This is a genomic window from Rhizobium sp. WSM1274 (genome assembly GCF_025200775.1).
GTDB classification, from domain to species: Bacteria; Pseudomonadota; Alphaproteobacteria; order Rhizobiales; family Rhizobiaceae; genus Rhizobium; species Rhizobium leguminosarum_I.
Map to the genome: position 1 here is coordinate 689,284 of NZ_CP104139.1, position 56,075 is coordinate 745,358.

55 protein-coding genes and 9 pseudogenes (1 of these 64 running past the window's edge) are annotated in these 56,075 nt (G+C 57.1%); 39 read left to right on the top strand and 25 right to left on the bottom strand.

The features are described 5' to 3' along the window. Positions 1–257: 257 nt before the first annotated feature. Positions 258–1,190 (bottom strand): transcriptional regulator NodD1, encoded by a 933-nt coding sequence (gene nodD1, locus N2600_RS27365; RefSeq protein WP_131586639.1) that lies wholly within the window; start codon positions 1,188–1,190, stop codon positions 258–260. Positions 1,191–1,447: 257 nt separating this feature from the next. Here nodD1 and N2600_RS27370 point away from each other — a divergent pair, with 257 nt between their 5' ends. From N2600_RS27370 to N2600_RS27395, 6 genes and pseudogenes are all read left to right on the top strand, one after another. After that, the gene (locus N2600_RS27370) at positions 1,448–2,038 is read left to right on the top strand and encodes a NodA family N-acyltransferase (protein WP_131586637.1); all 591 of its coding nucleotides are present in this window, start codon (positions 1,448–1,450) and stop codon (positions 2,036–2,038) included. Continuing rightward, entirely contained in the window at positions 2,035–2,685 is a 651-nt protein-coding gene (gene nodB, locus N2600_RS27375; protein WP_131586635.1) for a chitooligosaccharide deacetylase NodB, read from the top strand. The genes N2600_RS27370 and nodB overlap by 4 nt, the downstream gene beginning before the upstream one ends. A gap of 22 nt (positions 2,686–2,707) precedes the next feature. Next, on the top strand, positions 2,708–3,985 hold the full coding sequence (nodC, locus tag N2600_RS27380) for a chitooligosaccharide synthase NodC (protein WP_131586633.1): 1,278 nt from the start codon (positions 2,708–2,710) through the stop codon (positions 3,983–3,985). A gap of 37 nt (positions 3,986–4,022) precedes the next feature. Continuing rightward, positions 4,023–5,057 carry a nodulation factor ABC transporter ATP-binding protein NodI gene (nodI, locus tag N2600_RS27385; protein WP_131586684.1) on the top strand — a complete coding sequence of 345 codons (1,035 nt, stop codon included), beginning with the start codon at positions 4,023–4,025 and terminating at the stop codon, positions 5,055–5,057. A 3-nt stretch (positions 5,058–5,060) separates the two neighbouring features. Beyond that, the gene (locus N2600_RS27390; RefSeq protein ID WP_168285988.1) at positions 5,061–5,840 is read left to right on the top strand and encodes an ABC transporter permease; all 780 of its coding nucleotides are present in this window, start codon (positions 5,061–5,063) and stop codon (positions 5,838–5,840) included. 3 nt (positions 5,841–5,843) lie between these two features. Then, positions 5,844–6,145: pseudogene (locus N2600_RS27395) on the top strand (DUF982 domain-containing protein); the annotation flags it as partial. Between the two features lie 96 nt (positions 6,146–6,241). Here N2600_RS27395 and N2600_RS27400 read toward each other — a convergent pair. From N2600_RS27400 to N2600_RS27440, 9 genes and pseudogenes are all read right to left on the bottom strand, one after another. Further along, a pseudogene (locus tag N2600_RS27400) lies at positions 6,242–6,976 on the bottom strand (hypothetical protein). 136 nt (positions 6,977–7,112) lie between these two features. Further along, positions 7,113–7,319, bottom strand: coding sequence for a putative nitrogen fixation protein NifT (gene nifT, locus N2600_RS27405; RefSeq protein WP_017991528.1), 207 nt, complete (start codon positions 7,317–7,319; stop codon positions 7,113–7,115). Positions 7,320–7,454: 135 nt separating this feature from the next. Continuing rightward, positions 7,455–7,649: a 4Fe-4S binding protein gene (locus tag N2600_RS27410; protein ID WP_003551816.1), complete on the bottom strand. Its 195-nt coding sequence runs from the start codon at positions 7,647–7,649 to the stop codon at positions 7,455–7,457. Positions 7,650–7,664: 15 nt separating this feature from the next. Further along, complete coding sequence (gene nifB, locus N2600_RS27415; protein WP_131586682.1) at positions 7,665–9,158, bottom strand: nitrogenase cofactor biosynthesis protein NifB; 1,494 nt, start codon at positions 9,156–9,158, stop codon at positions 7,665–7,667. Between the two features lie 191 nt (positions 9,159–9,349). Continuing rightward, positions 9,350–10,900 carry a nif-specific transcriptional activator NifA gene (nifA, locus tag N2600_RS27420; protein ID WP_260299459.1) on the bottom strand — a complete coding sequence of 517 codons (1,551 nt, stop codon included), beginning with the start codon at positions 10,898–10,900 and terminating at the stop codon, positions 9,350–9,352. A gap of 195 nt (positions 10,901–11,095) precedes the next feature. Next, positions 11,096–11,392: a ferredoxin family protein gene (locus N2600_RS27425; protein ID WP_003551823.1), complete on the bottom strand. Its 297-nt coding sequence runs from the start codon at positions 11,390–11,392 to the stop codon at positions 11,096–11,098. A gap of 11 nt (positions 11,393–11,403) precedes the next feature. After that, on the bottom strand, positions 11,404–12,711 hold the full coding sequence (locus N2600_RS27430) for an NAD(P)-binding protein (RefSeq protein WP_260298947.1): 1,308 nt from the start codon (positions 12,709–12,711) through the stop codon (positions 11,404–11,406). Then, the gene (locus N2600_RS27435) at positions 12,698–13,834 is read right to left on the bottom strand and encodes an electron transfer flavoprotein subunit alpha/FixB family protein (RefSeq protein ID WP_003551827.1); all 1,137 of its coding nucleotides are present in this window, start codon (positions 13,832–13,834) and stop codon (positions 12,698–12,700) included. Before N2600_RS27435 ends, N2600_RS27430 begins: the two co-directional genes overlap by 14 nt. 17 nt (positions 13,835–13,851) lie before the next feature. Continuing rightward, positions 13,852–14,703: an electron transfer flavoprotein subunit beta/FixA family protein gene (locus N2600_RS27440; protein WP_131586627.1), complete on the bottom strand. Its 852-nt coding sequence runs from the start codon at positions 14,701–14,703 to the stop codon at positions 13,852–13,854. A 1,056-nt stretch (positions 14,704–15,759) separates the two neighbouring features. Here N2600_RS27440 and N2600_RS27445 point away from each other — a divergent pair. The 13 genes and pseudogenes from N2600_RS27445 to N2600_RS27505 all read left to right on the top strand — a co-directional run bounded on the left by N2600_RS27445 (position 15,760) and on the right by N2600_RS27505 (position 28,002). After that, on the top strand, positions 15,760–16,431 hold the full coding sequence (locus tag N2600_RS27445) for a hypothetical protein (protein WP_003551831.1): 672 nt from the start codon (positions 15,760–15,762) through the stop codon (positions 16,429–16,431). A gap of 3 nt (positions 16,432–16,434) precedes the next feature. Next, positions 16,435–17,268, top strand: a complete 834-nt coding sequence (locus N2600_RS27450) for a hypothetical protein (RefSeq protein ID WP_011654238.1) — start codon at positions 16,435–16,437, stop codon at positions 17,266–17,268. A gap of 941 nt (positions 17,269–18,209) precedes the next feature. Further along, positions 18,210–18,698: pseudogene (locus tag N2600_RS27455) on the top strand (IS5 family transposase); the annotation flags it as partial. Positions 18,699–19,044: 346 nt separating this feature from the next. Then, positions 19,045–20,667: a cytochrome-c oxidase, cbb3-type subunit I gene (gene ccoN, locus N2600_RS27460; protein ID WP_260298948.1), complete on the top strand. Its 1,623-nt coding sequence runs from the start codon at positions 19,045–19,047 to the stop codon at positions 20,665–20,667. An 8-nt stretch (positions 20,668–20,675) separates the two neighbouring features. Beyond that, complete coding sequence (gene ccoO / locus N2600_RS27465; protein WP_260298949.1) at positions 20,676–21,410, top strand: cytochrome-c oxidase, cbb3-type subunit II; 735 nt, start codon at positions 20,676–20,678, stop codon at positions 21,408–21,410. 8 nt (positions 21,411–21,418) lie between these two features. After that, entirely contained in the window at positions 21,419–21,571 is a 153-nt protein-coding gene (locus N2600_RS27470) for a CcoQ/FixQ family Cbb3-type cytochrome c oxidase assembly chaperone (RefSeq protein WP_003568501.1), read from the top strand. 1 nt (position 21,572) lies between these two features. Next, positions 21,573–22,436, top strand: a complete 864-nt coding sequence (ccoP, locus tag N2600_RS27475) for a cytochrome-c oxidase, cbb3-type subunit III (protein WP_260298950.1) — start codon at positions 21,573–21,575, stop codon at positions 22,434–22,436. A gap of 11 nt (positions 22,437–22,447) precedes the next feature. Further along, positions 22,448–22,632: pseudogene (locus tag N2600_RS27480) on the top strand (hypothetical protein). A 176-nt stretch (positions 22,633–22,808) separates the two neighbouring features. Then, on the top strand, positions 22,809–24,377 hold the full coding sequence (gene ccoG / locus N2600_RS27485; RefSeq protein ID WP_260298951.1) for a cytochrome c oxidase accessory protein CcoG: 1,569 nt from the start codon (positions 22,809–22,811) through the stop codon (positions 24,375–24,377). Further along, positions 24,374–24,859 carry a FixH family protein gene (locus N2600_RS27490; protein WP_260298952.1) on the top strand — a complete coding sequence of 162 codons (486 nt, stop codon included), beginning with the start codon at positions 24,374–24,376 and terminating at the stop codon, positions 24,857–24,859. Before ccoG ends, N2600_RS27490 begins: the two co-directional genes overlap by 4 nt. Next, on the top strand, positions 24,856–27,141 hold the full coding sequence (locus tag N2600_RS27495; protein WP_260298953.1) for a cation-translocating P-type ATPase: 2,286 nt from the start codon (positions 24,856–24,858) through the stop codon (positions 27,139–27,141). The genes N2600_RS27490 and N2600_RS27495 overlap by 4 nt, the downstream gene beginning before the upstream one ends. Beyond that, a complete protein-coding gene (gene ccoS / locus N2600_RS27500; protein WP_003549679.1) occupies positions 27,138–27,296 on the top strand; it encodes a cbb3-type cytochrome oxidase assembly protein CcoS in 159 nt (52 codons plus the stop codon). The genes N2600_RS27495 and ccoS overlap by 4 nt, the downstream gene beginning before the upstream one ends. Before the next feature lie 34 nt (positions 27,297–27,330). Continuing rightward, positions 27,331–28,002 (top strand): Crp/Fnr family transcriptional regulator, encoded by a 672-nt coding sequence (locus tag N2600_RS27505; protein WP_011654245.1) that lies wholly within the window; start codon positions 27,331–27,333, stop codon positions 28,000–28,002. Positions 28,003–28,360: 358 nt separating this feature from the next. Here the strand turns inward: N2600_RS27505 and N2600_RS27510 are convergent, their stop codons facing one another. Continuing rightward, the gene (locus tag N2600_RS27510; RefSeq protein ID WP_003549684.1) at positions 28,361–29,074 is read right to left on the bottom strand and encodes a GntR family transcriptional regulator; all 714 of its coding nucleotides are present in this window, start codon (positions 29,072–29,074) and stop codon (positions 28,361–28,363) included. Between the two features lie 617 nt (positions 29,075–29,691). Next, positions 29,692–30,060 (bottom strand): annotated as a pseudogene (locus N2600_RS27515) (IS66 family transposase); the annotation flags it as partial. A gap of 274 nt (positions 30,061–30,334) precedes the next feature. Here N2600_RS27515 and N2600_RS27520 point away from each other — a divergent pair. Beyond that, the gene (locus tag N2600_RS27520; RefSeq protein ID WP_018068225.1) at positions 30,335–30,643 is read left to right on the top strand and encodes a type II toxin-antitoxin system RelB/DinJ family antitoxin; all 309 of its coding nucleotides are present in this window, start codon (positions 30,335–30,337) and stop codon (positions 30,641–30,643) included. After that, positions 30,640–30,933 (top strand): type II toxin-antitoxin system RelE/ParE family toxin, encoded by a 294-nt coding sequence (locus tag N2600_RS27525; protein WP_130728017.1) that lies wholly within the window; start codon positions 30,640–30,642, stop codon positions 30,931–30,933. Before N2600_RS27520 ends, N2600_RS27525 begins: the two co-directional genes overlap by 4 nt. 328 nt (positions 30,934–31,261) lie before the next feature. Here N2600_RS27525 and aspS read toward each other — a convergent pair whose 3' ends face one another. Continuing rightward, the gene (gene aspS, locus N2600_RS27530) at positions 31,262–32,578 is read right to left on the bottom strand and encodes an aspartate--tRNA(Asn) ligase (protein WP_260299460.1); all 1,317 of its coding nucleotides are present in this window, start codon (positions 32,576–32,578) and stop codon (positions 31,262–31,264) included. Positions 32,579–33,009: 431 nt separating this feature from the next. Between aspS and N2600_RS27535 the strand changes: the two genes are divergently transcribed. From N2600_RS27535 to N2600_RS27545, 3 genes and pseudogenes are all read left to right on the top strand, one after another. Next, positions 33,010–33,633 (top strand): recombinase family protein, encoded by a 624-nt coding sequence (locus N2600_RS27535; protein ID WP_260298954.1) that lies wholly within the window; start codon positions 33,010–33,012, stop codon positions 33,631–33,633. A 5-nt stretch (positions 33,634–33,638) separates the two neighbouring features. Next, positions 33,639–36,675: pseudogene (locus N2600_RS27540) on the top strand (Tn3 family transposase). Positions 36,676–36,691: 16 nt separating this feature from the next. Further along, a complete protein-coding gene (locus tag N2600_RS27545) occupies positions 36,692–36,928 on the top strand; it encodes a hypothetical protein (RefSeq protein WP_260298955.1) in 237 nt (78 codons plus the stop codon). A 3-nt stretch (positions 36,929–36,931) separates the two neighbouring features. Here the strand turns inward: N2600_RS27545 and N2600_RS27550 are convergent, their stop codons facing one another. From N2600_RS27550 to N2600_RS27570, 5 genes are all read right to left on the bottom strand, one after another. After that, positions 36,932–37,081 carry a hypothetical protein gene (locus N2600_RS27550; RefSeq protein ID WP_260298956.1) on the bottom strand — a complete coding sequence of 50 codons (150 nt, stop codon included), beginning with the start codon at positions 37,079–37,081 and terminating at the stop codon, positions 36,932–36,934. Between the two features lie 53 nt (positions 37,082–37,134). Next, on the bottom strand, positions 37,135–37,479 hold the full coding sequence (locus N2600_RS27555; RefSeq protein WP_260298957.1) for a hypothetical protein: 345 nt from the start codon (positions 37,477–37,479) through the stop codon (positions 37,135–37,137). A gap of 125 nt (positions 37,480–37,604) precedes the next feature. Next, positions 37,605–38,006 (bottom strand): RidA family protein, encoded by a 402-nt coding sequence (locus tag N2600_RS27560; protein ID WP_128406154.1) that lies wholly within the window; start codon positions 38,004–38,006, stop codon positions 37,605–37,607. Between the two features lie 128 nt (positions 38,007–38,134). Beyond that, positions 38,135–38,875 (bottom strand): SDR family NAD(P)-dependent oxidoreductase, encoded by a 741-nt coding sequence (locus N2600_RS27565; RefSeq protein ID WP_017957030.1) that lies wholly within the window; start codon positions 38,873–38,875, stop codon positions 38,135–38,137. 261 nt (positions 38,876–39,136) lie between these two features. After that, on the bottom strand, positions 39,137–39,994 hold the full coding sequence (locus tag N2600_RS27570; protein WP_260298958.1) for an alpha/beta fold hydrolase: 858 nt from the start codon (positions 39,992–39,994) through the stop codon (positions 39,137–39,139). 132 nt (positions 39,995–40,126) lie between these two features. On the opposite strand from N2600_RS27570, the gene N2600_RS27575 reads away from it, so the two are divergent. Together N2600_RS27575 and N2600_RS27580 are read left to right on the top strand one after the other, a co-directional pair. Further along, entirely contained in the window at positions 40,127–40,693 is a 567-nt protein-coding gene (locus N2600_RS27575; protein ID WP_017957028.1) for a TetR/AcrR family transcriptional regulator, read from the top strand. A 136-nt stretch (positions 40,694–40,829) separates the two neighbouring features. Then, the gene (locus N2600_RS27580) at positions 40,830–41,639 is read left to right on the top strand and encodes a carbon-nitrogen hydrolase family protein (RefSeq protein ID WP_260298959.1); all 810 of its coding nucleotides are present in this window, start codon (positions 40,830–40,832) and stop codon (positions 41,637–41,639) included. A gap of 122 nt (positions 41,640–41,761) precedes the next feature. Here the strand turns inward: N2600_RS27580 and N2600_RS27585 are convergent. The 4 genes and pseudogenes from N2600_RS27585 to N2600_RS27600 form a co-directional block, all read right to left on the bottom strand. Continuing rightward, positions 41,762–42,012 (bottom strand): annotated as a pseudogene (locus N2600_RS27585) (MFS transporter); the annotation flags it as partial. A gap of 132 nt (positions 42,013–42,144) precedes the next feature. Beyond that, positions 42,145–42,654, bottom strand: a complete 510-nt coding sequence (locus N2600_RS27590) for a nuclear transport factor 2 family protein (protein ID WP_260298960.1) — start codon at positions 42,652–42,654, stop codon at positions 42,145–42,147. Between the two features lie 40 nt (positions 42,655–42,694). Then, positions 42,695–44,173 carry an aldehyde dehydrogenase family protein gene (locus N2600_RS27595; protein ID WP_260298961.1) on the bottom strand — a complete coding sequence of 493 codons (1,479 nt, stop codon included), beginning with the start codon at positions 44,171–44,173 and terminating at the stop codon, positions 42,695–42,697. 47 nt (positions 44,174–44,220) lie between these two features. Further along, entirely contained in the window at positions 44,221–44,478 is a 258-nt protein-coding gene (locus tag N2600_RS27600) for a hypothetical protein (protein ID WP_260298962.1), read from the bottom strand. Between the two features lie 195 nt (positions 44,479–44,673). Between N2600_RS27600 and N2600_RS27605 the strand changes: the two genes are divergently transcribed. Continuing rightward, positions 44,674–45,585, top strand: a complete 912-nt coding sequence (locus N2600_RS27605; protein ID WP_260298963.1) for a LysR family transcriptional regulator — start codon at positions 44,674–44,676, stop codon at positions 45,583–45,585. 293 nt (positions 45,586–45,878) lie between these two features. Here the strand turns inward: N2600_RS27605 and N2600_RS27610 are convergent. Continuing rightward, a pseudogene (locus N2600_RS27610) lies at positions 45,879–46,424 on the bottom strand (SDR family NAD(P)-dependent oxidoreductase); the annotation flags it as partial. Continuing rightward, on the bottom strand, positions 46,414–46,827 hold the full coding sequence (locus N2600_RS27615; protein WP_260298964.1) for an NADPH-dependent F420 reductase: 414 nt from the start codon (positions 46,825–46,827) through the stop codon (positions 46,414–46,416). The gene N2600_RS27615 and the pseudogene N2600_RS27610, both read right to left, overlap by 11 nt. Before the next feature lie 340 nt (positions 46,828–47,167). On the opposite strand from N2600_RS27615, the gene N2600_RS27620 reads away from it, so the two are divergent. The 7 genes from N2600_RS27620 to N2600_RS27650 all read left to right on the top strand — a co-directional run bounded on the left by N2600_RS27620 (position 47,168) and on the right by N2600_RS27650 (position 51,525). Next, positions 47,168–47,758: a TetR/AcrR family transcriptional regulator gene (locus N2600_RS27620; protein WP_260298965.1), complete on the top strand. Its 591-nt coding sequence runs from the start codon at positions 47,168–47,170 to the stop codon at positions 47,756–47,758. A gap of 67 nt (positions 47,759–47,825) precedes the next feature. Next, on the top strand, positions 47,826–48,452 hold the full coding sequence (locus N2600_RS27625) for a hypothetical protein (protein WP_260298966.1): 627 nt from the start codon (positions 47,826–47,828) through the stop codon (positions 48,450–48,452). 107 nt (positions 48,453–48,559) lie between these two features. Continuing rightward, positions 48,560–49,414, top strand: coding sequence for a cytochrome b/b6 domain-containing protein (locus N2600_RS27630; RefSeq protein ID WP_260298967.1), 855 nt, complete (start codon positions 48,560–48,562; stop codon positions 49,412–49,414). Then, on the top strand, positions 49,411–50,187 hold the full coding sequence (locus N2600_RS27635) for a molybdopterin-binding protein (protein WP_260298968.1): 777 nt from the start codon (positions 49,411–49,413) through the stop codon (positions 50,185–50,187). The genes N2600_RS27630 and N2600_RS27635 overlap by 4 nt, the downstream gene beginning before the upstream one ends. 34 nt (positions 50,188–50,221) lie before the next feature. Next, on the top strand, positions 50,222–50,551 hold the full coding sequence (locus N2600_RS27640) for a hypothetical protein (protein WP_222281990.1): 330 nt from the start codon (positions 50,222–50,224) through the stop codon (positions 50,549–50,551). Between the two features lie 51 nt (positions 50,552–50,602). Then, positions 50,603–51,187: a DUF308 domain-containing protein gene (locus tag N2600_RS27645; protein WP_222281989.1), complete on the top strand. Its 585-nt coding sequence runs from the start codon at positions 50,603–50,605 to the stop codon at positions 51,185–51,187. 41 nt (positions 51,188–51,228) lie between these two features. Then, positions 51,229–51,525 (top strand): chorismate mutase, encoded by a 297-nt coding sequence (locus N2600_RS27650; RefSeq protein WP_260299461.1) that lies wholly within the window; start codon positions 51,229–51,231, stop codon positions 51,523–51,525. 79 nt (positions 51,526–51,604) lie between these two features. Here N2600_RS27650 and N2600_RS27655 read toward each other — a convergent pair whose 3' ends face one another. Further along, entirely contained in the window at positions 51,605–52,468 is an 864-nt protein-coding gene (locus N2600_RS27655; protein WP_222281988.1) for a LysR family transcriptional regulator, read from the bottom strand. 108 nt (positions 52,469–52,576) lie between these two features. Here N2600_RS27655 and N2600_RS27660 point away from each other — a divergent pair, with 108 nt between their 5' ends. The 5 genes and pseudogenes from N2600_RS27660 to N2600_RS27680 all read left to right on the top strand — a co-directional run. Beyond that, positions 52,577–53,401, top strand: a complete 825-nt coding sequence (locus N2600_RS27660) for an oxidoreductase (RefSeq protein WP_222281987.1) — start codon at positions 52,577–52,579, stop codon at positions 53,399–53,401. 46 nt (positions 53,402–53,447) lie between these two features. Continuing rightward, positions 53,448–54,296 (top strand): alpha/beta fold hydrolase, encoded by an 849-nt coding sequence (locus tag N2600_RS27665; RefSeq protein WP_260298969.1) that lies wholly within the window; start codon positions 53,448–53,450, stop codon positions 54,294–54,296. 65 nt (positions 54,297–54,361) lie between these two features. Then, positions 54,362–54,892 (top strand): VOC family protein, encoded by a 531-nt coding sequence (locus N2600_RS27670; protein ID WP_222281985.1) that lies wholly within the window; start codon positions 54,362–54,364, stop codon positions 54,890–54,892. Next, a pseudogene (locus N2600_RS27675) lies at positions 54,889–55,625 on the top strand (L,D-transpeptidase). The gene N2600_RS27670 and the pseudogene N2600_RS27675 overlap by 4 nt, the downstream one beginning before the upstream one ends. Before the next feature lie 99 nt (positions 55,626–55,724). Next, positions 55,725–56,075: the beginning of an alpha/beta fold hydrolase gene (locus N2600_RS27680; protein ID WP_222281984.1), read on the top strand. Its footprint extends 408 nt past the window's final position; only the first 351 of its 759 coding nucleotides appear in the window; its start codon is at positions 55,725–55,727; its stop codon lies off the right edge, out of view.

Here is a 56,075-nt window from a genome sequence, read left to right on the forward strand (position 1 = left end):
GCTGGTTTTCAGCAATGAGCCGAACATAAGTGACAGGAATAAAGTTCTGATCACTTTTGCATTAAGCCAGGGAAAGCAGACAAATGGCAACTTCTCAGGTAGAAACGATCGCTCTCGGCACAATGGCTACGCTAGATGAGCTGAGGCAGCGGGGCCTGCCTGTAACGTGATGCCTCGTTTGGGGACCGAATGCATAGGTTCCAATGATCAGCGCCCATCTAACTGCTGCAGCTGTGAAATGACCCCGGCGGGGTCGCTTACGACGTACAACCTTTCATCTCAGATTCCATGCGCGAAGCCTCTTTAATCATAATCTCTCGCATCCATATGTTTCCAGGATCAGTGTTGTGAAGAGCCGGCCATTGGACAGCCTCAGTGAACGAAAGAAGTGGCAAAGGATGCTTGATGATCCGTAAGGGGATAGTTTGTTCGTAATGTTTGACCAGCCGGAGTGGGATGGTTGCTATTCGGTTGGTGCCTGCGAGCAACGGCGGGATCAAGTTAAACCCCGGCACGACGAGTTCAATACGCCTCTTGAAGCCGTGCTCCAGCAATAACCATTGCTCAACAGAAGGCTTAAGACCACGTCCGAACTTAGCCGCAACATGCCCCATGGACATATATTGCTCCAGGGAGAGCTTCGCTGGCAGCTGCTCGTTCGTAGGGCAGCCGACACACACCAGTTCCTCTTCGAAAAGCCTTGCCTTCGGATGGGCACCAGACATGAATAGATCCGGAAGGATCAGAAAATCAACATCCCCACGGCGGAGAAGCTCCTCAGGATCGTCGTCAAGTGGCAGCAACTCGAAGCTGACCCCCGGCGCCTCTCGAGCTAAGCGCAAGATGATCTTGTCGAAGAAGACCAGTGCCATGAAGTCTGAAAGGATAATTCTGAATCGGCGATCGGACTCCGCGGGGTTTATTGGATCCCATGCGATGACGGAGAGCTGAATATGCAAGAGAGCATCGCGAACAGCGGGGGCGAGTGCCTCCGCACGCGGGGTCGGAATTAGCTCCCGTCTCTGCATGATAAAAAGCTCGTCGTTGAAATAGGCGCGCAACCTGGAGATGGCAGCGCTCATGGCGGGTTGGCTGAGGTTGATGCTGCGTGCCGCTGCTGTGAGCTTGCGCTCGGTCATTAGAGCGTTGAGCGCTACAAGAAGGTTGAGATCAAGGCCTTTAAAACGCATAAGTGTATATCCATTCCATAGATGATTGCCATCCAAACAATCAATTTTACCAATCTTTCGGATCGCTTATAGAAAAGCCGGAACTTGATCAATATCAAGGCCGGGAACGAAAAATCGAAATGCCGGGCGAGGGCCCGTTTTCAATTCTTTACTTCTCCTAACCGCTCGATTGTCTAACCGACAATCCAATCGTCATGCGCAACAATCTCGCGCAGCTTTGATCGTGGCTGGGTGAAGAAACAACGTGGAGCTTTTGGATGTCTTCTGAAGTGCGGTGGAAAATATGCTGGGAAAATGAGCTGGAAGCTTCAGACCACGCGGAACTCGCTGATTTCTTTTGCAAGACCTATGGGCCGACGGGAGCTTTCAATGCCAAGCCGTTCGAGACTGGCCGAAGCTGGGGTGGTGCGAGACCCGAACGCCGCGCAATCGCATATGACTCCCGCGGCGTCGCTAGCCACATGGGCTTGTTACGCCGCTTCATAAGGGTCGGTACGACTGATTTGCTTGTGGCCGAGCTAGGCCTGTACGGAGTGCGACCGGATCTAGAAGGATTAGGCATCGCTCACTCGGTCCGCGCCATGTTTCCGGTTCTGCGCGAGTTGAGCGTTCCATTTGCTTTTGGAACAGTTCGCCACGCCATGCGGAATCATATGGAAAGGTACTGCCGAGACGGTACCGCCAATATCATGACCGGGCTGCGTGTGCGCTCCACGCTTCCAGACGCGCATTCCGACCTGCCAGCCACGCGCACTGAAGATGTCCTCGTATTGGTAGTTCCCGTCGACCGTCCGATGACGGAATGGCCTGCGGGCTCGTTGATTGAACGAAACGGGTCGGAACTATGAAGCGGCCTGCCTATATGAGCGAAGTACCGGTCAATCACACAAGCGGCCAGGAAGATCGCTGCGTTTACTTGACGTTCGATGATGGTCCTAACCCATTCTGCACGCCGCAAATCCTTGATGTTCTAGCTGAGCACTGCGTCCCGGCGACATTTTTTGCTATCGGTTCATACGTGAAGGATCACCCCGACCTCATTCGGCGTCTTGTGGCGGAAGGTCATGATGTCGCCAATCATACCATGACGCATCCCGACCTCGCCACCTGCGATCCCAAGGATGTCAAACGTGAAATAGACGAGGCGCATCAAGCTATTGTCTCGGCCTGTCCCCAAGCCTTGGTCCGGCACTTACGAGCGCCTTACGGGGTTTGGACTGAAGACGTGCTTTCAGCATCGATGAGGGCTGGACTTGGAGCCGTTCACTGGTCGGCCGACCCTAGAGACTGGTCTTGCCCGGGCGTCGACGTGATCGTTGATGAGGTGCTTGCTGCTGCTCGACCTGGGGCAATCGTGCTTTTGCACGACGGGTGTCCTCCCGATGAGGTTGAGCAATGCTCGCTTGCCGGACTGCGTGACCAGACGCTTTTAGCACTCTCTCGAATTATTCCGGCACTGCATAGCCGCGGATTCGAGATTCGTTCACTTCCCTGAAACACTGGACAAACGAGAAACCATGACCCTGCTCGCAACAACCAGCATCGCCGCCGTCTCGCTTTATGCAATGCTCTCCACCGTTTACAAGAGCGCGCAGGTCTTTCATGCTCGGCGGACAACGATCTCAACAACACCTGCGAAAGACATCAATGCCACCCCCGTGCCAAGCGTTGATGTCATTGTGCCGTGCTTTAACGAGGACCCAATCGTTCTTTCGGAATGCCTCGCGTCGCTTGCGGAGCAAGATTATGCCGGAAAATTGCGCATCTATGTAGTCGACGACGGTTCCAAAAATCGCGACGCGGTTGTGGCTCAGCGCGCTGTCTATGCAGACGATGAGAGATTCAAGTTCACAATTCTCCCTAAAAATGTGGGAAAGCGCAAAGCGCAAATCGCCGCTATAACCCAGTCCTCTGGGGACCTCATCTTGAATGTGGACTCAGACACCACGATCGCCCCCGACGTCGTCTCGAAGCTTGCCCATAAAATGCGCGATCCAGCAGTCGGTGCGGCGATGGGCCAAATGAAAGCCAGCAACCAGGCGGACACCTGGCTAACTCGCTTGATTGACATGGAGTACTGGCTTGCCTGCAATGAGGAGCGCGCGGCGCAAGCTCGCTTCGGTGCAGTTATGTGTTGCTGCGGCCCATGTGCGATGTACCGTCGGTCTGCTATGCTTTCGCTGCTTGATCAGTACGAGACGCAGCTTTATCGCGGCAAGCCGAGTGACTTCGGCGAAGATCGCCATTTGACGATTCTCATGCTGAGCGCAGGCTTTCGAACTGAGTATGTTCCGAGCGCCATCGCGGCGACAGTCGTTCCAGACACAATGGGAGTTTATCTGCGTCAACAACTACGGTGGGCACGCAGCACTTTTCGGGATACTTTGCTTGCGCTTCCCGTACTACCAGGTCTCGATCGATATCTCACGCTGGACGCAATCGGGCAAAATGTCGGCCTTCTACTTCTTGCGCTGTCGGTATTGACAGGAATTGGTCAGTTTGCGCTGACCGCCACAGTACCCTGGTGGACGATCCTGGTCATTGGATCCATGACCCTTGTACGGTGTAGCGTGGCTGCCTATCGTGCCCGCGAACTTAGGTTTCTGGGTTTTGCTCTCCACACGCTCCTGAACATCTTTCTCTTAATTCCCTTGAAGGCCTATGCCCTTTGTACCTTATCCAATAGCGCATGGCTGTCGCGCGGATCAGTCTCTACTGCGTCCGCTGTTGGTCAGCAGGGCGCTATTAAAATGCCAGGGCGGGCGACATCTGAAATTGCTTATAGTGGCGAGTGATGAACTCGTCACCGCAGCTCAAAATTTGGGACAAGAAATGAACGGGCAATTAGCGAATTTGAAGACGACGATCGCTGATCCGCACCAGGATCATATCATCCTATCGGAGCGGCAGGGCGGTTCGAAATGCAAGGCAGTGGATTGGCAGTCTGGCGCATTGTCCCCAGTTGCAATTGATTTGGCCGACGTTTCGAAGTCATATGGTGGTAAAGTTGTCGTCAATGACTTGTCGTTTACGATCGCCGCCGGAGAATGTTTTGGTCTTTTAGGGCCGAACGGCGCAGGTAAAAGTACGATCACCCGTATGATCCTAGGGATGACGTCGCCAAGTGCGGGCACGATCACTGTACTCGGAGTACAGGAACCGGGCCAAGTTCGCTTGGCACGAGCGAAAATCGGGATCGTGTCTCAGTTCGATAATCTCGACCTGGAATTCACGGTCCGCGAGAACCTTTTAGTATACGGCCGCTACTTCCGCATGAGCACCCGAGAAATCGAAACGGTCATCCCGTCGCTGCTTGAATTTGCGAGACTTGAGAGCAAGACGAATACGCGTGTGGCTGACCTATCTGGAGGGATGAAGCGGCGCCTCACTTTGGCGCGTGCGCTCATCAATGACCCGCAGCTACTCATTTTGGACGAGCCGACCACTGGCCTCGACCCACACGCGCGACACTTGATCTGGGAACGACTTCGATCGCTGTTGGCACAAGGCAAGACAATTCTTCTGACCACCCATATCATGGAAGAGGCTGAGCGGTTGTGCGACCGGCTGTGCGTGCTTGAAGCGGGGCGAAAGATCGCCGAAGGACGACCGCATGCCCTGATCGAGGAGCAGATTGGCTGTCCCGTGATCGAAATTTATGGTGGCGATCCGCAGGAGCTTAGTCTTTTGATCAGGCCGAATGCTAGGCGACTGGAGATCAGCGGAGAGACCCTGTTCTGCTACACGCCTGATCCAGAGCAGGTGCGCGCGCAACTGCGTAGATATTCGGGCCTGCGCTTGCTGGAGCGTCCACCAAATCTAGAGGATGTCTTCTTGCGGTTAACCGGACGCGAGATGGAGAAGTAGACGATGGGCGTAGCAACATTACCCGCCGGCGGTTTAAACTGGCTCGCAGTTTGGCGCAGAAACTATCTGGCTTGGAAAAAAGCGGCGCTGGCATCCATTCTCGGAAATCTAGCCGATCCCATAATATACCTATTCGGGCTCGGCGCTGGATTGGGAGTGATGGTAGGGCGCGTTGACGGCGTATCGTACACTGCATTTTTGGCGGCCGGAATGATCGCGACAAGCGCGATGACTGCTGCAACCTTCGAGACTATCTATGCGGCCTTTGGCCGAATGCAGGGCCAGCGCACCTGGGAAGCAATGTTGTACACACAGCTCACGCTAGGGGATATAGTCGTTGGGGAAATGGCATGGGCGGCAACTAAGGCGGCGCTGGCGGGCACCGGAATTGGTATCGTCGCCGCCACGCTGGGGTACACACACTGGTTGTGCCTTCTCTATGCGCTTCCGGTCATCGCTCTAACTGGCTTAGCCTTTGCGAGCCTTGGAATGGTCGTAACGGCCCTCGCGCCCAGCTACGATTACTTCATATTTTACCAAACCCTTGTCATCACACCGATGTTGTTTTTGTCAGGCGCAGTCTTTCCTATAGACCAATTGCCCGTAGCATTCCAACAGATAGCGGCCTTCCTGCCCTTGGCACATTCGATAGATGTTATCCGCCCGACGATGCTGGGCCAACCAATCGCCAATGTCTGCCTGCATATCGGCGTTCTCTGCATCTACATAGTCGTACCATTCCTCGTGTCGACCGCATTGCTTCGGCGGCGACTAATGCGGTGATGAATGCCACCTCACATCATCATCAGCACTCACGCCGGTTGGGGGCGAGGCCTGGCATCCCGCAAGATCGCATGGACGCTGGGCGACACGGCGCGTCTTCTGATCAACGCATGGCCTTGCGATGACGGCGAGGAATACGTGGTTGCTATCAAAGCTAGCGTCGACGCATTGAGCGGGAAGATTGCCTCGGCAACAATTCCCCGAATCGCTTCTGCGTGCGGCCAATGAGGCGGGTATCGCCCGCTCTTTCGCTCGTCCAGCAGGGAGTTGGAGAGCGACCACCGAATCTGCCTCAAGCGTGCAAAGATAGTCCGAATTTCAAGGACTATCCGCTTTTCGGCGTCATGTTTGCACCGAGAACCTGCACATCTGGCTGGACCCCGACCCGCCACTCCTTCTCATCAGGTCGCCTCGAGAACCATGTTGAGGGGCGTGGGCTGAGCGCCGGACATGAGTGAAACCGCCCGACCGGATCACCTCCGTCAATCGCTTCTCTCCCGGTTGCGCACCAAGCGCGAGCCCTGTCTCTTGTGCGATGGAGGTCGGAACGCAGATCATCGTCGAGGCTGAGTAGTAAAGCAGTAAAGCCCCTCAACCGGATTGATGTTTTCTCCGTCGGCAACCGTAGCACCGGTTTTCCACTTGTCGATCACACCATCGAGCCCCGGCAGCCACTCCAGGACGAGGGCATCGACGTAACCAGGGCGGAACAGCCGCGCGACGGCGCAGAACATGCAGCCAGCTTGGTCGCCCCAGGCAACCCCCGGCCGTTTTTGAAGGCGGCTTGCAGTTGGTTCTCGACCATCGCGGCAGCCGTATCGAACGCGCCAATCAGGTCGACCGGGCTGCCCGGCTCGGCGAACACGTGGGCCCGCTCGGGTGCCAGCGAGAACAATCCTCGCTCATGGTGCACACAGCCTGAGGCGGCCCGTGCCGCCAGCCACTCCCGCACATAACGAGTGCGCATCCGAGGCATCGGCAAGTTCGTCGGCCTTCACCGGCCCGACTGCCTTCAGCGTCCTGTATAGCCCGTGAGCATCTCCGATCCGCACCAGCGGCACGCTGACAGCTCCGCCAATATCGCTAAGGATGGGGACCACGGGGTCCTTGAGCGTTGTTTCGTTGAATTGCATCATATCGGATTCCTGCTGATTTACGGGCGGCCTCTTGCCGATGGCCGCCCTCAAGGGATCGGGAACTCGATGCCCTCTATTTGGGTTGTATGCCCGCTTGCGCTTGGCATCGACGCTCATCTATCAACCTGCGCACGCCCTAACTGGATAGCCTCCTCGCGTCGACAGTAACGGGCAGGCGCCTGTTCTGCGATAGGTCGGGGAGGGCTATCCGCCATCCATTCTTCAGCAAAATAAAGCCGCCCCATAGGTTTTTGTGTTCAACCGAAATGATCGGTTCCTCAAGGTCTTTCTTGTGAATATAGGCCGATAAACCGACGTCAGTTCTGCTGATTGTCACTCTCATGCATGTCCCTTCTCGCTGCGGCGGCTTTGGAGCTCCGGAATTCGAGCGCTATCAAAGCCTGCTATTTTAGTACGACATATGCGCAGGCCGATATCTCCGTTGTGGCTCTGTCTTTGCGCTTTAGTCCGGTGGCGATCAGGCAGGGACGCAGGTCTTCGGCATCGGACACACCGAAGCGCATTGTTGCGTGTCAAACTCACCCCTGCACTCGGTACATTTTTTTGGATCCACAACATATCCCTCACCTTTGAAACTGATCGCATCTGAGGGACATTCAAATTCGCAAGCGCCGCACTGGGTGCATTGGGATACAATGATCTTGAAGGCCATGTTTTAGCTCCTGATTCAATTAGAGGGGCCTAAAGCCGTCGGCATTGCCGGTTTGCCGCCAAACTCGGCGGCGTATAGCGCGCCAATCGCAGTCTCGATGTAATCATAGGAAAATGCGTCACTGGCTCGCACGCCAGTTTCTGCCAACCGCTTCTTTGGGCAATCGCCGATTTTGGAAGAAAGCAGAATGTCGATGCCGTCGAGTGCAACGATGGTGTGATCGAGAGTGGCCTTCTCGCCTATACCACCGAGGCAATACTGCTCGACCTTGCGGTGTCCCACCAAGTTGATCCCCTTTCGTGAGACTGCATACACTTGGAGTTCCCTTGCCTGACCGAAATGTTCGTTGATCCGGCCGCCACCTTTAGTCGCCACGGCAACTGCAAGGGTTCCCGAAGAACCCAGTGACTTGACTGCTTTGTTCGCGTCCAATTTTGCTGCCAGTTGATCCCCTCGCTCATGCTGGACCAGCTTGCGATAGGCCTCGCGCTTGCTGGTGTCGAATTCAACTTTGGTGGAGATCTGGTCGAGGGCAAACTCTCGCTCGCGATCATCGCCCAGCAAACCGATGGCGTCGGCCCGGCACTGTTGGCAGTGTCGCATAAGCTTAACGTTGCCATCGAGACAGTCTTGAAGTGCCTTCAGTTCGAACGGCTCCGGGCAACGCTGACCCGTAAGACCGTAATAAGTACCATGTGAACGCTTGGAAATCAGGGGCACCACATTGTGCATGAAAGCCCCGCGGTCTCTAATCCATCGGTTAACTTCCACGAGGTGCGTGTCATTGACGCCTGGAATCATAACCGAATTGATCTTGGTGAGAATGCCGCGTTTGGTCAGCATTTCCAAACCCAGCATTTGGCGCTTGTGAAGGATCCTGGCACCTTCTATCCCAGTGTATCGACGATGCCTGTGGAGTATCCATGGATAGATCTTCGCCCCGACTTCCGGATCCACCATGTTGATAGTGATCGTCACGTGATCGACGTTCATGTCAGCTAGCTCATCGACATGGTCCGGAAGCGCCAACCCATTTGTCGAGATACATAGTTTGATGTCAGGAATTTCCCTGGCAACTCCTTCAAACGTCGCTACTGTTTTCCTCCAGTCGTAACAAGCGTCGCCCGGTCCGGCGACGCCGACTACCGAAAGCTCCGGCACTTTGCGGGCGACGGCAAGCACCTTGCGTAGTGCCTGGTCGGGAGTTAGCTTTACTGATGCGACCCCGGGACGGCTTTCGTTGGTGCAGTCATATTTGCGATTGCAGTAGTTGCACTGGATGTTACAGGCTGGCGCGACCGCGACATGCATGCGAGCGAAATAGTGATGGGCTTGCTCTGAAAAGCAGGGATGGTCTTTGATTCTCTCCCAGATCCGCGCATCTATGTCATCCGTCACCGAAAGGCCATGGGACGAAGATGCGCGGCCACCGGGCATAGCGGGAGCCATCGGCGCCCGGTCGAAGAGAGCACTGCTGGTCGTCCCGACCTTTATTTCCGGTTCCGACATCGCATTGTTCCATTGGTGAGGAAAGGTTAAACCTCCAAAAGCAAGATAGATTCCGGTCGACATGTCGCCTTTACCGCCCGTTTCCGCGCTCGCTGTCGTAGATGTTTTGTAGCAATCAAGGCAGGATCGCGCCCGAAGTCGCTTCTCCAGCAACCAACCAAAGCTTACGATGTTCTTGACATCGCTCACCTTCACTCTTTGATCACATCGATACCAAACCGGCTCAGCGCATAGCCGACCTGCCGCGGCGTTTTACCCAGAATACGAGCCGCTTTGGCCTGTACCCAACCAGCCTTCACCATTGCCTTGATCAGCCGATCACGCTCAGTGAGACCCGGCGCCTCGATTGTGGCTGCGGAACCGCTAGGAGTACCTGCGTTGGCCCCCAGTCCGCCTAACATTGTATCTCGCGGGTTGAGACTATGCACCGGGTAGTCGTCGGGGGCGTCTTTCCAGAGGAGCGCTGAAGAACACTGGTCTTGCTGACAGGCAAAATCTGATGAAGCGATGGTATTTGAACTGGCGAGAGTTGCGGTCCTTTGTACGCAGTTGTCCAGCTCGCGAACATTGCCGGGGAAGGCGCATTTCGACAAAATGCCTATTGCCGACGGCGCGAAGTCGAAATTTCGATCATTTGACTTGTTGAATTGCTCGAGGAACACTTGCGCTAGAAGCGAAATGTCTCCGTCGCGCTGCCGAAGTGGCGGCAAAATGATGGGCACCACATTGATCCGGTAATAGAGGTCGGCTCTGAACTCCCCTCGAAGGACGGCCACTTCAAGGTCCTTGTTGGTGGCGCATATAACTCGAACGTCTACTTTCAATGTCTTCGTTCCGCCGAGACGTTCGAATTCGCCTTCCTGTAACACGCGCAATAACTTTGCCTGGAATTGTGGTGATACATCGCCAATTTCATCAAGCAACAGCGTTCCGCCATTGGCCAGTTCGAAACGTCCAGCTCGTTGAAGCAGAGCGCCAGTGAAAGCGCCCTTCTCATGGCCAAACAATTCGGATTCCAGAACGGTCTCCGACAGCGCGGCGCAATTCAACTTAATAAACGCCTTGCTTTTCCGTATCGATAACGCGTGTATTGCTCTTGCAAAGCATTCCTTGCCAGTGCCGCTCTCTCCTCTCAAGAGCACCGCGGAGTTCGTCGCGGCCACGATCTTGGCCGTCGCTAATACCCTCTTGAGCGCGGGGCTTTCCCCGACGATCCAGTCGATTTTATCGAGTTGGGTGGGATGAGGCTTCGGCCCGATTTTCGGAATCTGTCCTGCTTGTTGTTCCTCGGCGACTGAGCCGCCATCGCTGCACAATTCGCGATAGCGCTGGCAGGTTAAGCCGATCAGGACGGCAATCATTGCCAGAAGGGTTTCGTCCTGATCTCCGCTTTTCTGCGCGAAATCAATCCACAATGCGCCGATTGTCTTCCGGTTTACTTTAACGGGGAGAACGACAGAATTTTTCCCAAAGTGCTTCTCTCCGCTAGCGATGACACGATTTATTGTGTCCGCCTGTTCAATCGTAAGCGAACGTGAGCGAACGTCGTGCCCAATGGGAGCCCGTACGTTTATCCAGGGCTCTCCTCCGGAGCCGTGAATCACGATTCCGCCATCGCGCAATCGCAGATGCTCGACGAGGGCGTTCATCGCAGCCTTCAGCACGTTGTCTAGAGGAAAAGAAGAGATAAGCTCTTTGGATATGTCGTAGAGTATATGGAGCCGCGCCTCTGGTTTAATCATGCCTACAAACAGGGGAGGGTGCACTGTTTTTTTCCCTGGTGCGCGAAATATGCTAAACGCATATTCCTAAGTCAAAATCGTGTTCCCGGCGGCATAGAAAATTTGCCTTTCGAAAGGTTGAGTGGATGCACATTCAATCGCCGCCGCTAACGCAGCTGCATCGGTCGCTGCTATCCCGCCGGAGGTAGGGACTCCTCATCCGAATTTGAAGAGGACCCCGAACCCGCCCCGGGGATAATTCCACTTTATGTCCCCACTCGCTTCGCATAACACTCTGCATGTGCCGCATTCCAAGCAGCCATCGGGAACAATCGCCACCTGACCAATTTCGTTCACCTCGTAACATTTGGCCGGACAGATTTGCGTCAAGGCGAGCAGGTTCGGGCTTGGCGACCGGTGCGGTCGCACTGTTATATGCGGACGTCCAGTGTCGACGAGATATCGGTTTTGGTACAGCTTGTCCTCAATGCGCTCAATGATGGTCGCCTTCATCGAATTTTCCTTTAACGCCAAGATGCGGCGGAGCGGACCGCGTCGCTAATCAACCCCCAACGGGATCGTGCCTTGATAAAGGAGGCAGCTGTAGCCTTCTCCCTGTTGATTTTAGGTGCACCGTCGACGCGCACAAAATTTTGCGCTGCTTGAGATATAAGCGTTGGATAGGTCATGAAAAAATTGTGACTGTCGGTGTGGAGGAGGCTTGGAAGATCTTTGTGTTTGATCAGGTCTTTCATGACGAACGACTTGTCCAGTATGCCCTTATAGAGAGAGAGATTGCGTTTCGTCATCAGACCGCCACGGCTCTTTATCTGGAAGATCGCTTCACCCGCCATGAGGCCGGATGTCATCGCAAGGTTCGATCCCTCCCTATGCACGGTATTGTTTAGTTGCGCCGCGTCGCCCACGACGACCCACCCGTTGCCAAAGAGCGGAGGGATTGCCTTGAAGCCGCCCTCAGGAATAAGATGCGCGGCGTATTCTTTGATCTCTGATCCGGCCAGTAATGGTCGGATCGAGGGATGTTGCTTGAAGGCTTCAAGGATGCGGTACGGATTTTCCATGCCTTCCGCTAAACCGGAGACGAGGCAGCCGATCCCCAACGAGATTGACTCCTTGTTGGTATAAAGGAAGCCCAGTCCGGCCATTCCGCGTGAGATCGTGCCGCCGGCTTCGATCACACAGCCTTCGCTACCGCTGAGGCCGAAGCGCTCTGCGATCACCTCTTCCGGCATGAAATGCATTTCCTTGACAGCGAGGGCCACATTTTCTGGCTTCGGCATATCGCGTAAGCCGGCTCGTGTTCCAAGCAGTCCGTTCACGCCCTCGGCAAGAACGACCACGTCCGCGAGGATCACACCGCCCTCTCGGTCCGTGTGAACGCCTATTACTTTACCGCTCAGATCCCAAGCGAGTCTGGTCGCTGTCGTTTCACAAAGGACTGTGCCACCCGCCTCGCGCACCTTGCGTGAGAACCATTTGTCAAACTGGGCGCGGATGATCGTATACCGGTTTGGCTTCAGTTCATTGAAGTCATCAGAGCGATAGTGCACGCCCGTGTGCGACGAGTCATCCATTAGCCAGAATCGTTGCTCGACTAGATGCCGTTCAAGAGGAGCGTCATCGCGGAAGTTTGGGATAATCGCCTCCAACATGTTGGCGTACAATATAGCCCCTTGAACATTCTTAGAGCCCGAATGTTCTCCGCGCTCCAGCTGCAGCACTTTTAGACCGCGACTAGCCATCGAATAGGCTGCTGCGTTGCCGGACATACCGGCACCAATCACGATCGCGTCGAACTTACTCTTGGTCATCTAGCCTTCCTCGGTCCATACCCTTGATAGAGTTGTGCGGTGGCATTCGCTTGGCGAAAGCTTCTGTCAACGCCGGCAAGAACTCCAGCGCGCAAGCGACAACGCCGATGTGGGCGAAGTCAAAGATCGGAGCGTTCTGGTCGAGGTTGATAGCGACAATCAGATCGGCTCCTTCGACTCCAACGCGATGCTGGACCGCGCCAGATATTCCCGCCGCGATGTAGAGCTTGGGTCTAATGGTATGGCCGGACTGACCAATTTGTCGATCAGCAGGCATCCAGCCTTTTTGGACCAGTGGGCGCGAGCACCCGACACCCCCGCCGATCGTCGTTGCCAGGTTTCTCAAGTATTGCAGGTTTCCTGCAGCGCCGAGGCCGAGACCGCCCCCGATCACGATGTCGGAGTTGGCCAGATCGGATTGCTCAGACCCGCTGTTACAAAGGAACGCGAGCACTTTGGTGACGATCTCCTCCTCAACCATTAGGAGTTGATGTTGGATAACGCGTCCAATTGGCTTATCCGCACGTTGCGGCGTCGCCATGACCCTGGACCGCACCGTTGCCATTTGCGGCCGGCTGGTCAGCGTGTAGATCGTGCACAACAAGGACCCGCCGAAAGTTGGCCGCGTCGCTGCGAGTGAACCATCTCCATCAACATCCAGCTCGGTGCAATCAGCCGTAAGCCCTGTTTGTAAGGTCGTTGCTACAGCACCGGCGAGGTCGCGGCCGAGCGTGGTCGCGCCGAGAAGGAGAATTTCTGGTTTGTGAGTAGTGACCAGATCCGTCAAAGCCTTGGTGAAGGGTTCGTTTCGATAGTCGGCGAGGAGGGGCGACTCTACCAGATAGGCGACATCAGCTCCGTAAGCGAAGGCCTCTTCGATCGCAGGCTTGGTGCCCACGCCTTCAGACGAACCGAGGATTACCCCGGCCAGTTGGACACCCAGCTTGTCAGCTAGTCTGCGGCCTTCGCCGAGGAGTTCAATCGATACGGGATGAACATTGCCGCGCTCAAGTTCCATGAAGACCCAGACGTGCCGGTGATCTTCGAAACACTTAAGCAGCTTTTTCCCTGAGCTGGCGCGGCCGACCGCATTTGCCGGCGTTTCATTTTTTCTAGCGACCAAAATCTACTCCTCGCTGCTCACCGATTGCCATGGGACGTGAGCTTGCGTTCCAAAACAGGCTGGCAGGCAAAAATTGCAGCGACCGTGTCCGCGGCGACCTCCGCCAATGTTTTGTCGTTAATGTCCATTTGCATAGCTTTTTCGGCGCGCGGACCAGGGGCGAATACTCGCTTCACGACCGTCGGCGATCCCCTTAGGCCGCATTTGGTCAACTCCCCAATGCCGGCGTCAGCGGCCCCCCATTTAAGAACCGGGCTTCGCGCGGCACGGAAGGCGTCATCGAGAGAGCCCCGGCGGATAGCATTGACACCTTCCAGCACGGTGATGAGACATGGAAACGTGCTCTTCAGCATCTGCGTGCCGCTCTCCGCGTGCCGTTCAACCATGAGCTCGCGCGAAGTGGGATCAATGGAGACAATCTTCGTTACGTAAGTCAGTTGCTGGAGGTTCAGCCTCTTTGCAATTCCGGGTCCGACCTGGGCCGTGTCGCCGTCAATTGTCTGCTTTCCCGTAAAGACGATATCAGGCGCCCCGTAGCTCTCGCCAATCTTCCCTACTGCTTGAGAAAGAGCATACGACGTCGCCAGCGTGTCAGATCCAGCAAAGAGGCGGTCGGTCAGAAGCACTGCGCGATCTGCGCCGTGGGTAAGGGCTTTGCGTAGCGCTTGCTCAGCCATGGGCGGTCCCATCGTGAGAACGGTCACCTCGCCCCCATAGCGGTCACGAACTTGAAGTGCCTCTTCGAGAGCAAACAGGTCGTAAGGGTTAATGATGGTCGGTACGCCTTGGCGCATTATCGTATTTGTCACCGGGTGGACGCGTATCTGCGCAGAGTCCGGCACTTGTTTGATACAGACCACGATGTGCATAGTCGTTTAAGCTCCCCAATCGGATTCGGGCTTCAGGGACCCGGCTAACTCTGAGCACTGCTCGTGCCAATAAAGTTGCGCCGGTAAGCCTTCGAGATTGCACATGTTTCGTTGTCGCTATGCGAAGGGGTTTTGTAGGGTTGCCGACATGTCGTGTCGCAATCCGCCCCGGAGGGGCGGTTCGATAGCCTTCAGGTCGGACAAGTCCATGATAGCTGCGCCACGAGTTGGAAGATTTCAACGCCGAATAATCTCCCGGGAGATATCACGGGGACTGAAGCTCTGGTGCGGTGGGCGTGTATCGCGCTTCGGTTTGCCGTTGATAATCTGACTAGCGACACCGTATGCGCGATCAGAAGCACAGCGATCGAGAAAATAACGCTGCGGGCGCCTAGTGAGGCTTGGACAAGCGGTTTAGCTGATGTTGCGGGCGTGAACAGGATGATTGCCAGAAGCGTCGAGTAACCCTTGCTGGAAATATCAATCGAAAGCCGTCCATAAAAGCTGCTGCAGCGCGTCGAGGTCTTGGCTTTTCTCCGCCTCAATCGTTACATCAACGCCGTTCTGATCGGTTGGGCGAGCTACCGCATAACCAAAGCCGAAGCCACTTGATCTGACGCGCCTTACTGCTGAGCCAGCGCCAGCTTGTGGTCCTTCAGACGCATACAACAATTTGCGACATTGTCATCACCTTTGTCGTTTACGTGACAAGCGTTCCTGTTCTCAATCGCGCATTTTGCGCCCACATAACTGGAATCGCAGTAAATTATTGTTCGTCATCTCTATCGGCCTGCTTGGCACGAATCTTGTGAGCTATTGCGACGCAGCGGAACGGCTTTCGCATCCGCGTTGCGGGATAACCGCATCGGTTCGAACACGTGGAGGAAAATAAATGAGAAGGAGGATCGGGTGCGGCATTTAACACCCCACAGCACCTGAAACGTGTCGCAGATCAAACAACAGGAACGAAACATGCCACGCCGACCAGCCGTGAGTATCTCACAAATCGACTGTTGCACGTAAGTGCAAAATCCCTCAGGCAGAAGGGTTGCCGACATGTCTACAATGCTGACCATCAACGTGAAAAATTGCGAACCCCAGACGCAAACCTTCTACTTCTTCCAGCAGCCGGCCATTTATACCGGCGGGGGGCGAGTCTATTCGAATAGCCTTTTCTCGCAATCGCTCGGCAACTATGACAACACGGGCGCGATCCTGACCTTCCAGGTTAACCTGCAATATTATGCCGGCATCCAGCCGGCGAACACACCGCCGCAAATCGGCGCCTCTTCCGGCTACTCGTCAGCCAGCCGCGCCATCGATCTTGCTACGAGTTCCGGTAGCAGCGGCAAACCGAACGATTGGACGACCGCGACGGTTAATCCGCTCGGACTATCCTCGCCGATCTACGGGGAGGGTGTGCAGCCTGGCGCCTTCCGCATCACCACGCCGGTCTTCAACGCGCCGCCCTATTTCAATGTCGGCTCGGCGGTTGCCGTCAATGGCGGCATCGTGCTCTCCAACTTCGTGCAGGCAAACCCTGCCAGCAATACCGATTGCCAGCCGATCCTTAAATATTATGTCCAGACCGGCGCCTACACGCCAGGTGTCGTGATGAACTTCACGCAATCGAGCGTGAACGCGGCGCTTTCCGATTTCACCGGCGGCTATTCCGTCTGCAACGTCAGCCTGAAATCTGACGGCACCTGGACCACGCAGCTCCAGTAAGCCTTGGCACCCATGCAGGTGAAGAACCGTCCCCTCTTCACCTGCGCACCATCCTCGCGGTTGCCGCCGCCGCCCGGGCGCGGACAGGCTGGATCTCTAAGGGGATTGTCACACGCAATGACCAGTTCGTCCTACCAGATCATCGTTCGGAACTTTTCGCAGACGACGCAATATTTCTATGTGTTCCAGAAGCAGGCCGCATTTCCGTTGCTGCCGAGCCCTGGTCTCGTCTTCAGCGGCAGTCTCGGCTGCCAAAGCATCGGCAATTACGCAAGTTCGGGAGCGCAAGTCAATTTCGGTTTGGACAGTCAGGTCTATGCAGGTGCATTCAGCACCAAACAGGCGGCGTCGCCCTCGCAGCTGATCGCGCTTCTCTCGCTCAATGCCGCCACACTATCCGTGGTCGGTAGCACATCGGCGTTCCGACCGGTTACGCTCACCACGGTTGACGGTTCGCCGGACAACTGCACGACCTTGACGCTCGATCCGCTCGGACTTTCCGCGCCCGCCAATCAAGCCGGAATTGCGATCGGAGGGTTTGGCATGAACGTGCCTTCCTATACCCCGTTGCCGCATCCCGAACTCTATTGCGGCGTCGTCGCCCTGAACAACAATCAGGCGGTTATACTCTCGAGCTTTGTCGCTCCTGTCCCCAACGCCGTCATGAACTGCATACCGAAGCAGATCTTTTTCGTGAAGATGGGCTACCAGCCGGTCGGAAGCACCGTCGCTTATGACGAGAGCAACTCGGCATGCTGCGATTTCACCATGGGCTACGCGGCCTACACCGTGACTTACAAAGCTGACGGAACCTTTTCGGCGACAGGAGGACCATAGACCCAGAGATCCGGATCATCACTGACGCTTGAGCAAGCCAATAAACCCTTGAACAAAAGGAATATAGCAACGTTACGTATTACATTGAAATCCACTGGCCAAACAGCACGTCGCGGTAAAATCGCTGCCGGGCTGCCATTGCCACCGTCTCTATCCTCGCAACAGCGCTGCCCGACGCGGCACAACTCGTATTTTCGTCCGATTGCCGGAACGACCAGGCCATTGCGGTCGCACCGCCGAACGATGCGATCCTGTTCACCAAGCAGCCGGTGCCCCATCCGAATGGAACGGCCTCCGTCTTTGCGATCGTCGGAGCGGACACCTATGTCATTCCGGCTGGGGCCAACTCCTGCATCGTCGCCGCACCTCCCGCCGATGAATTACTGCTTCATTGTCCGTAACGACAACACGATCGACGGCGTCGGTTTTGCCGCCATTCGAAATCCGGGCGGCCTGACCGCCTGCCAGTAAGGGGTTTCCTACACCCACAATTCTCTTCTGGTCTTGCGCGAAGGTTGAGGCGGAAAGTCGAATATCCACCTCCGCCCGCTGTCGCGCGCTCGTCACCCTGAGGCCCCAATTCTGCACGCTACGAAGCAATCGGCGGATGAAAGAAACTGCAGCTAATCAGCAGTTCATAGGCGGTGGCCGGCGTGCATGTAATCTTGCCTGCTCCGAGGGTCTTGTTGACGGCGGCCGCGACAGCGGCCTCCGTCGGTCAACCAGCCCTTCGTCATGCGCGCCGCCCAGACGCTGACGATTTGCATTCCCGCCAGCATTGGGCGGCCATAAAGCTTAGAATAGAATAAAGCTGGCAGTGATTTGAGTAAAAGTTCTCATAAGAACATTGTAAGGATCTCTAAGAGCCTGACCGAAAAAGAGTTGAGTGAAATCAGCCAGTTGTGGTTCTGTTTGTTTGCTTAGGACGAACGGAGACCACAATGGGCTGGACTGATTTCACCCGTCGCCAATATGCCCGACGCGCAATGCGGTATGCAAGCGATTTGACGGACCGGGAATGGGGATTGATCTCGCCTTGCCTGCCCGAACCGAGGCGACTGGGCAGGCCGCGTAGCACCGATCTTCGCGAGGTCGTGAATGCGTTGCTTTACATCGCCACGACTGGGTGCCAATGGCGGATGATGCCCAAGGATTTTCCGCCTTTTACAACGGTGCAGTCCTATTTCTATGAATGGCGAGAACAGGGTTATGGGTCGGATCAACCATCATCTTGTGATGGAGGCGCGTGAATTGGAAGGCCGGGAAGCCTCGCCGTCTGCGGGCGTGATCGACAGTCAAAGGTAAAAACCACGGAAAGCGGCGGCATTTCGGGCTATGACGCGGGCAAGAAGATTAAGGGACGCAAGCGTCATATCGTCGTCGACACGCTTGGACTGATGGTCGGCCTGGTGGTTCACAGCGCCGATATTCTAGGTGAAACATAAAGACGACCATTGTCAAATTCGGAGAGTCGAGTTTTCGAGATCTTTGTCATTACGCTCGAGTTGTTCGGCATTTAGCTGAGTTGCGGTGCAGGAAGAAATAAGATTATCGCCGTGGTCAGCGCAATGTCTGGAATGACCGACAAGCTGAAAGCAACATGCTTCCGGCAATCCAGAGAACTGATCCACCAGCAAAACGCGAGATCGAACCGTAGCGCTGTCCCATTTACCGACCCTCTCGTTGACGCAGATCAAGGCGCAATTTGCCGCTTCATGACAGTCCTGGCGAGAAAGACGGCCGCGACGCGGTCGTCGGCGTACTGGGGACGACATCATGAATTACACAACGGAAACGATGGTGATCGCGGTCGCGGCGTTTCTAGCGCTGCTACTAGCCGCATTCGCGCATGATCATCTCTTTGCGGTCCATATGGGGATACTTTGCTTCTGCCTTGCCGCGGGCGCTGCTGTGCTGATCAGGAATGTTGATTTTTCGCCGGCAGGCCAACGGCGGAAAGTCGATATATCAGGCTATTTCGACGAGGTGATACGGTATGGCCTGATCGCCACGGTTTTCTGGGGCGTAGTCGGCTTCCTGGTTGGCGTGGTCATCGCGCTGCAACTGGCCTTTCCCGACCTCAACATCGCCCCTTATCTCAATTTCGGAAGGCTGCGGCCCGTTCACACATCGGCGGTCATCTTCGCCTTTGGCGGCAATGCGCTGATCATGACGTCGTTCTACGTGGTGCAACGCACCTGTCGCGCACGTCTTTTCGGCGGTAGCCTGGCCTGGTTCGTATTCTGGGGTTACCAGCTTTTCATCGTGATGGCTGCGACCGGATACGTTCTCGGAATCACTCAGGCCCGTGAATATGCCGAGCCTGAGTGGTACGTCGACCTCTGGCTGACCATCGTCTGGCTCGCCTACCTCGCCGTGTATCTTGGAACGATCCTGAAGCGCAAAGAGCCGCACATCTACGTGGCAAACTGGTTCTATCTTAGCTTCATCGTCACCATCGCGATGCTGCACGTGGTCAACAACCTGGCGGTTCCCACCTCGTTCCTTGGTTCCAAGAGCTATTCTGTCTTCTCGGGCGTCCAGGACGCGCTGACCCAATGGTGGTACGGCCACAACGCCGTCGGCTTTTTCCTCACCGCCGGCTTCCTGGGCATGATGTACTACTTCGTGCCGAAACAGGCCAACCGACCCGTCTATTCATACCGGCTCTCGATCATCCACTTCTGGGCGCTGATCTTCATGTACATCTGGGCCGGCCCGCATCATCTGCATTACACGGCGCTGCCCGACTGGGCCCAAACGCTCGGCATGGTTTTCTCGATCATGCTCTGGATGCCCTCCTGGGGCGGCATGATCAACGGTCTCATGACCCTTTCAGGCGCCTGGGACAAGATCCGCACCGATCCGATCATCCGTATGATGATCGTCGCCATCGCCTTTTACGGGATGTCGACCTTCGAAGGCCCGATGATGTCGGTGAAAACCGTCAATTCGCTCAGCCACTATACCGAATGGACGATCGGCCACGTGCATTCCGGCGCTCTCGGCTGGGTCGGGATGATCACCTTCGGGGCGATCTACTACCTGACGCCGAAGCTATGGGGACGCGAACGTCTCTACAGCCTGCGGATGGTCAACTGGCACTTCTGGCTCGCAACCCTCGGGATCGTCGTCTACGCCGCCGTGCTTTGGGTTGCCGGCATCCAGCAGGGGCTGATGTGGCGCGAGTACAATTCTCAGGGCTTCCTCGTCTATTCCTTCGCGGAGACAGTCGCGGCGATGTTCCCCTACTACGTGCTGCGCGCGGTCGGCGGAACGCTTTACCTGGCAGGCGGTCTCGTCATGGCCTGGAACGTGTTCATGACGATCCGCGGCCACCTGCGCGACGAAGCTGCAATCCCAACCACTTTCGTGCCCCAACCACAGCCTGCCGAATGAGGTGAGACATGGCATCAATTCTAGATAAACATCAGATCCTCGAGAAGAACGCGACGCTTCTTCTCGTCGGCTCGCTGCTCGTCGTGAGCATCGGCGGCATCGTCGAAATCGCACCGCTGTTCTACCTGCAGAATACGATTGAAAAGGTGGAAGGCATGCGGCCGTATACGCCGCTCGAATTGGCCGGCCGGAACATCTACATCCGCGAAGGCTGCTACCTCTGCCACAGCCAGATGATCAGGCCGTTCCGCGACGAGGTCGAACGCTACGGCCATTATTCGCTCGCGGCCGAGTCCATGTACGATCATCCTTTCCAATGGGGATCCAAGCGAACCGGGCCGGATCTGGCTCGTGTCGGCGCACGTTACTCCAACGAATGGCATGTCCAGCATCTCGCGGATCCACGGGCAGTCGTGCCGGAGTCGATCATGCCGAGTTACGCCTTCCTCAAAGAGCAGAGGGTGACGGTCAAGGACGTGGGAATGGACCTGAAGGCCAACGAGGACGTGGGCGTGCCCTATAACGACGACATGTTGGCGAATGCGGAGGCCGACATGAAGGCCCAAGCCGATCCGAACGCAGATACGACGGCCCTGCTTGCCCGCTATCCGAAGGCGAAGACCGGCGATTTCGACGGCGATCCTGCTGCGCTGACCGAAATGGATGCCCTGGTGTCCTACCTGCAGGTGCTCGGAACGTTGGTCGATTTCTCGACCTACGACGACGCGACCGGCTACCGATGAGGTGATCCATGGAAACCTACACTGCAATGAGACACTTCGCCGACAGCTGGGGCCTTTTGGCAATGGCGGCATTCTTCGTCGGCGCGGTTGTGTTCACCCTTCGCCCAGGCAGCAAGCAAACGGCGAAAGAAGCCGCCGATATTCCCTTGAAGGACGATTGAGATGTCGGAAAAACATATCGATGAATTTAGCGGCGTCGAAACGACCGGACATGAATGGGACGGCATCCGCGAGCTCAACAATCCGATGCCCCGCTGGTGGGTGTGGACCTTCTACGCCACCATCGTCTGGGCCTTGGGTTATGCGATCGCATATCCCGCGATTCCGATGGTTACCGACGCCACGAAGGGCATGCTGGGTTTCTCCAGCCGCGCCGAGTTGCAGCAAAACCTGGATCAGGCCAAAGCATCGCAGACGACGCTGCGTGATCTGATCGCCGCCAAGACGGTGCACGAGATCGACTCCGATTCAGCCCTTCGCGAATTCGCGGTCGCCGGCGGCGCGTCTGCATTCAAGGTGAACTGCGCGCCGTGCCATGGCTCGGGAGCAAGCGGCGGCCCGGGATTTCCGAACCTCAACGACGACGATTGGCTGTGGGGTGGAGACCTGGATGCCATCCAGGCGACGATCGCGCATGGAATTCGCTTCGACGAGGATACGGACACTCATGCTTCCGAGATGCCGCCCTTTGCCGATGTTCTGGATCCCCTCCAGACAAGGCAGATCGCGGCTTACGTCTGGGGACTGACCAATACACCGTCGGACCCCGGCCTCGCAGAGGCCGGAAAACAGGTCTTCGTCGATAACTGTGCCGCATGTCACGGCGACGACGCCAAAGGAAAAGCGGAAATGGGCGCGCCGGATCTCGCCGATGCGATCTGGCTGAAGGCACGCGGCGAGGATGCGATCATCCGTCAGGTGGCTGCTCCCAAGCATGGCGTCATGCCTGCCTGGACAGGGCGTCTCGGCGATACGACCGTCAAGGAACTTACCATTTTCGTGCATTCGCTTGGCGGCGGGACGTGAGGAGAAAAGCCATGGCAGTTCACGGCCACAACCCGATCCTCGATCTCTATGGCACGCCGCGCGCCACCATACGATCGCGTGTGTCGGCGCGCGCCAAGGCCACGCCGCCCCGTCCGATCAGGACGACCCGGCAAAGATCGGCAGTTCGATTGTCAGTTTGACCTGTCTCAAAGACCACGGGCAGACAAGCCGCTAGCTGTAGACTTGTCGAGGACGTCCCAGCGGTGGTTGTTCCCCCGCAGCTCCTGCAGGCCGCGCCCTCTCTCCAGGGCGTGGCCTTTTCCTTTCGCGGGAAGGCCTTGTCTCTTGATCTGCATCAAGGAACGAATGCGCGGCAGATGGGACAAGGGTGGGTGAAATCGGATAGGTCCCATGAACCTCTACACTGCACCAGATCCCGATAACATCGAGCGGCTCAATGTCGAGCCGGTCAATGCCCGTCGCAACCGGCAGCCTCTCTACGCACCTCGGAGGAAGGTTTTTCCCAAACGTGCAGAGGGACAATTCCGTCGGTTCAAGTGGATCGTCATGCTGGTTACGCTCGGCATCTACTATCTCGCGCCATGGATTCGCTGGGATCGCGGTCCTTACGCGCCTGACCAGGCAATCCTCATCGACCTTTCCTCACGGCGCTTCTTCTTTTTCTTCATCGAGATCTGGCCTCAGGAATTTTATTATGTAGCGGGTCTCCTGGTCATGGCCGGGTTCGGGCTGTTTCTCGTCACTTCCGCGGTTGGCCGTGCATGGTGCGGCTACGCTTGTCCGCAGACGGTCTGGGTTGATCTTTTTCTCGTCGTCGAACGTGCGATCGAAGGCGATCGAAACGCGCGAATGAAGCTTGACGCTAGCCCCCTGAGCTTTGCCAAGCTGAGGAAGCGTGTCGTCAAACACTTGATCTGGCTGCTGATCGGCATCGTCACAGGCGGAGCGTGGATCTTTTATTTTGCCGACGCGCCGAGCCTGCTTGTTTCGCTGTTCACCGGCCACGCTCCTGCAGCCGCCTACACCACCGTCGCCATCCTTACTGCGACGACCTATGTGCTCGGCGGTCTCATGCGCGAGCAGGTGTGCACCTATATGTGTCCGTGGCCACGCATCCAGGGTGCGATGCTCGACGAAAATTCTCTCGTCGTCACCTACAATGACTGGCGAGGCGAGCAGCGGTCGCGTCACGCCAAGAAGGCTTTGGTCAATGGCCTATCGGTCGGGGATTGCGTGGATTGCAATGCCTGCGTGGCGGTGTGTCCGATGGGAATCGACATTCGCGACGGACAGCAGATGGAGTGCATCACATGCGCGCTCTGCATCGACGCCTGCGACGGTGTCATGGACAAGCTCGGAAAGCCTCGCGGCCTGATCGCCTACGCCACGCTGAGCGAATACTCGGGCAACATGTCGCTTGCCACCGACGAAGGACGAACGGCCGTCCAACCGTCCAGAGTTCGAAACGAGGATGGGACCTTCGTTCCGGCGATCCGGCACTTCAACTGGCGGATCATCTTTCGTCCGAGAACCGTGTTTTACGCAATCGCCTGGTCGTCGGTCGGCGTGGCGATGCTCGTCCATCTCACCTTTCGGGAGCGCCTTGAACTCAACGTCGTTCACGACCGAAACCCCCAATATGTTCTGGAAAGCGACGGCTCGCTGCGGAATGGCTACACGCTTCGTGTCCTGAACATGGTGCCGAAGCCGAGGGATGTGAACATAAGCCTGGTCGGGCTGGAGGGGGCGACGATGCGCATTCCCGAGTTCGGCAAGGAAGACGCTCGCAGCTTTACGGTCCATGCCGAACCCGACGCGGCCACGACGCTGAAGGTCTTCGTTACGCGCAAGCCTACCGGAGCCGCGATCAATGAATTTCTGTTCGTTATCGAAGATACCGAGCATGCCGACCGGGCAACCTACCGCGCGGCGTTCAATGCACCGGGAGACATCAAATGAAGACCTCCGCTCAAGGTTTTACAGGCTTGCACATGCTGCTTTCGACCTCGGCATTCTTTGGCGTGGTGATCGCGGTGAACGTCACCATGGCCTTCTATGCCTCTTCCAGCTGGAGCGGTCTGGTCGTGGAAAACACCTATGTCGCCAGTCAGGAGTTCAACCGCAAAGCGGCGGCGATGAAGGCAATGGCCGCTTCCGGCATCGAGGGCAACCTCTCCATAAAGGGGCACGAGATCCGCTACTATATTCACGACAAGAGCGGATCGCCTGCGATCGTCGACGACGTCATTCTGAATTTCAAACGTCCGGTCGGAGACCACGAGGACTTCCTCCTTACGCTCATGAAGACAGCCGCGGGGCGGTTCGAAGCGGAGCATGATCTAGCCGACGGTGACTGGATCGTCGAGGCCATCTCGCGAAACGGCGGCGTGGTCGTCATGCATGAGGCAAAACGCATCGATACCGCGGAGTTAGGCCAGTGAGCTGCTGTACCATGGACGCGGAAAGCGTGCTTGCCCTCAGCACGACATCATTCAGTGCCGAAGAGGTTCGCCTTGCCAGCCAGCCGCTCGGCGAAGGATTGCGCCAGCTGGACCTGAGCGTCCCCGACGCCCACTGCGGTGGCTGCATTTCGACCATCGAAAGGGCGTTGTTGGCGCTTTCCTTCGTCAAGACAGCGCGAGTTAATCTCACGGCTCGAAGGGTGAGCTGCGTCTACCAGGAGGAGATGGAGACACGCGCAACCGATCCGTCCAAGATCCTGGCAGCGATCAACTCGTCCGGATATCGCGCGCATCTCTTCACGCCCTCAGCTCCCGAGAACGACAAGACCAGAAATCAACTTCTCCTCGCGATCGGCGTGTCCGGTTTTGCGGCCGCCAACATCATGTTGCTCTCGGTATCGGTCTGGTCGGGCGCAGATGCTGCGACGCGCGACATGTTTCATTGGATCTCGGCGATGATAGCAGCGCCCGCGCTGGTTTATGCGGGGCGCTTCTTCTTCAGATCGGCCTGGAATGCGCTGCGGCACTGGCGCACCAACATGGACGTTCCGATTTCGCTCGCCGTGACGCTCTCCTATGCCGTTTCATTGTGGGAGACCGTCCATCACGGCGAGCATGCCTGGTTCGACGCTTCGGTCTCGCTGCTCTTCTTCCTGCTGATCGGCAGAACCCTCGATCATGTCATGCGGGAAAAGGCTCGGGCGGCGATCAACGGACTCGCAAGACTGGCGCCGCGCGGAGCATTGCTGATCAATCCGGACGGGTCGCGACGCTACATTGCGGTAGAAGAGATCGCGGCGGGGGATGAAATCTCGATAGCCGCAGGCGAACGGGTTCCCGTCGATGGCATCGTCGTCAGCGGAGAAAGTGACGTGGACCTCTCCATCGTCACCGGCGAGAGCAGCCCGGTCGCCGTCGTCAGCAACAGCGAAGTGAGTTCCGGGGCGATGAATCTGACCGGCTCCCTCGTGTTGCGGGCGACGAGAATTGCCAAGAATTCGCTTCTCTCGGAGATCATCGGCCTCATGGAAGCCGCCGAGGGCGGAAGAGCTCGCTATCGCAGGATCGCCGATCGCGCTGCGACGCTCTATTCCCCGGTCGTGCATCTGCTGGCGCTGGTCTCCTTCCTTGCCTGGGGCCTCCTGGGCGGAGACTGGAAACAGGCCATGCTGGTCGCCGTAGCGGTGCTGATCATTACCTGCCCATGCGCATTGGGTCTTGCCGTACCCGTGGTCCAGGTCGTCGCCGCGGGCGAACTTTTCCGGAAGGGCATCATGGTGAAGGACGGCTCAGCACTCGAAAGACTGGCCGAGACCGACACCGTGGCCTTTGACAAGACGGGCACCTTGACGATCGGCAGTTCGCGCCTTGTCAGAGTGGACGCCATGGACGAGAGCGCCACCGCGATCGCCCGTGGATTGGCGGCGCATTCACGGCATCCCCTTTCTCGGGCCCTGGTACGAGACACCGAGACCGACCTCATGTCCTTCGACATCGTCACGGAAATCCCCGGCGGGGGACTGGAAGCCAGGAACGGAGCAGATGTCTATCGATTGGGCAACGCGGCGTTTGCCTGCGGAACCAGCGTCGTGCCCCGCACCGCCGACAGTCCGTTCTCGGAAGTGGTCCTGTCGAAGAATGGCGTCGATCTTGCTCGCTTCTTCTTCGATGACACGCTTCGTCCGGGTGCTTGCGAGGCCATCGACCGGCTCGATGCAGCCGGCCTTGAAACGCTGATCGTGTCCGGAGACAGGCAGACCGTCGTCGACAATACGGCGCATGCCCTGGGTATCGACAGGGCTTTGGGCTCTCTGACGCCGAAACAGAAGGTCGAGGAATGCCAGAGGCTGAATGGCGAAGGTCGTCGCGTGCTCATGGTTGGCGACGGGATCAACGACGCCCCGGCACTTGCTGCCGCGCATGTCTCGATGGCGCCGGCCACAGCCTCCGATATCGGCAGACAGGCGGCCGACCTGGTTTTCTTCAACGATCGCCTTGACGCTGTTCCGGAAGCGATCGCCGTTGCGCGACGATCCGCCAGCCTCATCCGGCAGAACTTCGCTCTCGCCATCGGTTACAACGTTCTAGCAGTGCCGATCGCCATCGCCGGATTGGCGACGCCGCTGATAGCGGCGGTGGCAATGTCGACATCCTCGATCATCGTGGTGACGAACGCCCTGCGCCTGAACGCCTTCGGCAAGCGTCGGGATATGCACATTCGAGGGCGGATCGGCAGGAGTGCGGAGGTCAAAGCCGCATGAACATGTTGATCTATCTCATACCGATCGCGCTGTTGATGGGAGGAATAGGGCTCCTGGCATTCCTTTGGTCGCTGAAGAGCGGCCAGTATGACGACCTTCAAGGCGCCGCCTGGCGGATCCTCGCCGAGGACGAAACCGATCAACGAGAACCCTGACCGCACAGTGGGTCCAAACACGAAAGGAAGATGGATGCTTGCGAAAAATTCTATGCTTCTGCAGTCTGACCTGTTTGCTGGCTTGGATCAGGCGACTGTGGAGCAATTCACCGGAACGGCTGAGTTTCGAACCTTCGCCGCTGACGAGAAGATCGTAGCCGAGGGCCAGCAGGAATCGTTCGTCTACTGCGTCATGAACGGGTTTGTGCGACTTTCAAAATCGGAATCCGCCGGGCGCGAAGCGGATATCTGCGTGTGCGAGCCGGGCGACACCTTTGGAGAATATCTACTCGCGGGGGGCGGCTCCTACGCTTATAGCGCGCGGTCCGCCGACGGGGCCGAGGTCGCGCTGTTTGCGCTTGCGGAGTTGCAGGCGTTCGCCGACCAACATCCGGTCGTACACAGGAACGTCATGCGCATCATGGGCAGGCACCTGCTGGGCGCGATGGATTGTATTGCCGGAGACCGCTTGCTCACAGCCGCGCAACGGGTGGCAAACTACCTTATGAGCCGCTGCCCCGCCTCGGCGGCCACCTCGCGGGTTACGTTCCGCCTTCCTTACCGAAAGCGAATCCTGGCCGGCAAACTGGGACTGGCGCCGGAAGCCCTTTCCCGCGCGTTTGCGGCGCTCGCCCCGTCGGGGGTCGAAGTCAGAGGCAAGGTCGTCCTCGTCGATAGCGTCGACCTGCTGCGGGAGGCATGTTAACCATTGGATCACCGGGCCACATGTTGAAGTTCGCCGCGCTGTTCCTGCCATTAACTACCATGTCAATGGGGTACCTGTTCGCCGCAGACTCAAGCCTCTCAAGGCCTCCACACACTACGAGTTCATTTGCAAAGCATGGGCTTCATAACCCGAGCGCTTCACCAGATTCGCTCTATCTAATGCCAGGTCTAAACATCCAGCGCGTGCCAATCATTTTATTATCTATCGCGGAGTTCGGGGAACCGGAAGAATCCGACTAGCCCAATAGTGTCGATCCTATTAGTAACGCAATGATGCGGGCATTTATTCCGACATAGGCTTTAAATGCTCGAGCCGAGTGCTTCAGATTACGGCGATATCACAAGCTTTTCGCGTGCCCAGGAAGCCCTGTTAACCCACGTTCGTTCACCTCTTGTACGACCCTTGGGACGGCATCGCGTTCTAGGTCAAGGTGGTTCATCAACGCGGACTCCACCAAGTTTGTCGCGGCGCCTAGTTCAGACATTGCGGCAATTAATTTCTCGAGGCTTTCGACAAATGCGGGCCTAAGTTCCGACGCAGTTATTTCCATTCGTAGAGGGTGAGTGCAAAAACAGAATCGTTGAACGATTTTACATGCCTCGCAATTCGATGCTTCTTCGGCGATTCTAGTAAATATCGCTTCTGCCGTTAGGGCGAGTTCGTCGGGGGACAATTTATCTGCCACGGCCCAGCTCTCTGGGATCTGCGGCCGCTTTCGATTCAACGCCGAGATTAGCGTCTCACTTCCAACAACATAAAAATCTAACAGAGTACCCTCCAACATCGGCCTGGTGAAAAAGCCCTTCTGAGGGATGTATTGGATCTTCCCTTCAGCTGCTAGTCGCTGAAGTGCTTCGCGAATTGGTGTTCGACCAAGATCAAGATTAGACGCCAGATCCTGTTCCCTGAGATGTTGCCCCGGCACACGGCCGTTATTGTGGAGAATTCGTCGAATAGCATCGTAGGCAATATCGGCCTTTGCAGGTTCTGGTTCAGTAGAAAAGTTTGTGTCAGCCCCACGCTGTGGGGGCGCGTTCTTGCAACACCGCATTTGATGGTTTTCCTCTGTCGATGTCCTTCGGGGACCCTACAGGAGCTTATTCATTGATATCGGGCGGCGTTCCGATTCAAGGCCGAATTAATTGGCCTCACCATATCGGCACGCGTTTTAACCCAGGCGAGATTCGGGACCTTTATAACAGCCGCGGCCGCAGCTGGCCGCTATCGCACTCTCTCGCCGCTGAGTTCAACGGAATGGGGCAAGAGGAAGCTGTCACGTTCTCCATCTAGGAGGGCGATCTTCATCTCTGGCCTGTCGGATCTGATTTTGTCTGGGTGCATGTTGTCACGTCGGTTCACCTAAGCCTCCCGTCGCTGACCGGGGTAGACCCCCGTGCCGCTTGTTGACCAGATCTAGACGGCGCTCCGCCATATATCAACACATAACATTGATATTTTTTTTGATATATTTTGGCCTATCGCGCCACCTTAACGTTTTGTTTTTTCTGCTGTTGGCAAAGAACTCAGGCAGCGTCTAATTAGTGACGCATTATCCAGCCCGCTGAAAGGTTTGCGCGGATTTCCGAGTTGGCGATTCCGGTTGGCGGATCGAAAAAGCTCTGGGTGTTTAGTCCCGGCATTTGATGGTGCATTATTTTCGTTAGAATGGAGGGAGGCACTATGGGCCCTAGTAGCCGAGACGAGAGGAGCTAGCAGACTGGATGCGCGACCGACCCAGTCAGCCATTACGGATCGCGAGATGTCTATCCCTAACCGCTCGTACATCTCGGATAAGCGATAGAGGGGAATGTGATCGTCGAATTTAGCGATCATGATATGGGCGGGCAGTCCCGGCCCGGGTTTGCCGCGCTCGATCGGCAGGATCGGCATCTCGCCAGCTACCGTCGTATCGCCATCCCTGCAGATCATGCGCTTTTCGACATGGCGGACAATCTTAACCGACGCCGGCACGTGCTCCAACACCTGGACCACCCTGTCGGCCGCCTTCAGGAACGATGCGCCACCACAGGTCGGGCAGATGCCGACGTTCCGCGTCACTTCACAGCGGCGTCACCGTCGGCTTCGTTTTGTTTCTGTTGATTGAAAAAGAATCGTGATCGCCCGCACTTCCTACCAGGCAAACCGCCATGCATACCGCATTGTCGGGGGAACAACCTAGTTCCATAAATCAACGTTATCCCATACATTCAAGAGCAACCCGAGGAACGAGAACGGGCGAAGGCGGTCCTAAAAGCACTATGGCGTTTGTCATTCATTTGCATTATCATGTCGCCGAAAAGTGGAGAACGCTATGGCTGCAAATGCACTGGTACAAACTCGTATCGATGCCGAGGTTCGGGATCGTGCCTCCGCAGTGCTCGGAAATATGGGGCTGACCGTATCTGATGCGGTTCGTATCTTACTCACCCGAACGGCCAACGAAGGTGCGCTGCCGCTGGAGCTTCTTTCAGGCAGCGAGGCCCATGACGCTTGGTTTCGCACCAAGGTACTTGAAGCGCTGAACGATATTCGACCAGACGTATCAGATGATGAAGTCGAGGCGCATTTCGCTGAACGTCGAGCGGCAGCCCGCCTTAACGCGGGTGCGCGCAAGTCGTGAAGCTTACCTGGTCTGCGTTCGCGTTATCGGATCGCGACGCCATTTTCACATACATAGAAGCAGAAAATCCGTCAGCCGCCATACTGGTCGACGAGCGGATCGTTGCTGCCGTCCGTCGGTTAGTAGATTTTCCTGCGAGCGGTCGTGTTGGCAGAATTGCCGGCACCCGCGAACTGGTGATTAACGGCACACCGTACGTCGCGGCATATGCAATTACCGAAACAGCGGTTCGTATTCTTCGCATCCTCCATGGCGCGCAGGAATGGCCAGACACTTTGCCAAAGCGCTAGGCCTTGTTCTCGTGCTGAGTATCAACGGGTCGGTGGTTCGAATCTTTTCAAGGCGGCCATGTGGCCTACGAAGACATCGCCTCACTGCACCTCGTTGACATAGCGGTGGTTGGGGGTTGAGTAGCAGCGGAGCAGAAAACCTACACAAGCCGCCCGCGGCAAGACGGGCGGGGCCGCCGAGACGGCAGACCGCATTGGGGTGATGGAAAGCGGAATGGCGGCTTTCATGGCGCATGCGAGCTAAACAGACGTCCGGTTCAGCTGACGGCCATTCGAAAACCACAGTCGGCGTGCTGATCGAGGCACGCCGACCACTGCATTTACTCTGTTAAGGGCGCAGTCGCTTGGGTGTGCGGCTCAACAGCGTAACCTCCCTGATACTCGCAGCGTTGAGCAGGCGCATCAGGATGCGGCCAAGTCCTACGCCCATGCCACCATGCGGGGGGCAGCCGAAGCGGAAGAAATCGAGGTAGTCGGACAGGCTGTCGAGCCGCATTCCGCGTTCCTGCGCCTGAGCCACCAGACGATTATGGCGGTGCTCGCGTTGCGCCCCAGTCGTGATCTCCAGCCCGCGCCAGAGCAGGTCGAAACCTTTGGTAAGGTCGGGACGATCCTCGTGGCGCATATGGTAGAAGGCGCGACCACTGGCGGGATAGTCAGTAATGAAGACGAACTCATGGTCTGTTTCGGCAGCTATGTGTTCGCATAGCAGGCGCTCGCCTTCGGCATCGAGATCATCGTGGCGGGCTGGAACATGGCCGAGCCGAGCAAGAATGGCCAGTGCTTCGGAAAAGGTAACCTTGGGAAACGGCAACGACGGCGGAGCGATGCTGACGCCGTAAAGTGCCTCGATCTGGGGGCCATGAACCTCGACCACGGTGCCGATGGCATGGGCAAGCCAGCGTTCTTCAAACGCCATCAATTCGTGATGGTCTTCGATCCAGCCCATCTCCATGTCGATGGAGGGGAACTCGGTTTCGTGCCGCGAGGTGAACGACGGCTCAGCGCGAAACACCGGGCCGATCTCGAACACCCTTTCCATGCCGCCGGCGATTGCCATCTGCTTGTAAAATTGTGGCGACTGAGCCAGGAAAGCTTTGGTGTCAAAATATTTGACAGCAAACACTTCAGCGCCGGATTCGCTGGCTGTTCCCATAAGTTTGGGCGAATGAATTTCGCAAAAGCCGTTCTGCTGCCAAAAGGCCCGCATTGCCGCTTCCAGCGTCGTCTGCACGGTAAAGACTAATTGTTGTCCAGGATAGCGCAGGCTGACCTGGCGGTGGTCCATCCATTTCTCCGGGCCGGAATCATACGCGATGGGTAGTTGGGGATCGGCCAATCCGCAGATCTCGACGCTTTCGATCAAGATTTCGAGACCGCCTAGCTTGACGGAGGGAGCAGCCACGACAGTGCCGATGACGATCACCGCGCTTTCAGGCGTCAGTGCGTCGAGAGCGCCGGTGAGGGCTGTATTGTCTTTGCTTTGAGTGAGCTGAACCTTGCCGGTCGGGTCACGCAGGACGATGAAGCGCATACGCTTCTGATCGCGAATGGCTTCGACAAACCCCTGCAGCTTTACGCGATGCCCGATGCACTGGGACAGCTCGGCAACAAGAGATCGGCTCAAGGATGAAAAAGGGGACATGACTTTCTCCGGGGATGAAAGCCGGATCGGAGAAGCCAACACCTTCAGCCCTTCCGAAACCGGCAGGGCTGTGGTGATCAACGAGCTACGCTATAACGCGCGCACGCCATCCACGACCCCGAAGGGGCCATTATTATTGACGGCAATGTTACGTTGCATGCTCATGGCTGAAGTTTATACACAAGGATGGAGCAGTGTAAACAGTCAACGCTGTTGAGGTCTGCTTTCGAGCGCATCCTCGGGGGCCCGAACGGCCGAAATGGGGGTCGGTTCCTGTCGTCCCGGCCTCTCCAACAAACCCCGGTTTGATATGTTGATGTGGAGCCAATCGCAAAGTCGTTGGAAAAGCCGCCGAATTTCATAAATACCCGTGCAGAAACCTATAGCCGATAAACTCCCTTCCTAAGTTAATGTGAAACGGGGGAGCGCCAATGCTGATTGGTTATATGCGGGTTTCGACCAGCGAGCAGAATCTCGACCTTCAACGTGATGGGCTGGAGAAAGCCGGGTGCGAGAAGATCTATGATGACGTGTGCTCCGGCCGCGCCACCGACCGTCCCGGCTTGGCAAGGGCGCTCGAGATCGCGCGGGCCGGTGATGCGGTCGTCGTGTGGAAACTCGATCGCATCGGAAGATCGCTTCCGCATGTTGTCGGCCTAATGAACGACCTGCAGAAACGCGGGGTCGGGCTCAAGGTGCTGACTGGCGACATGGACACGACCACGACGACCGGCCGGCTCGTCTTCGGTATCCTCGCGACACTGGCTGAGTTTGAGCGTGACCTCATCCATGAGCGCACGATGGCAGGCCTTGCAGCGGCGCGCGCGCGTGGCAGAGCTGGTGGTCGCCCGCGGGTGATGACCCGCAAGAAGCTGAAGGCCGCCATGGCGATGATGGCCGATAGGGATAACGCCGCCCGTGATGTCGCCGCCGAACTCGGCGTATCCTTGTCGACCCTCTATGCCTATGTCGATGCGAAAGGAAAACCGCGTGAACGGGCTAACGAGTTGCTGACCCGGCGCTCGACGAAGCGCGATGCCACAGTGCAGGCCTGACGACCTTGCCGGTTGGATTCCTGAGCGACAACCAGGCGCGAGAATATGGCCGCTTTCCAGGCGAACTGACGCCAGACCAATTGGCCCGCTATTTCCACCTAGACGACGCGGATCGCGCGTTTGTTGCCTTGCACCGGGGTGATCACAATCGCCTGGGCGTCGCCGTCCAACTCGGCTCGCTGCGCATGCTCGGTATGTTCTTGGAAAAGCCGGAAGACGCTCCTGTTTCAGCGCAGCGCTTCACCGCTCGCCAGCTTTCTATTGCCGAACCCGAAGGGCTGATCGCCGAATATGCCCGCAGCGAGGGGCGGTGGCGACATGCGCCGCGGATTAGGCAGCAGTATGGCTACCGGACCCATACCGATTACGGTGTCGCTTTTCGTCTCAACCGCTTCCTCTATGCCCTGTGTTGGACCGGATCGGACCGTCCTTTGGCGCTTTTCGACCGGGCCGTCGCATGGTTGCTGGAAGCTAAGGTTCTTCTACCTGGCAAGTCTGTGCTGGAAAGAGCCGTGGCAAGGGTTCGTGCGCGGGCGACCAGCCGACTGCACAGATTGCTGATCGAAGCTATGACGCCAGAGCAGCGGGCACGGCTCGATAGCTTGGTCACGATCCCCGAAGGTGACAGACAAAGTCCGCTCGACCGGCTGCGCGATGGTCCCTATATTCAAAGCGGCCGGGAGATCAGCCGCGCGCTCGGGCGTCTGGAAGAGATCCGTACTCTTGCGAACGGATTGCCTTCCATCGACCGCTTGCCGCAGGCTCACGGCCCTGGCAAGGTTTGCCAGCTCCGCAAAGGCTCAGGCCGTTTCGCGACTGCCGGACGATCGGCGCGCCGCAAACCTGCTGGCCTTTATCCGGACCCTTGAGGCTTCCGCCGCGGATGATGTCATCGACCTGTTCGATGCGGTCACGACATCGATGGTGTCGGAGGCATCTAAAGCAGCCAAACAGGCCCGGCTACGGTCTCTGCGCGATCTCGATGCTGCAGCACTGAAGCTGCGAGAAGCGGCGATCGTCATCCTCGATCCCCAAACGCCCGACGATGCTGTCCGCACGGCGATCTTCGACCTGATCAACAGGCAGACGCTCGACGCAGCCGTCGAGCGCGTCGGCACCCTCGCGGAACCTCACGACGACACCTATTTTACCGAACTCAGGAAGCATAATCGCAAAATAGCCTATACGCCGCGCCTGCTTGCCGGCCTTGATCTCGGAGCGGCTCCCGCCGGTCGCCCTTTGCTGGAAGCAGTTCACTACCTCCGTGTCGTCCAAACCGGACGCAAATGCACAGGTCCGCCGCCTACCGCTTTTGCGCCGAAGACATGGCTTCCTCAGTTGAAAACCCCTGACGGCGCTGTCGATCTCACGGGCTATAAACTCTGCGTTCTCGACGGGCTTCGTCGCGCCATTCGTCGGCGCGACATCTTTCCGGTTCGCTCCCTGCGCTATGCCGATCCACGCAAGGGGCTGCTCTCAGGCCCGGCATGGGAAGCAGCACGTCCAACCGTGTGCCGGACTGTCGGGGTGTCAAGCATCGCCGGTGAAGAAATCCGCCGTTTGTCGAGCCGGCTCGATCTTGCCTATCGAGAAACTGCTGGTCGTGTCCCGATGAACCCGGCCGTCACCATCGTCCATACCTCGGAAGGTCAGGACCTTTCCCTCGAACGCCTGGAAAAGATCGAGGAACCGCCAAGCCTGACCGCACTGCGTGCGGCGATCGACGCACGCCTGCCCAGGCTCGATCTGCCAGAACTGATCATGGAGATGCATGCGAGAACCGGATTCGCCGACCTCTTCAACCATGCCAGCGAGGGCGGCTCGCGCGCGGAAAACATCGCGACCAGTCTCTGTGCCGTGCTTGTGGCCGAGGCGACCAATACCGGCTTCGAGCCTCTGGTCCGCCTCGATATGCCGGCGCTTCGACGCTCGCGGCTGAGCTGGGTCAAGCAGAACTTCCTGCGCGCCGAGACGCTGACTGCCGCAAATGCCGCCCTCGTCGCGGCGCAAAACGCCATCCCGCTGGCGAGAAAATGGGGCGGCGGTGATGTTGCTTCCGCCGATGGATTGCGGTTCGTCGTACCGGTCCGCACCATTCATTCCGGCCCCAATCCTCGGTATTTTGGGCAGGAGCGCGGTGTCACCTGGTATAACCTTGCCTCCGATCAGTTCACTGGTCTCAACGCCATGACAGTTCCAGGCACTCTGCGCGACAGCCTCAATCTCCTCGCTATCGTGCTGGAACAGGAGGCCGAGCTGCAACCGACTGAGATTATGACCGATACGGCCGGATATACCGATACAATCTTCGGCATATTCTATCTGCTCGGGTACCAGTTCAGCCCCCGTATCGCGGATGTCGGCGGGGCAAGGTTCTGGCGTGTCGATACTAAAGCCGATTACGGCATTCTCGATGATATCGCATCGAACAAGATCAACATGAAGCTAATTGCCGACCATTGGGACGATCTGCTGAGGCTTGCCGGCTCGCTCAAGCTCGGCGTCGTCCAGGCTGCGGGCCTCACCCGAACCCTGCAGACTAATGACCGGCCAACCCGTCTCGCTCGCGCCCTGCAGGAGCTCGGCCGCCTCATCAAGACACTCTACCTCCTGCGCTTCATCGATGATGAAAGCTACAGACGCCGTATCCTCGTCCAGCTCAATCGCGGTGAAGGTCGCTACCAGCTCGCCCGCGTCATTTTCCACGGAAAGCGCGGCGAACTGCGCCAGCATTATCGAGAGGGCCAGGAAGATCAGCTTGGGGCGCTCGGCCTGGTCGTCAATCTCGTCGTGCTCTGGAATACGATCTATATGGATGCCGCTATCGACCAGCTTGTGGCAGAAGGCTACGTGGTAAAGCCGGAAGATGTCGCGCGCCTGTCGCCACTCGGCTTTAAACACGTCAACATGCTTGGCCGATATGCCTTCACGCTTCCTGAATTCGTCGCCCGCGGCGAGCTCAGGCCGCTGCGCGATCCGGAACGCCACCGACCCGGACGACGAGCCATGAAACTATCGGACGGTACATTTACCAACCGATAGCCCCCGAGGAGGTCTGATGGAAAACACTCGTGAAAAAGTGGCCGTTGTTGTCGCCACCCTTCGGCAGGCTGGAGTTGCCTGCCACCCTTTCGGAGGATGGGCGGAGGAAATTCTTGGTTTGCAAGCGCCATCCACGCATGGCGATATCGATCTGCTTTACTGTGGCGAGGATTTCAAAGAGTTTGACAGGGCGCTCCAAAACCTCCCCCGCTTCGAGGAGGTGCCCTCCCTAAACGCTTCAGTCCTTCGATAGTTGCTATAGCGGCTGAGCTTCCCGCTTGAAGAAATAATGAAAGACGAAATGGGCTGGTGAAACGACCGCAATTAATTCCCACCCGGCGTCACCAAGTTCGTTCATCTGCTGGTTATCGAGTGTCTTGTCGACTGTCAGGTATTCCCATTTCATGATGGACCTCGTTTGTTGCTGTAACCGATTGCTGGCGACAGGTCAGGAGTTTGTCAGGGCGTCGTGGTGTGCGCAGACTGGCTCTTCCAATAGGTGTCAATGATGTTGCGACAGTTCCGAATGACATGTTCGCCAACCTCCGGGTTTCCTCCCCGCAGCGTATCCGGATTGCCTCCGCAAAGGCGCACGAATGTTGCCTGCTGAACCGCGAACATGAAGTAGCCTTCACTGGTCGGTTCAAATTCCAAACCAGCGTCTTGAACGTTCCTCGTGACTTCGGCTGTCGCATCGGAGATGGCGCGCGACACCTTCTCAAGCATCGTCTGTTCGGCCGCTTGCTGGATGGCTAGGAAGGAGCGCTCCTGCGGTGTGGGAATGGGGCAACTGTCGGTGTTCATTACATTCTCCTTGGGAGGCTGAGATTCTGATCGCATTAAGGCGGTCACAGGCTTTGGCCATGGGTCGGTCGTTGCTAAACGCGACTAGCCTTTGCATCGTAATGCAGCCGTGGTAGGCGCCAGAGTCATTCCAGGATGGCAGTGACACGGATCTCAATTCGCATCGCGGGGAGCCCAAGGGCTTCCACACCGGTCTGCGTCCAGATCGGAGCTCGATCGGGCATGTACTCACGGAAAAGACCGGCAATCGTTTCGTTCACGATCGGTGGAAAGCCTCCGACGTGATAAGAGTTGACATGGACGACATCCTTCCAGTCCGCGCCAGCCGTGGCCAAGGTTCGCCGGACATTCTCAAATGCTCTCTCGATCTCGGTCACGATTGACTCCGGAATTTCGAGTTCATCGTTCCATCCGCCCTGGCCGGAGATCTCGATGCGATCACCAATCTTGAGCGCTTGTGAAAAGTGCAAAAGCTCATGGAATTTCTGCCCGTATCCGGCCGTGACGAAAAGTTCAGGCTTTGCCATTGAGGTCTCCTATTGTGAGGAAGGTATAAGCATGGAGATGGCGCCCACCGATATGGTGTGTTGCCGGTTAGTCCGGGCGATCGAAAAGGTTGGGCACCATCGCTCCATCAGAATTTTGCACGAGCAAGTCAGGCGATTGCACCGCCGTCTGCGGTGAGAATAGCGCCCGTGATGACACTCGCGGCCGGGCTTGCGAGAAATACCACAGCGTTGGCAATCTCCCGCGGTTCGCCGTAGCGTCCCAAGGAGGTCAAGCTTTTCTGCAAGTCTGCAGCCGGGCCGTCCGCCGGGTTGCTTTCAGTATCGGTTGCTCCGGGTTGCACGAGATTGACGGTGATACCACTTGGACCAAGTTCACGCGAAAGACCGCGTGTGAAGGATGTGAGTGCTGCCTTGGACATTGCATAGGGTGTTATGCCGGGAAACGGTACCCGCTCGCCCAGAGCCGAGCCGATTGTGACGATGCGGCCGCCTTTGCCGAGATGCGGGATGACGGCTTTCGCGAACAGGACCGGAGCTCGTACATTGACATCCATCAAGGTCTGATACGCTGAGACATCCAAGTCGACGATCATGCCGTTGTGGCCAATCGCGGCGCTGTTCACAAGGATGTCCAGCCCGCCCAAAGCGGAGACGGCCTCGCTTACTGAGCTAGCAATTGCCTCGGGGTCGGCGCTGTCTGCTTGGATTGCAGCCACGCGACGCCCCATCTTTTCGATCGCTTCGGTTACCTTCGAGGCCTTTTCGGCGGAGCGTTGGTAGGTGAACGCGACATCCGCGCCGTTTTCTGCCAGCGCCAATGCGATCGCAGCACCAATGCCTCGCGACCCGCCAGTTACCAGTGCGCGTTTGCCTTCAAGATTGATCATGTATCTGTTCCTTTCCACCAGGATAAGTTTATGTGTTTCAAGTTATCTGCGAAGGACACCGTCGGATCCAACCGAACAAGCGAACACTATTTCGCGGGGATTGCTGGCATCCTGTAGGTGCCAGACGTGCAAAACTCCGTTGCTTGAACAGGAACACTTGGAATAGGTCGTAAAACCCGTACCTGTCTTCCCCGTGAAGCTTCGCGATTGTCCGCTTTTCAGTGGCCACTTGAGCCAAGCACGACGACAGTCGTATCGAGCTTAGACATGTCTGATCAGGAAGCTCCGAATGAACTGAGCGATCTCGTCTGCATGTGTTTCCAAGGCAAAATGGCCGGTATCGAGCAGATGGACCTCCGCGGTGGGCAGGTCACGCTTATAGGCCTCGGCACCCGCGGGTACGAATGCTGGATCATGTCTGCCCCAGACCGCCAGGAACGGTGGTTGGTGATCCCGAAAATACGCCTGAAACTCCGGATACCGGTCGATGTTTGTTCTGTAGTCGAGGATTAGATCCAGTTGAATGTCTTCAGCACCCGGCCGCGACATGAACGCGATATCAAGTTGATAACCATCGGGTGAAAGACGCTCCTTTGATGTCCCGGTGCGGTATTGCCAGTTCTCGATCACCTCAGGAGACAGAGATGCCCGACATGCCTCTCTGTTTTGAGCGGAGGGGTCACGCCAATATGCCTCCCACGCCGTCCATGCATCACTGAACCCTTCGATATAGGCGTTGCCATTCTGGCTGATGATGGCGGAGATTCGGTCCGGATTGGCCGTCGCCATCCTGAACCCGATCGGTGCACCATAGTCGAAAACGTAAAGTGCATAGCGGCTGAGGCCGAGTGCCTCTGTGAAGCCCGTCATGACAGCGGCGAGTTTATCGAATGTGTAAGGGAATTCTCCACGTGCAGGTGAACTCGTTCGACCGAACCCGGGAAGGTCTGGTGCGATGACGCGGTATCGATCTGCCAACAGCGGGATCAGATCACGGAACATGTGGCTGGATGACGGAAAACCGTGGAGCAGAAGAAGGACTGGTGCTTCCTTTGAACCGGCCTCTCTGTAGAAAACCTCGACGTCTTGTACCTTTTGCGTTTTGTAGCTTACGGCCATTTTAGAACTCCTTCTCAAAGGATTCGACAAACCAACAGTCGCGAATGAAGGTAAAATACGACCGAACGGTCGGTTGTCAACCCCTTAGATATCCTGTATCAAATGCGGAGAACCCTGGCTCGGAGAAGACGTATGAAAGTCATGAGAGAAACGATCGTATCGACCGCGAGGGAGTTGTTTCGATCAAAAGGTTATGCAGGCGCGTCGATGAATGACCTCGCGGATGCCGTGGGCCTGAAGAAATCATCGCTGTACGTCCGCTTCCCCAATAAGGAAGCTCTCGTTCCGGCGGTACTTGATCTCACTTTGCAAGAGACATTCGGTCAAAGAGACTCAGCCTCCGGGCAATGGGATGATGAATTCGTCGAGGTCATCGAATTTATCGCGACCACTCTCACTGATCGCGGCAGATGCGTAGGCCTGCATCTAGCCTACGGCACAAGTGACGAGACCCCGATTGCGAAGCATGCCGTTCGAGCATTTTTTCAAGCGCATCGCGATCATCTGTCGAGCATCCTGTCCCGCGCCATGCCTGTCGATGTAGCTCGCGACATTGCGACTGACACGTTAGCCCGTTTGGAAGGTGCCACGGCTTTTGTTGCGATATTCGGCGAGAAGGATGCCATGAAACGAGCGGTTCGCCTTTCCATCGAAGAAGCTAAAAATGCAGCCGCTGCGAAGTCACTGTCTAGCCGATAACGCCTAAGCCGTGCCGGTTACCGTATCCGCTACCGCATTGAGAATACCCGTCCGTCCATCGGGAAGCTCATGGCAGCCCTGGAACTTTGACCCTACGCCAAGTACTAAGCTCAATCCCTTGAGGTGGAGGATAATAATGCCTGTTTGTGCTTACGTCGAAATGACCGATGGCTTGCAGCCGCATGGACCGGCGTGGGAGCAATTTGCCCAAGCTATTGGCAAGTGCAGGCCCGATATACTGTTGATGAATGAGATGCCTTTCGGTCAGTGGCTGGCTCGAAAGAATGATTTCGTAGTCGAGGACGCACAGCAAAGTGTTGAGATCCACGAAGCTGGAACCGCTGCTCTCGCTGCGCTGAACATTCCGGCCGTTATAACAAGCCGTCCAATGCTGCTCGCCGACCGCCTTGCCAATGAGGCGATCGTCATCGAGAACGGCGAAGTTCGCCCCCTGCATACGAAGACCTACCTTCCGCAGGAGCCTGGTTGGTCCGAGGTGTCCTGGTTCAGTCGAGGCGATGGGCGCTTCAACATCCAGAATATTTGCGGGCTAGGTGTAGGCGTCCTTTTGTGTACCGAACTCATGTTCAACGAACATGCCAGACAATACGGCCGATGCGGAGCCGATTTGATTGCCGTTCCTCGGGCGACCGGTTCTGCCCACGAAGGCTGGACAACTGCCGGCAAGATGGCCTCAATCGTCTCTGGGAGTTACGTCGTCAGTTCGAATAGGGTCGGGCATTCTACGGATGGTCCACGCTTCGGCGGAGGCGGCTTCGCCATCACCCCCGAGGGCGATCTGGCTGGGCGGACAGAAACCAGTTCTTCCATCATGCTAGTCGACATTGATGCGCAGGTTTCTGCCCGACAGCGGCAGGAATATCCCTGTTACGTGGACGACCTGCATGACCCTGGCGGCATCGGGGTCCCTGATATCGATATTTAATTGTCAAAAAACCCAGTCACTGTAGTTCTCTGCAGGACTGCTACTACGTTGCACTGCCGTACGGTCCTCCCGCTCTTGGGAGGACCTTGATCCTGCCTGTTCCTGCCAAAGACGTCTTCGTGTCAGGCTTTTCCCGGCCGGTTGATCGCCAGGAAATGGCGAATAACAGGCCTGTCGGGACCCGAGTGGTAGGCAAGTACCTTGGCCTGGAGGTCGGCATCGGCCTGCGAAACCCGTTTGTGCTGGCGCAGGCGCTTCGCCGAGGACTCGACCATGAACCATTCGACCATCTTTTGCGGATCGGCAGAATCCTCGGTCACGCTCCAGCCATAAGGCGCCATCGCTCCTGCGAGAGGTGAGCAATCGCATGCAGGATCAGGATTGTTTTTTCGGCGTTGTTTTGCCGAAAACTGACCGAAGTTTCGTTCAGTTCGCCTAGTGATTACTTGCTGCCCGAAACCTATTACATCAAGTTAGTGATCGTTGCCGCGAGGCAGACCTACATTCAGACAGTGATTTCGGACCCGTCTGGGTTCGCTTTGATGGAATACTCGCCACCGTTTCTGAAACTGCGGACCGTTGCGAAAGTATCTTCCATAAACTGCACATAAGACAGCTTGCCGTTCTCACCGCGCGCCAGAACCGAAAAGGGCGACGTCACCGTTTTGCCCAAAACGTTTGATGTGTAGGTGAACGTGCCGAAGATCGCTGCTCCGCTCTTATTTTCGAAGCTGTCCTGAATTTCGAAGTTGTCTGTCGTCCAGTAACGGCCGACATCGATAAAAGTCTGAACCAGCCCTTCGGTACCTTCGTTGGTACCGGCCCAAGGCATGATCCGCTTCAGCTCCGCGTGCTCATAGTTCAGCGAAACATAAATGAAATCGTCCGTCGTGAATTGTTTTACGAAATCCAGGTCAGTCGGGTTCGACAGGATCGACTGCAATACCCCCAACGGTGACGTGGGGGATGCAGGCTCGGCTTTAGACAACTTCTTAGCGTGCGCATTGATAGACATCGTATATTCCTCCTCCTAAGTGACTTTGGGAATTGAGGTGTCAGCGTTGCGCCAAGCCCGGCTTGAGCGCGATGTGCTTGTGTTCGATGAAATCGTCCAGCGCGGCCAGACCGTTCAAGCGGCCAACGCCAGACTGCTTGAATCCGCCCTCCTCGGTACCGTCGTAGACCTTCGCCCAGTCATTGATCCACACCGAGCCCGCTTCGAGCGCCTGCGCGACGCGCAAGGATCGATCTACATCGCGTGTCCAGATGCTGGCTGACAGTCCGTACTCATTGTCGTTGGCAAGACGGATCGCTTCCGCCTCGTCAGAGAACCGCTGAATCGTCAGCACTGGGCCAAAAGTCTCCTCCTGTACGATAGCAAGACTGTTGTCGGAGACTTCCAGAAGGGCCGGGCGGAAGAAAGCGCCGTTTGCAAGGGGACCCACATTGATGGGTCCGCCCCGCTCGACGACCTTCGCGCCGGCTGCGATAGCGGCCTCGACCACACCATCGACCCGCGCAACGTTAGCGCGGTCGATCAGCGGGCCCATATCGCTGGAGGGGTCGGCGGCGGGGCCAACCTTGACGTTGCGCAATCTCTCCGCCAAGCCGTTGCGCACGGCCTCATATTTTCCATCCTGCACGAGCAAGCGGGACCCCGTCATGCAGAACTGACCGCTGAAGACAGTCAGCGCCTTTTCCAGTGCCGGCAAGGCGGCATCAAGGTCTGCATCGTCAAAGACGATCATCGGCGTCTTGCCGCCAAGCTCCATTCCGAAACGTTTGAGGTATCTCGCGCCGGCGCTGCTAATGGCTCGGCCGGTACGGGTAGATCCGGTGAAACTGACGACTGGAACCTCCGGCGAGTCCACGAGATAAGCGGAGCCCTCAGGACCGCTTTCGAAAAACAGATTGATCACGCCATTCGGAAGATCCTCTGCTTCCGCCATAACCTCGGCCATGACGCTTGCCGTCTGTGCGACTTGTGCCGGGAGTTTGATGACCGTGGTGCAACCAGCAGCGAGGGCTGGGGCAAGTGATCGGATCGTCAGAATAACCGGAGAGTTCCAAGGTGCAATGACCGCCGCGACTCCCATCGGTTGCCGAAGGATCAGGGAGATGCTTCCGGGCTTTGGTGTCAATGCCCGTCCACCTTCGACCAGGGCAGTGGCTGCCGAGTAGCGGAGTTTGCTCGCAACCATGTCCAACTCGAATGCAGCTTCAGCCTTCACCTTGCCGTTCTCCAACGACAGAATTTCGAGTAGTCTGTCGCGATTGCGTTCGAAGGCGCACGCTAGTTGGTCGAGCACACGAGCCCGTAATTCATGATCATGCGCCCACATTGTTTCGCGAAAGGCTTTAGAGGCTGCTGCCACCGCAAATTTCGCTGCCTCAAGGCCGTAGTCGGGGTAGTGGCCGATTACGTTACAAGTCGCTGGGTCTATTGACTGTTTCAACTGACCTTCTTGGCATTGAGATCCGCTGATCCAATTGAAGGCTTTGCGGCTCGGTTTGTTGTCGAGGGGCATCGTCATATCTGTGGATCCTTCCACTTTCGAGTATTCGTCCGGAAAGGACGAGGCTAGAGCCGGTTACGTGATTGCCACTGCACCATTACCTGTTCGATTTTGCCGACAATTGTCCTGACTGCGGGTTGGCTAACGTTGGTGACAATTGGCACAACCATGAGCGTTGCGCCCAGTACGCGCAGCGGCATTGGCCAATCCTGCATGCAGTCGCCTACAATCCAAATAATCAGAAGGACGCTTGGGTAAACGGCGAGCCACACCATCGCAGTCGTTTTCAGGCGTTCGAATATTACCTGCGGCAATCCTGTCATTGCTTGCTTGATCCTTTACCCGGCGCGTTGAATGATCAACGACGGGGGACACGAGCATGAGTGTGAGACATGATTACTTCCTCCCAATGCTTAGCTCGACGTTCTAGTAGCGGTCTGCGCGAACAGTTGCTGTTGATATTGGAGAATCGCGGCTGTTGACGGAACGGGGGTCTTCGTCGCATCATACCGGACATAATGTCTTCAATCGTCTCAATAGAATCCCTTAGCGGCCTCGTCGCGTTTTCAATCGCCGTCGAAACCGGAAGTTTTGCGGCTGCGGGAAGGAAGCTTGGTCTATCTGCATCGGCCGTGGGAAAGGCGGTGGAGCGACTTGAGGTGCGTCTAGGCCTGCGATTGCTGAACCGTACGACCAGATCGCTAGCCGTGACCGGGGAAGGCGACATTCTATATCGATACGTCGCCCGCATATTGAAAGAACTGCAAGACGCTGAGCAAGAGCTTCGCTTGGTTCAAAAGGCACCCCGAGGCCGCATTAAGGTGGGTGTGCCCACAGTCTTAGGTCGCAAGATCATCATGCCGGCGCTCCTCGATTTTCGCATCCGCTTTCCAGATGTGACGATCGAGATCAGCCTCGATGACGTCAAGGTTGATATTATCAATGGTGGGTATGACGTGGTGCTGCGGCTAGGTGAGCTGGACGATTCGACGTTGCGCGCACGGAGGATCGGACCACACACATTCATAACGTGCGCCTCGCCGGAATATCTTGCACACCACGGCACTCCGCAAACTCCGTCAGATCTCCATAATCACTGCTGTGTTTTTTATCGTTTTCCAACCACCGGTCGGCCGGAAGTTTGGGCGTTCAAAAATTTACTCCAATCAACGCCAATCAAGCCCTCTGTCGTTTTAAATGACGGCGAGGCACTTGCATCCGCCGCACTAGGTAGCTTGGGAATTATTCAGGCGCCGAGCTATCTCGTAAGCGAAGACATTGCGGCGGGACGGCTTCAAGCTGTCCTCGCAGATTACACGGACGAACGTGGCAGCGTTTCGCTCGTCTGGCCCCCTATGTCGGCACGGGCGCCCAAAGTTCGCGCCTTCATTGATTTCATGGCCGAGCGCGTTTCCCAAAAGCTTTATTGAGTCGGCACCCAAGATTTCTGTCCACTGCTATGGGACAGTTTACTGTTTAGGATCGATCTCATGGGAAATGCTCTTTAATTCAAGCCACTTAACAGCAGAAGCGCAGGAGCCGAAGGTCGTATCCGTTCAAGACCTGCATCTGAACACATACGAGCACTGGGCCGGCCACTCTATTGACTTTACGTCATAACGGATGATTCCAACCATCGATCAAGCTCCTTCTTGGCGAACCGTTCATAGATTTTGAAGGTGAGATCAGCACCTGGCTTAGGAACACATCTCACCCCATAGTATCAGAGCTTGTAGCCGCCGCTCGCCTCGATCACTTGCCCGGTAATCCATCGGCCTTCGTCCGAAGCGAGAAAAGCCACGACGGCGGCGATGTCCGAGGTTTCGCCGAAGCGGCCGAACGCCGTATCAGCTTCGATGGCCTTCACGATGTTGGCGTCTTCTCGCACGGCAGCATTCATGTCTGTTCGCGTCCAACCCGGCGCAACGGCATTCACCGTCATCCCGCGCGGGCCAAGTTCCATCGCGATCGCATGGGTGAGATTGTTGATTGCCGCCTTAGCCATCGAATAGATAGGCACCATCGGTTGCGGACGTGTGGAAAGGCTCGACGAAATGTTGACGACGCGGCCGCCATCGGAGAGACGGCTCAGCGCCGACTGGACCACGAAGAACGGCGCCCGGGCGTGCACGGCGATCATTGTGTCCCAGGCGTCCGGCGTCGCATCCGAAAGACCGCCTCAACCTGAATTGCCGGCATTGTTGATGAGAATGTCGAGCGTCTTGCTGCCATTCCGTTCCGTAAGCTCGCGATCGAGCTCATCGTACAAGCTTGGGATAGACCCGGCTTCGGCGAGTGAGAGCCAGGCGGATAAGGTCAGCGTCGCCGCCATACTCGTGGTCCGCGATGTGATGCAGGAGCACGCCAACCTGTTCGAGTTGCCGGGCACCGTTGAGCGGGCCGGCATTGACAGGCTTAAATCCAGCGTCACCGATCAGACCCCGCGTCACAGCTCCGGCGGCGGCGTCGTCGGTTGCGTAGAAGATGTTCGGCTGCAATGGCGACGCTGACCAAGCCGCCGCTTCGAGCGCGGGAGCCGCCATCAGGTTGAACGCCTTGACGATGCGCGCCTTCGGCAACCGCCGTTGCAGCTCTTCCGCGGTCGAGCTGTCGCGCATGAATTCCAGATCGTGGAAGTGCACGAAGTCGGCAGTGACACCGAGCGGGTTCATGGTCTCGATAACGACCTTGCCGTCGAGCGCGCCGCCGACCTCGGCAACGATTGCTTCGACCCGCGGCCAATAAATGGAAAACAGAGCGGCGTCGCCGAATTCGGCTGCCTCGCGGATTGTACCTAGCCGGGCCTTATCGCCCAGTTCCGCAAGTATGGGCGATTTTCCGGTCCTCGCCGTCCTTTGCGATCACGAGTTCATGGCCTGCGGCCGCCCAAGCTCGTGCCAGACGACTGCCGAGAAATCGAAGCATGGAAGGGTGTCACCGTCTCCACGGACGGCTGACGCAAACCCAAAATTTGTTGTTGACAATCTGCCTACTAGAAGGTAGACAAGCTGCATGAGCAATCTTTCGACCACCTCGGACGACATTCTGGCGTCCACCCGAAACCTTCTGATAAGCGGCGGCTACAATGGCTTCAGCTACGCTGATATCTCGGAGATCGTTGGTATCCGCAAGGCAAGCATTCATCATCATTTTCCTAGCAAGGTCGATCTGGTGCGTGAGCTGGTCAAGCGTTATCGAGAGGATGGCCAGGCAAGCGTGGCAGTCCTTGAGCAGAAGGTTCCGAATGCTCTGGACATCCTCAAGGCTTATGCAAACCACTGGGCTGCATGCATTGAGGATGCCAGCAGACCCTACTGTGTTTGTGCTATGCTTGCCAGTGAGCTGCCTTCCCTCCCCACGGAAGTCGCAACCGAGGTGACGAACTTTTTTCGCTTCATCTCCTCGTGGCTGGCTTCGGTCATGGAGCGCGGTTCCAAGCAGGGCGAACTGAGTCTTACCAGTGCGCCGCATGTTGAAGCCGAAACATTTCTGGCAACCGTATACGGGGCAATGCTGTCGGCGAGAGCCAATGGGAAGCCGGAAGTGTTCTCAATGATACTCGAACCTGCCCTCAATCGTCTCACGCCGACAGTCTCTCACTAATCCTGCGTGGCAAGGCTACTCGGGTTATACGCGTCCATCGAAACTACCAACTAGTAGGAAGATAAAAATGAGAAATGCTTTCCCAGCCTTGGCCCTCGGGCTGACCAGCATCCTTTCTGTAACTGTCCTTTCGGCGCCCGCATCTGCCGAGGATAAGAAAGCCGCGCCGATCCATGTCCGCGGCAGCATCGTCGACTACCAGGCGTCAACGCTCAAAGTGAAGACCCGCGAAGGTGAGACCGTCGACGTCGCCCTTGCCGACGACTGGAAAGTCGCCAGCGTTGCCAACGCAAAGGTCACCGACATCAAGCCGGGCGATTTTGTGGGTATCGCATCATTGCCAAAGGTCGACGGCGGCGATGGTGCGCTTGAGGTCCTCATTTTCCCGCCGGCAATGAAAGGCACGGGCGAGGGGAGCTACGGTTGGGATCTGAAGCCCGACAGCAGCATGACCAATGCGACGGTCGCGGATGCCGTTAAAGGCGTCGATGGCCGGACTGTCACCGTGACTTACCATGGCAAGGAAAAGAAGATCGCCATCCCTGATGGGACACCTGTCGTGACCATCGCTGCGGCAACCCAGGACGATCTCGTTCCTGGCGCCATTGTCTTCATCACTGCCGAAAACGCTTCGACCGGGCCCGTCGCCCATCAGGTAGTCGTCGGCAAGAATGGCGTGGTTCCTCCCATGTAAGCCACGCCGTCACTGGCCGGAACAGCCGCCTTACTGCTTCGGCCAGCGACTACTGATCGACGCTGCTTGGTCTGCAGCCGTTTAATGCACAGATGAAAGACGCTGAGATGAGCGCAGACGCTTCCAATGACAATGTTCAATATCCTCGGACGATCTTTATCCGCCGCCACTCCGTCGTGACCCGGCTCACGCACTGGCTGAACGTGCTCTGCCTGAGTTTTCTTTTGTTGAGCGGGCTGCAGATCTTCAACGCTCACCCGGAGCTTTACTGGGGTCATTACGGCGCGAACGGTGACTCTGCCGTTTTGACAATTGGCTCCGACCAAGATGGAGGCACGCAACATGGCTTCGTGCGTGTTGCAGGGCTACAGATACCGACGACCGGCATCCTCGGCGTTTCCAATGTCGATGGGGAGCCGACTCCACGTGCTTTCCCGTCCTGGGCAACCATCCCGTCTTTTCAGGATCTTGCGGCCGGACGTCGCTGGCATTTCTTCTTCGCCTGGCTGTTTGTGATCAACGGCGTTGTCTATCTCGGCTTCGGCGTGCTGAGCGGACATTTCAGGCGAGACCTGGCGCCGACTGCACATGAGCTCTCGCCGAGCCATCTCGGTTACGAAATCCTCGACCACGCTCGTCTCCGCTTCCCCGAAGGGGAGAAGGCCAGGCATTACAATGCACTTCAAAAGCTCACCTATCTGGCGGTCATTGTCGTCCTCCTGCCTCTGATAGTCTTGACAGGCCTGACCATGTCACCGGGCGTCGATGCCGCTCTGCCGTCCCTTGTCGATATTTTCGGCGGACGCCAGTCCGCGCGCACGATCCATTTCATCACAGCGTCGGCGCTTGTCATCTTCGTCATCGTCCATCTGGCAATGGTGGTTCTGTCAGGGGCCTGGAACAACATCCGCTCGATGATCACCGGACGATACGCGATCCAGGAGAAAGGCCCGCAATCATGAGCAAGCTTTTCACCCGACGCCGCTTTCTCATCGGCGGCACGCTGGGGGCCAGCGCCCTTACTCTCTCGGGCTGCGACCTCTTGGACCAGAACGCAGACGTCGCCAATGTCCTTCGGTCAGCTGAGCACCTGACCATGAAAGCCCAGAGGCTGCTTCAGGGGCGCGATGCACCGGCGCGCGAGTTTGACGAAAAGGACATTTCTCCCTCCTTCCGTGTCAAGGGAACGAGTGCTCCCGACAGCGATGAATATGCGGAACTGTTGGAAAGCAAGTTTGCCAACTGGCGACTGAAGCTCGACGGCCTTGTTGACCGGCCTCGAGAGTTTTCCCTCGGAGATCTTAAAGCTCTTCCCTCCCGCACGCAGATCACCCGCCATGACTGCGTCGAAGGCTGGAGCGCCATCGGTAAATGGAAAGGCGTTCCGCTCTCCCATCTATTGCGCATGACCGGGGTCAAGCCAACGGCGCGCTACGTTGTCCTGCATTGTGCCGACGAGCTCGAAAAGACGCTCGATGGAAGCGGCCGCTACTATGAGAGCATCGATCTCATCGACGCAGTCCATCCCCAAACCATTCTCGCCTACCAGATGAACGGTCAGGACCTCAGCGTGGGTCACGGAGCACCCTTGCGTCTCAGGGTCGAGCGGCAGCTGGGCTACAAACAGGCCAAGTACATCATGCGCATTGAGCTGGTCGACAGTTTCGCCAGCCTGTGGGGCGGAAACGGAGGTTATTGGGAAGACCGCGGCTACGAATGGTACGCCGGCATCTAAGGCCATCAAATGGCGAACCACAGGAAAACAATCCATGAGCCGACGCAAAGTCCAGAAAGTGATGCTGATTTCAGCAATTGCACCTTCACGACAGGTCGAAATCAACCAAACCAGTTCGATCCTCTCCGATCCTGACGGCCGATGGGCGGCCAGGCGGCAGGAGGCGATCAGCGATGCCTTCGAGAAAAGCATGCGTATCAAGGGTGCCCACGGCGGAGGGGCAAAGGTTTCCTCTCACGGCGGCCCGCATGACCTCGATAGGTCCAAGAAGTCAACCGGGAAACTCTCCGGCGAAAGCGATCGGATCGGCCGTACTGAATGGGATGAGAAAACCCCCTTCGGCAAGCATGTCGGCTTCATCTGACGACGATAGCGCGAACCATCAATCAACCAGTTCATAAAGTGGAAGAAAACAATGTCGAACAGCCAGACCTCCCATGCCCCGCGCGGCAACGACCAGTGGCTCAAGCAGTATTACTTTACCAGAGCGGCCTTCTCAGTGCTGTGGGTCGCGGCTGCATTGACTGCCGGACGGCATTCCTTTGCAGTGGCTGCCGCACTGCTGATCATCTATCCCGCTTGGGATGCAATCGCGAACGTTATCGATGCGGCGAGGAGCGGTGGTCTTGCCGCCAACCGGAGCCAAGCGATCAACGTCGCAGCGAGCTCGGCTATGACGATAGCCGTGATCCTGGCGCTGACGATTAACATGAACTGGGTTCTCGGCGCTTTCGGGCTATGGGCGATCTTTTCCGGCCTGCTTCAGTTTGGGACTGCCGTGCGGCGTTGGAGAACGAGTGGAGGCCAGTGGGCGATGATTTTGAGCGGTGGCCAATCCTCTGTGGCCGGTGCTCTCTTCATCTTTCAAGCGCAAATGCCGCAGGAGCCTTCCATCTCCACGGTTGCGGGCTACGCTGGCGTCGGGGCATTCTACTTCCTGGTTTCGGCAATTTGGCTGACGGTCGCCCTGTCGCGTCGCAGTATGCATCCCATCTCATAAGCGCTACCTCGCGCCAATGAAACCGCTTGGAAGATATTCAAATGATGACAGATAATGCGGCAGGGCAACTTGCTTCCTATCGGAGGACCATCGACAACCTGGATTCAGCTCTCCTCTATATTCTGGCCGAACGCTTTCGCTGTACCGAGCAAGTCGGCCACTTGAAAGCTAAGCAGGCGTTGCCGGCGATCGATAAGGAGCGAGAGCGACACCAATTGGATCGACTGATGAGCATCGCCAATGATGTTGGCCTCAGTGGGCACTTTGTCGAAGGACTGATGACAATGATCGTGGGTGCTGTGGTGGAGCGGCATAGGGAGATTGCGGCCGGGAAATAGAGTGTCCGCCGAGATTGTCTCCTACCTCAGCGGTTGATTGCAGTGGGTCGGCAGGGAAATTTCATATCCTGTGGGCGGCTTACCATGCAGGCGCATTCGCGAGATGATCAGAAACGGTCGAGATGAACGCACGAAGACGCTGAAGACGTCGCAGGTCCCGGTGATATCCCATCCAGATGTCTCGCGCCGGCGGGGGCTTGGGCAGTTCCAGTCTGCGGATACCCGGGATTTGATTGCCCACTGCGCGGGGCAGGACAGCGATTCCAACGCCCTGCTTGCACATTCGCCCCTGAACGTTGCGGTTGTTCGATCGCAGGACGGGCCTCGCGTTCGGGAAACTCTCGATGAGCCAGGCGATATCGGGGAACTGCCCGGTGGAGGTATCGTGGGTGATCAGCCGGAAACCAGCCCCGTCGCCATATTTGGGGTCAGGCGATTCCTCGGCGATGTAGACGCCGTATTCGAGCCGGAAGAGGCGCCGCTGAATGACATCGGCATTATTGAACGGAACGATACGAAAAGCCACGTCGGCCTCCCTTTGGGCGAGGTTGAACAGGCGAGTGCCGGTCAGGATCTCGACGTCTACATTAGGGTAGGCTTTCGAGAAATTTGCAACTATGGGAGGCAGAACATAGGCCCCGAACCAGTCTGCTGATGAGATACGCAGATTGCCTTGGAGATTTTGCTCCTGCCCCGCAAGCCGGCGCTCCATGGCCAGCGCGCCCTCTTCCATCTGCTCTGCCAGCGCGATGATCCCATGACCCTCCTCGGTCAGCACCAGACCGTCCGCGGTCCGCTGGAAGAGCGTGTGGCCGATCGCCTCCTCAAGGGCACGCAGCCGTCTGCCGACGGTCGGATGGCTTGTATGAAGAGCACGCGCAGCGCCGCCGAGCGTGCCGGATCGCGCAATCGCAAGGAAGATTTTTATGTCACTCCATTCCACGGCCAAGCCCTTACAAAAATGAACATTGAAAATACAAAACTGTCACTTCAAGTACAAATGTAAACATCTAGATACAAGTCATCTTCTGAAAACAAGCGGAGAAACGTCATGAGAACATGGTTCATCACAGGCTGCTCAAGCGGCTTCGGACAACGGCTCGCGCTCGCTGCGGCACAGCGCGGTGATCAGGTTGTAGCGACTGCTCGCAACGTCAATACGATCGAAGAGCTCGCTGAGCCTTTCGGCGGTCGCATGATCACCTTGCCGCTTGACGTGACGGACGCGGCGGCGGCAAAGGCCGCGGTGGGAAAGGCGGTCGAGACATTCGGCGACTTTGATGTGCTCGTGAACAATGCCGGCTACGGACTGTTCGGTGCGATCGAGGAAGGCACGCCCGAAGAATATCGGCCGATGTTCGAGGTGAACGTCTTCGGACTGATCGAAACCACCAAAGCGGCGCTGCCTGTGCTGCGACGTTCCGGTGGAACGATCGTCAACATGTCGTCCGGCGCAGGCATCGCGGGCAGCGGAGGTGCCGGATATTACAATGCCGCCAAGTTTGCCGTGGAAGGGATTTCCGAGGCGCTTGCCGGCGAGCTGAAGCCGTTCGGTATCCGCGTTCTGGTTGTCGAGCCTGGTCCGTTTCGCACCGATTTCCTTGGCCGCTCGATCACGATGGCGGCCAAGGAGATGCCGGAATACGCCGCGAGTTCGCGCAGGCACTATCGTGAAACCAACAATGGCAATCAAGCAGGCGATCCCGACAAGGCGGTTACAGTGATCCTGCAGGCGGTCGACGCCGATAACGCCCCGCTTCATCTGCCGCTTGGGCCCGTCGCGCATTCAATCGCCGAGCGAAAGCTGGCTTCCTTCCGCAGCGATATCGACGCCTGGCGCAATATCTCGATCGCCACCGATTTCGATCAGCCCTGAGCTGGTCGTTAGCTCTGTTTAACATCAATATCGACGGGAAAGAGTTATGATCCCAACACTGGAAGGTTTTACCCAGCAACTGGTGCCGGTGAATGGCATCAAGATCAATGCCGTCACGGGCGGCTCTGGTCCCCCGATCCTTCTGCTTCACGGTTGGCCGGAAACCTGGTGGGAATGGCACTACGTCATGCCGCTGCTGGCCGAACAGTTCAGCGTCGTGGCGATTGATCTGCGTGGTGCGGGTTTTTCCGACTGCCCGCTTGACGGCTATGACAAGGCGACGATGGCGCGCGACGCGCACGAGGTCATGATTGCCCTTGGGCATGATCGCTACGCTGTTTGCGGCCATGACATTGGCGGCATGGTGGCATTGCCGCAGTCGGCCATCTATCGGGACGTGGTTACTCACCTAGCCGTCCTCGATGTTCCGCTTCCTGGTTGGAGCCAGTGGGAGGCGACAACAGCAAAGATCTGGCACTTCGCGTTCCATGCTAATCGGGATCTGCCGGAACGCCTGATTTATGGCCGCGAATATGACTATGTTTCGGCCTTCATGGCGGAGCGGTTTTACGATCACAGCACCTTTAATCCTGAAGACATCGACATCTATGCGAAAGCCATGGCCCTCCCTGGCCGCATGCGCGGTGGCATGGAATGGTACCGCACCTTCGCCGCAGATCATGCCGCCGCGCTGGAGTACAAAAAGCACCCGCTTGAGATACCCGTTTTAGGTCTCGGCGGGGAGCAGCGTTTCGGTGCTCATATGGTCGCGATGCTCAAGGAGTTCGCCACAGATGTTACGGGCGGCTCGATTGCCCGCTGCAGTCACTATGTGGCGGACGAGCGCCCGGATGAAGTGGCCGCTGCTCTCATCGATTTCCTCAAGGCCAAGTGAACTCTGCGATCCGGGCAAATTGAGCCCGATAGCGTTCATCGATTCAACAAGAAAGGAAAACTATAATGACCGCACCTCAAATTCGCGGCGTCAACCATATCGGCATCACGGTGCCCGACATCGAAGCGGCAAAATCGTTCCTTTTGGAAGCTTTTGGTGGCCAGGTGATCTATCAGTCCTTGGGACCTCAGGATCCTCCGCGGCAGGGACCCGAATTCGAGCGGGCCACGGGCGCATTCCCTGGAACGGTTATCCGTGCACAGGCAATGGTTAAGATCGGAACCGGCCCGGATATTGAGCTCTTCGAAATGCACGGCCCCAAACAAGCGCAGCCGGTCACACCGAGCGACTTCGGCATTACGCATTTCGGTGTCTATACCCACGACATCGACGCATCTATTGAGCGCTTTGAGAAGGCCGGCGGAACAGCCCTTACGGCGCCACGCGCTATTCCCTACGCAACCGAACAAGGTCCTGGAAACAAGGTCTGCTATTGCCGCACGCCGTGGGGCACGATGATTGAGTTTATCACCACGCCTGATCGCATGGCCTATCATGACCAGACGGATCTGCGCAGATGGCAGGACGGGGATTGAGCGTGAGCTTTGATACCTCGTTATCCCGCCGCAGCCTCCTGTCGCTTTCGGCTATCGCTGCGGCCTCGACCCTGGCAGGGTGCGCCTCCACTGCTGGCACGGGCCGGATGGTGGGGCGACAGTCGACGCCTCTCCAGGATCCGATCGGCCCTGTCCACATCGCACCTGCGCCGACGGAAGCCGAACTGGCCGTCATGTATGGCCCAATCGAGGATGGCGACTTCCTGATCCCGGCGGTTCCCTACAAGCAGATCGATCCGCGCTACTATCGCCAGCAGGTCCTCGATCCGACTGGAGAGGCGCCCGGCACGATCGTCGTCGACACCCCCTCCCGCTTCCTCTATCTCGTCCAGCCGGGCGGGACAGCAATGCGCTATGGTGTCGGCATCGGCCGCGATGGCTTTGGCTGGCAGGGCAACGGCGTCATTCAGTGGCGTCAGAAATGGCCCCGCTGGAAGCCGCCGAACGAGATGGTCGCGCGTCAGCCGGAACTGGCCAAGTATTCGATCGAGAATGGGGGCATGGAGCCGGGCCTAAAAAACCAACTGGGTGCGCGCGCGCTCTCTACATCTTCGCCGGCGGCCAAGACACACTCTACCGTTTGCACGGTAATCCGGAATGGCGCTCGATCGGCAAGGCCGTATCGGCAGGCTGCGTGCGCCTGATGAACCAAGACATTATCGACCTCTACGAGCGCGTGCCGATGAAGGCGCCGATCGTCGTCAAACAGTGAGGTATCACCTTCGCCTCTCCCTCTGAGGGTCGCGACAAGTCTATCAGACAAGATCAGACCTGACACATCCGAAACAGAAAACACAAGGAAGAATTGACCATGTCCATTTTAAATAAAGCAGCTGTTGGCCTTACGGCCGTGTTCTTATCGTCTGCCGCCGTGACAGCGCCAGCCCTAGCCGACGCGCGCAATATCGTGCTGGTCCATGGTGCGCTTGTGGATGGTGCCGGCTGGCGGGGTGTTTATGACGTTCTGACCCGCGATGGCTACAATGTCAGCATTGTCCAGCAGCCACTGACAAGCATGGATCAGGACGTCGCAGCCACGAAAAGCGTGCTTGATCAGCAGGACGGCAACGTCGTTCTCGTCGGTCACAGCTATGGTGGCACGATCATCACGGCAGCAGGTGCTGATCCCAAGGTCAAGGCACTTGTCTATGTCGCAGCGCTT

What these genes read in the sequence shown, in the direction of transcription:
- nodD1 (WP_131586639.1), bottom strand. Translation starts at nt 1,190, where the DNA reads ATGCGTTTTAAAGGCCTTGATCTCAACCTTCTTGTAGCGCTCAACGCT.
- N2600_RS27370 (WP_131586637.1), top strand. Translation starts at nt 1,448, where the DNA reads ATGTCTTCTGAAGTGCGGTGGAAAATATGCTGGGAAAATGAGCTGGAA.
- nodB (WP_131586635.1), top strand. Translation starts at nt 2,035, where the DNA reads ATGAAGCGGCCTGCCTATATGAGCGAAGTACCGGTCAATCACACAAGC.
- nodC (WP_131586633.1), top strand. Translation starts at nt 2,708, where the DNA reads ATGACCCTGCTCGCAACAACCAGCATCGCCGCCGTCTCGCTTTATGCA.
- nodI (WP_131586684.1), top strand. Translation starts at nt 4,023, where the DNA reads ATGAACGGGCAATTAGCGAATTTGAAGACGACGATCGCTGATCCGCAC.
- N2600_RS27390 (WP_168285988.1), top strand. Translation starts at nt 5,061, where the DNA reads ATGGGCGTAGCAACATTACCCGCCGGCGGTTTAAACTGGCTCGCAGTT.
- nifT (WP_017991528.1), bottom strand. Translation starts at nt 7,319, where the DNA reads ATGAGAGTGACAATCAGCAGAACTGACGTCGGTTTATCGGCCTATATT.
- N2600_RS27410 (WP_003551816.1), bottom strand. Translation starts at nt 7,649, where the DNA reads ATGGCCTTCAAGATCATTGTATCCCAATGCACCCAGTGCGGCGCTTGC.
- nifB (WP_131586682.1), bottom strand. Translation starts at nt 9,158, where the DNA reads ATGTCGGAACCGGAAATAAAGGTCGGGACGACCAGCAGTGCTCTCTTC.
- nifA (WP_260299459.1), bottom strand. Translation starts at nt 10,900, where the DNA reads ATGATTAAACCAGAGGCGCGGCTCCATATACTCTACGACATATCCAAA.
- N2600_RS27425 (WP_003551823.1), bottom strand. Translation starts at nt 11,392, where the DNA reads ATGAAGGCGACCATCATTGAGCGCATTGAGGACAAGCTGTACCAAAAC.
- N2600_RS27430 (WP_260298947.1), bottom strand. Translation starts at nt 12,711, where the DNA reads ATGACCAAGAGTAAGTTCGACGCGATCGTGATTGGTGCCGGTATGTCC.
- N2600_RS27440 (WP_131586627.1), bottom strand. Translation starts at nt 14,703, where the DNA reads ATGCACATCGTGGTCTGTATCAAACAAGTGCCGGACTCTGCGCAGATA.
- N2600_RS27445 (WP_003551831.1), top strand. Translation starts at nt 15,760, where the DNA reads ATGTCTACAATGCTGACCATCAACGTGAAAAATTGCGAACCCCAGACG.
- ccoN (WP_260298948.1), top strand. Translation starts at nt 19,045, where the DNA reads ATGAATTACACAACGGAAACGATGGTGATCGCGGTCGCGGCGTTTCTA.
- ccoO (WP_260298949.1), top strand. Translation starts at nt 20,676, where the DNA reads ATGGCATCAATTCTAGATAAACATCAGATCCTCGAGAAGAACGCGACG.
- N2600_RS27470 (WP_003568501.1), top strand. Translation starts at nt 21,419, where the DNA reads ATGGAAACCTACACTGCAATGAGACACTTCGCCGACAGCTGGGGCCTT.
- ccoP (WP_260298950.1), top strand. Translation starts at nt 21,573, where the DNA reads ATGTCGGAAAAACATATCGATGAATTTAGCGGCGTCGAAACGACCGGA.
- ccoG (WP_260298951.1), top strand. Translation starts at nt 22,809, where the DNA reads ATGAACCTCTACACTGCACCAGATCCCGATAACATCGAGCGGCTCAAT.
- N2600_RS27490 (WP_260298952.1), top strand. Translation starts at nt 24,374, where the DNA reads ATGAAGACCTCCGCTCAAGGTTTTACAGGCTTGCACATGCTGCTTTCG.
- ccoS (WP_003549679.1), top strand. Translation starts at nt 27,138, where the DNA reads ATGAACATGTTGATCTATCTCATACCGATCGCGCTGTTGATGGGAGGA.
- N2600_RS27505 (WP_011654245.1), top strand. Translation starts at nt 27,331, where the DNA reads ATGCTTGCGAAAAATTCTATGCTTCTGCAGTCTGACCTGTTTGCTGGC.
- N2600_RS27510 (WP_003549684.1), bottom strand. Translation starts at nt 29,074, where the DNA reads ATGCGGTGTTGCAAGAACGCGCCCCCACAGCGTGGGGCTGACACAAAC.
- N2600_RS27520 (WP_018068225.1), top strand. Translation starts at nt 30,335, where the DNA reads ATGGCTGCAAATGCACTGGTACAAACTCGTATCGATGCCGAGGTTCGG.
- aspS (WP_260299460.1), bottom strand. Translation starts at nt 32,578, where the DNA reads ATGTCCCCTTTTTCATCCTTGAGCCGATCTCTTGTTGCCGAGCTGTCC.
- N2600_RS27535 (WP_260298954.1), top strand. Translation starts at nt 33,010, where the DNA reads ATGCTGATTGGTTATATGCGGGTTTCGACCAGCGAGCAGAATCTCGAC.
- N2600_RS27545 (WP_260298955.1), top strand. Translation starts at nt 36,692, where the DNA reads ATGGAAAACACTCGTGAAAAAGTGGCCGTTGTTGTCGCCACCCTTCGG.
- N2600_RS27550 (WP_260298956.1), bottom strand. Translation starts at nt 37,081, where the DNA reads ATGAAATGGGAATACCTGACAGTCGACAAGACACTCGATAACCAGCAG.
- N2600_RS27555 (WP_260298957.1), bottom strand. Translation starts at nt 37,479, where the DNA reads ATGAACACCGACAGTTGCCCCATTCCCACACCGCAGGAGCGCTCCTTC.
- N2600_RS27560 (WP_128406154.1), bottom strand. Translation starts at nt 38,006, where the DNA reads ATGGCAAAGCCTGAACTTTTCGTCACGGCCGGATACGGGCAGAAATTC.
- N2600_RS27565 (WP_017957030.1), bottom strand. Translation starts at nt 38,875, where the DNA reads ATGATCAATCTTGAAGGCAAACGCGCACTGGTAACTGGCGGGTCGCGA.
- N2600_RS27570 (WP_260298958.1), bottom strand. Translation starts at nt 39,994, where the DNA reads ATGGCCGTAAGCTACAAAACGCAAAAGGTACAAGACGTCGAGGTTTTC.
- N2600_RS27575 (WP_017957028.1), top strand. Translation starts at nt 40,127, where the DNA reads ATGAAAGTCATGAGAGAAACGATCGTATCGACCGCGAGGGAGTTGTTT.
- N2600_RS27580 (WP_260298959.1), top strand. Translation starts at nt 40,830, where the DNA reads ATGCCTGTTTGTGCTTACGTCGAAATGACCGATGGCTTGCAGCCGCAT.
- N2600_RS27590 (WP_260298960.1), bottom strand. Translation starts at nt 42,654, where the DNA reads ATGTCTATCAATGCGCACGCTAAGAAGTTGTCTAAAGCCGAGCCTGCA.
- N2600_RS27595 (WP_260298961.1), bottom strand. Translation starts at nt 44,173, where the DNA reads ATGACGATGCCCCTCGACAACAAACCGAGCCGCAAAGCCTTCAATTGG.
- N2600_RS27600 (WP_260298962.1), bottom strand. Translation starts at nt 44,478, where the DNA reads ATGACAGGATTGCCGCAGGTAATATTCGAACGCCTGAAAACGACTGCG.
- N2600_RS27605 (WP_260298963.1), top strand. Translation starts at nt 44,674, where the DNA reads ATGTCTTCAATCGTCTCAATAGAATCCCTTAGCGGCCTCGTCGCGTTT.
- N2600_RS27615 (WP_260298964.1), bottom strand. Translation starts at nt 46,827, where the DNA reads ATGAACCCGCTCGGTGTCACTGCCGACTTCGTGCACTTCCACGATCTG.
- N2600_RS27620 (WP_260298965.1), top strand. Translation starts at nt 47,168, where the DNA reads ATGAGCAATCTTTCGACCACCTCGGACGACATTCTGGCGTCCACCCGA.
- N2600_RS27625 (WP_260298966.1), top strand. Translation starts at nt 47,826, where the DNA reads ATGAGAAATGCTTTCCCAGCCTTGGCCCTCGGGCTGACCAGCATCCTT.
- N2600_RS27630 (WP_260298967.1), top strand. Translation starts at nt 48,560, where the DNA reads ATGAGCGCAGACGCTTCCAATGACAATGTTCAATATCCTCGGACGATC.
- N2600_RS27635 (WP_260298968.1), top strand. Translation starts at nt 49,411, where the DNA reads ATGAGCAAGCTTTTCACCCGACGCCGCTTTCTCATCGGCGGCACGCTG.
- N2600_RS27640 (WP_222281990.1), top strand. Translation starts at nt 50,222, where the DNA reads ATGAGCCGACGCAAAGTCCAGAAAGTGATGCTGATTTCAGCAATTGCA.
- N2600_RS27645 (WP_222281989.1), top strand. Translation starts at nt 50,603, where the DNA reads ATGTCGAACAGCCAGACCTCCCATGCCCCGCGCGGCAACGACCAGTGG.
- N2600_RS27650 (WP_260299461.1), top strand. Translation starts at nt 51,229, where the DNA reads ATGATGACAGATAATGCGGCAGGGCAACTTGCTTCCTATCGGAGGACC.
- N2600_RS27660 (WP_222281987.1), top strand. Translation starts at nt 52,577, where the DNA reads ATGAGAACATGGTTCATCACAGGCTGCTCAAGCGGCTTCGGACAACGG.
- N2600_RS27665 (WP_260298969.1), top strand. Translation starts at nt 53,448, where the DNA reads ATGATCCCAACACTGGAAGGTTTTACCCAGCAACTGGTGCCGGTGAAT.
- N2600_RS27670 (WP_222281985.1), top strand. Translation starts at nt 54,362, where the DNA reads ATGACCGCACCTCAAATTCGCGGCGTCAACCATATCGGCATCACGGTG.